This window comes from Pseudofrankia saprophytica, assembly GCF_000235425.2.
Lineage (GTDB): Bacteria > Actinomycetota > Actinomycetes > Frankiales > Frankiaceae > Pseudofrankia > Pseudofrankia saprophytica.
Map to the genome: position 1 here is coordinate 3,856,867 of NZ_KI912266.1, position 57,671 is coordinate 3,914,537.

Genomic DNA, 57,671 nt, shown 5'->3' on the forward strand with positions numbered 1-57,671 from the left:
CGCGACTCGCGACCGCGCCCCCAGCTCCGGGGATGTGGCCGGCCCCCGTGGGGCCGCTCCCTGTGGCGCCCGCCCCTGTGGGGCCCGTCCCCGCATGGGCGACTTCCGTGCCGGCGGCATTCCCCTCGCAGCCAGCCGTGCCGGCCCCGCCGGGACCGTATTCGCCACCGGCACCCGCCCTCGCGCCGTCCCGGCCCGAGGCTTCGCCGGTCCTCACGGTTCCACCGGTGCTGACGGCTTCGCCGGTTCCGGCAGCTCCGCCGGTTCCGGCAGCTCCGACAACTCCGTCGGTTCCCGCGGCTCCGCCGGTTCCCGCGATGCCGGCGGCGACGCCGGATCCTACCCAGCACCTGCCGCCGGCCGGCCCCGCGACGGCCTGGCCAGGGGGAGCGCCGAGGGTGGCCGGCCCGGCCGGCGCGGCGGACCTCGCCGAACCCGACGGGACGCTGGACGCCGCTGATCCGGCCGCGGCCGCCGCGTCGTCCGCGTCCGCGTCGGCGTCGTCGGCGTCCGCGGCGACATCGACGAGGGAGGCCTCGAGATGACGACCTCGTCCGTGGGTCCGGTACCGCTGACCGTCGTCCTCCCGTCTGGCGCCCAGCTCGACGTGGCGCTGGCGGCGAAGCCGTCGACCACCATCGCGACGGTCGCCGCCGGGCTCGCCCGGGACCTGGCCGACGACCTCGACGCGGCGCCGTCGCCTGCCTCCGACCTCTTCCTCGACGGCGCGCGGCTCGACCCGCTGGCGACCCTGCGCGAGTCGGGGCTGGCCGGCGGCGCCCGGCTCGGCGTCGGCGGCCCGGCCAGTCCGGTCGGGCCGGAGCCACCCTGGCGGGACACCGCGGCGTCGGCGGTGGACGGCGAGCAACTCATGACCCGCGACCCGCACTGGTACGAGGTGCACGCGGTGGGCGGCCCGCACGCCGGGCAGGTCTGGGCCGTCGGGCCAGGCGCGCACGGCATCGGTTCGGCGGCCGGCTGCCCGATCCGGCTCGACGGGCTGCCCGAGCGGGGCCCGGTGCTGCACGTCGGCCACACCGGCGACACCTGGGTCAGCTGGCCGGCACCCGACAGTTCACCAGCCCTGGCCCGTACGCCCACCGCGGTCTCGCCCTCGGCCGCCGAGTCCCGCCAGCACGCCGCGCGGCTCGCCCGGCCGTTCGCCGCACCGGTCCGCCGTACCGACGAGCACCAGCTGGCGACGAACGTCAACCACCACGGCGACCCTCGCCGCAAGCCCGGCCGCCCGGCCGGCCGCGCCGCGTCGACGGCCGCGCCCGGCGACACCACATTCGCCTCGAACGACCTGACGCCGAACGACCTGACCTTCAACGGGAACGTCTCGGGTGCCGGGACCGCCGACCGAGCGGTCGCGGGCCGTCCGGCTGCCTCGCGGCCGTGGCCGGTCGACGTCGACTTGGCCGTGGGGGACACCCTGCTGCGGCTGGTCGACCCGTTCGAGCCGGATGCCGCCGTGACCCCGTCGGTGGACGTCGTGGGACGTGACTTCAACCGGCCGCCGCGGATCGTGCCGCCGTTGCTCTACTCGCGGCAGCGCTACCCGTCGCCGCCGTCCACCCCGACCCGCCGCCCGATCCCGTTGGTGATGATGCTGTCGCCGCTGGTGATGGGCGTGGCATTCGTCTGGCTCTTCGGGTCGACGTACTTCCTGATCATCATGGCGATGGCGCCCCTCATGGGCGTGGCGAACTGGTACACCGACCGGCGCGGCGGGCGCCGCCAGTTCCGCCTCGCGGCCGCCCGCTACCGCGCCCGCCGGGCCGAGGTCGACCGCGAGCTCGCCGAGGCCGTCACCGCGGAGCGCCACGCCAGGAGCCTGGCCGCGCCGGACCCGGCGACCGCGTGGCTGATGGCGACCGGGCCGGGCGGACGGCTCTGGGAACGCCGCCGCGCCGACCCGGACCACCTGGTCCTGCGGGTCGGCACCGCCGATCAGCCGTCGCTGATCGAGGTGGAGGACCCGGCGGTCGACGGCTACTCCCGCGAGGTGCGCTGGACCGTCCCCGACGTCCCGGTCCTGGTCGACGTCGCCGGCCGGGGGGTCATCGGCGTGGCCGGCCCCGCCGAGACGGTGGCTGGGCTGGCCCGCTGGCTGGTCGCGCAGGCCTGCGTCCTGCACAGCCCCCGGGACCTGCGTGTGGAGATCCTCGCCGACGTGCTGGGGGAGGCCCGCTGGGACTGGGTGCGCTGGCTGCCGCACGCCCGGCCGAACCCGGCCGACGGCCCGGCGCCCGGCGCGCCGTACGCGTTCGTCGGCACCGACCCGGAGACCGTCGCGCACCGTGTCTCCGAGCTGGTGGCACTGGTCAAGGCGCGGACGAAGGCTCGCGGGTCGACGATGGGCCAGGTGCTGTTCCGGGAGCCGGACGTGGTCGTCGTCCTCGACGGCGCCCGGCGGCTGCGCGACGTGCCCGGCGTCGTGCAGGTGCTCAAGGAGGGCCCGGCGGTCCGGGTGTTCGCGCTGTGCCTGGACGCGGACGAGCGGCTGCTGCCGGAGGAATGCGCCGCGGTCGTGCGGGTCGACGGCGACGGGCTGACGGTCCGCCAGTCGGACGCCCCGGAGCTTCGCGGGGTGCGCCAGGACCTGGTCACACCGGACTGGTGCGACCAGGTGAGCCGGGCGATGTGCCCGCTGCGCGACGTCACCCCGGACGACTCCGGCGGGCTGCCTGGCGAGGTCCGGCTACTGGACCTGCTCGGCCTCGCGGACGTGGCGCCGGACGGGATGGCCAGCCGGATCGCCGACGCCTGGCGGGGCCGCCCGGCGACGACCGCGTTCCCGCTGGGAGCCGGGTTCGACGGGCCGTTCGTGCTCGACCTCGTCCGCGACGGCCCGCACGCCCTGGTCGCCGGGACCACCGGCGCCGGCAAGTCAGAGCTGCTGCAGACTCTCGTCGCGTCGCTCGCGGCCCGCAACCACCCGGACGAGCTGGGCTTCGTCCTGATCGACTACAAGGGCGGCAGCGCGTTCCACGGCTGCGTCCGGCTGCCACACACCCTCGGGATGGTCACCGACCTGGACGCGGCGCTCGCCGCCCGCGCGCTGGAGTCGCTCGCCGCGGAGCTGCGCCGCCGCGAGGAGGTCCTCGCCGCGGCGACCGCGAAGGACCTGGCGCACTACCGGGCGCTGCGGGCCAAGGACCCGACGCTGCCGCCGCTCGGCCGGCTCGTCATCGTCATCGACGAGTTCGCGACGCTGGTCGGCGAGGTACGGGAGTTCGTGCCCGGCCTGGTCAGCCTCGCCCAGCGCGGCCGGTCGCTCGGCGTCCACCTGGTGCTGGCCACCCAGCGCCCCGGCGGCGCCGTCACCGCCGACATCCGGGCCAACACCAATCTGCGGATCGCGCTGCGCGTCACCGACACCCACGAGAGCTCGGACGTCATCGACACCGTGGATGCCGCCTTCGTGCCCGCCGCGACGCCCGGACGGGCGCTCGTCCGGCTGGCGGCCCGGTCGTCCGTGCCGTTCCAGACGGCCTACGCGGGTGGCCGCTACGAGCCCCCGCCGCCGCCCGTCGGCACCGACGCCGAGGGCCTGGGCGGCGCGGGTGACACGGGTGGAGTCGTGGGCCCGCGTAGCGCGGCAGACGCGGGTGACGCGCCTTCCGTCCGGCCGGTCGCGGCGGTGCCGCTGCGGTGGACGAGCCTGGGCCGGCCGCTCCCGTTCACCGGCGAGGAACCGGCCGCCGCGGGGGCGACCGAGGCCGTCGCCACCGACCTGGACGTTCTCGTCGACGCGGTCCGCGCGGCGGCGCTGCTCGACGGCGCCGACCCGGGTGGCGCCGGCCGGCCGAGCCCGTGGCTGCCCCCGCTCGGCACCCGGCTGCTCGTCGACGACCTGGTCGCACGGCTGCGCGACCTCGGCTACCGGGCGCCGGACCGCGCGACGACGGCGCGCACCGGCGCGCTGCCCGCCGTCCCCTACGCGCTCGCGGACCTGCCAGCGCTGCAGCGGCAGGTGCCGGTGCTGTGCGACCTCGCGGCGAGCGGGCATCTCGGCGTCATCGGCACGCCCCGGTCGGGCCGCTCCCAGGTGCTGCGCACGCTCGCCGGCGCGCTCGCCGGAGCGATCTCCAGCGCGGACGTCCACTTCTATGGCATCGACGCCGGGGGAGGGGCGCTGGCGGTGCTGGCCGAGCTGCCGCACACCGGTGCCGTCGTGCCCGCGGGCGACCTCGAACGGCTCGCCCGGCTCCTCGAACGCCTGGCCGCCGAGGTGTCGCGGCGCCAGGCGCTGCTGGGCCGGCACTCCTGCGCCGGGCTTGCCGAGCTGCGCGGGGTCCTGCCCGTGCCCGAGCGGCCCGCGCATCTGATCCTGTTCATCGACGGCTGGGACTCGCTGGCCGCGACGCTCGGTGAGCACGACGGCGGCCGGCTCCACGAGCTGCTGCTGGCGCTGCTGCGGGAGGGCGCCGGCGTCGGCGTCCACCTCGTCATGACCTCCGAGCGCGCGCTGCTCACCGGCCGGGCGGCGACGCTCGTCGACAGCAAGCTGGTGCTGCGGATGACGGAGCGGTCCGACTACATGACGATCCACGTCCAGCCCGCCCGGGTGCCGGCGGTCGTCCCACCGGGTCGTGGCTGGCGCGCCGAGGACCAGGCGGAGGTCCAGGTGGCGCTGCTGGCCCTCGACGCGAGCGGGCAGGCACAGGCCGAGGCGCTGCGCCAGATCGGGGCCTCGGCCCGCGCGGCCGAGACCGGCGCGGCCGGGGCGGGCGGGGGCGGCGCGGTCGCGGCTGGCGGGGACAATGCTGGCGGCGGCCCGGCCGGCCGGGCGCCGTTCCCGGTCGCGGCGCTGCCCGAGTCGGTGACGTTCGCCGACGCCTACGCGCAGGTCGCCGAGGCCGACCGTCGCCCGCTGCGCGCGCTGCTCGGCCTCGGCGGTGACGACGCCGCGCCGCTGGTCGTCGACCTCGCCGGGCGGGCGCACACCTTCCTGGTCGCCGGGCCGCCCGGCGCGGGGCGCAGCACGGCGCTGGCGACGCTGGCCGTGTCACTGCTGGCCGGCGGCACCGCGCTGGCGGTGGTGACGCCGCGCGAGTCGCCGCTGCGCCGGCTCGCGGCGCATGCCGACGTCCGGCTGCTCACCGGGCCGGTCTTCAGCGGTGACGACCTCACCGCGGCGCTCGCGGAGCTGGGGGCGGCGGCGGCCGACGGGACCGGGAACGGGGCCGGGAAGGGGCGGCCCGTCGCCGTGCTCGTGGACGACGTCGACCTGCTCGGCTACAACAACCCGCTGGAGCCGCCGCTGCGCGCCGTCGTCGCGACCGGCCGTGACCGCGGCGTCGGGCTGGCCTTCGCCGGCAGCGGCGAGACGCTCGGCCAGGCGCTCGGCGGCTGGCTGGCCGAGGCGAAGCGCTCCCGTCAGGGTGTGCTGCTCTCGCCGCAGAGCTCCGTCGACGGCGACCTGATCGGCACCCGGATCCCGCAGAGCCTGCTGCGCACCGGTATCCGCCCCGGTCGCGGCCACGTCGTCGACGCGATGGGCGTGCTGCGCACCATCACGATCCCGCACACCGTCCTGCGCTGACCGCCGAGCTGGTTGATCAGTGGCGCGAGTTCGCCCGCAGCCTCAGCGGTGGCGGCCCAGCTGGCAAGGAGGTACTGCTGTTACCTGGAATACCAGGCAGTCCTCTGGCGCGGCGGCGGACGCCAGAGTCGGTTACGCCATCGGGACGTTTGCCGCGGCGCCGCCCGGCGACGACGGCCGAAAGGACCTGACCATGAAGCACGCCAAGCTAGGTGATCTTGACGTCTCGCGGATCGGCCTGGGCGCGATGGGCATGTCCACCGCCTACGGCGGGGCCGACCGCGACGATGACGAGTCGATCCGGACCATTCACCGGGCGCTGGACCTCGGCGTCACCTTCCTCGACACGGCCGAGGTCTACGGGCCGTACACCAACGAGGAACTGGTGGGCCGGGCGCTCAAGGGCCGGCGGGACACCGTGGTGCTCGCGACGAAGTTCGGGATGATCTCGCACACCGGCCGCGACGGGCTCGACAGCAGCCCGGCGAGCGTCCGGTCCGCCGTCGAGGGGTCACTGCGCAGGCTGGGCACGAACCACATCGACCTCTACTACCAGCACCGGGTCGACCCGGAAACGCCGATCGAGGACACCGTCGGCGCCCTGGCCGAACTGGTCGCCGAGGGGAAGATCCGCCACATCGGGCTGTCCGAGGCCGGAGTGACCACGATCCGCCGGGCCCACGCCGTCCACCCGGTCTCCGCCCTGCAGTCGGAATACTCCCTGTGGACCCGCGACCCGGAGCCGGCGGTGCTGCCACTGCTGCGCGAGCTGCGCATCGGCTTCGTGCCGTACTCGCCGCTGGGCCGTGGCTTTCTCACCGGCCAGATCCGCTCCGCCAGCGAGCTGGACACCGGTGACTTCCGCCGGAGCAATCCCCGCTTCTCCGCCGAGAACTTCGACCGCAACCTGCGCAGCGCCGACGAGGTCGCCGCCGTCGCCGCCGAGGTGGGCGCCACTCCCGCGCAGGTGGCGTTGGCCTGGCTGCTCGCCAAGGGCGACGACATCGCCCCGATCCCCGGCACCAAGCGCGTCGCCCGCGTGGAGGAGAACGCCGCCGCCGACCAGGTCGCCCTGACCCCCGAGCAGCTCGACCGGCTCGACCGCGTCACCCCCGCGGCCGGCGACCACCACAACGAGGAGCAGCTGCGGATGATCGAACGCTGACGACGCGGAGATGCGGCGGTGCGGCCGGAACGCACGCGCCCCGGACGGCCCCGCGGGCACAGGCCGCGCGGTCCCGGTCGAGGGCGATCGGCTGTCACGAACCCGGCGCATCCCCAGGTCAGCTGGGGCATTCCAGGTTGAACTCGGCCATGACGGCGGCGGGGACGCCGTCGCCGCAGCCGACCTCGGCGGAGCCGAGGCTGACGACCTTCCAGGTGCCGCCGGTCTGGTGCAGCACCGCCCGGGCGCCGCCGGCGGTGGGTGAGGAGGTGGCGGCGAAGGCCCAGGTGGAATCGATCGAGGAGATCGTGATCTTTTCGACGGACGCGTCCGGGGCGATGTCTGGATCACGCTTCACGGCGTCAGCGATCGCGGCGATCGGCGACGGGGATGCCGTGCCATCGGGTGCCGAGGATGCGGCGACGACGGGCGTAGCAGGTGCCGTGACGACCGGCGTAGGTGATGTCGTGGCGGCGGGCGTCGAGGATGCGGCAACGTCGACGCCACCTGACGCGGGCGCGGCCTCCTGCTGCTGGTCGCCCTGGCACCCGCCCAGGATCATGGTCAGGCCGGCCACCGCCGCGACCACCACCACGGTCCTCGTCGCAGCGATGATGCGCGTACGTACCACGTCAAACCCCCGGATTAGTGCGGTTGGCGGAGGCTAGCACCGAGGTCCTGCCATGCCGGCGCGAGTCGGGCGTCGGTTACACGGCCGGTATCCCCGGTGACGGAGCCACCTCCGCCACCGGCCAGTTCCACCGTCCGTCGTCAGCCGACTGGCAGCGGGAAGGGCACCGGCACGAGGAAGGTGAGCGGCTGTGACGGGCGGGTGCCTGGCGTCGCCGGGCCGGCGGCGAACGCGGTCGCCGTGGCGGGGCCGGCGGTCGGCCGCCCGCCGCCCTTCGCCGCCGTCCCGACCGCCGTCGCGCTGTTGGTGACCGAGCCGCGCGCGACGTCCGCGGGGGAGGCGGTGTAGGTCGCGGTGCAGGTCATCGACTCGCCGGTGCGCAGCCGGGTGGATGGGCAGGCGACGGGGGAGAGCCCGGGCAGGGTGTCGGTCACCGTCACGTCATTCAGCACCACGTTGCCGGAGTTCTCGACGATGTAGGTGAAGCGCAGCGTTGTGCCGGCGGAGTAGTGGGCCGGGGCGACGGACGTCGTGAGACCGAGCCATGGCCGCGGGGTGCGGATCGTCCGGCTTGCCGGGTTCGACGTGACCGCGGGTCCGGTCGGCGGGGTGGCTGTCGCCGTGGCGGTGTCCGTCACCTCGCCGGCGGCGACGTCCGCGGCGGTCGTCGTGTAGCGGGCGAAACAGAACGTGGCGGCGCCGGGCGCGATCGTCGTTTCCTGGCAGCCCAGTGGTGAGAGCCCTGGGTGCGGGTCGTGCACGGTGACACCGGTCAGCGGCGCGTTGCCGGTGTTGGCGACCCGGTAGATGTAGCTGACCAGCTGGCCCGCCTCGCTGAACGTGTAGTCGAAGGAGCTCTTGAACAGCGCGACCGCGGGGGCGGCGAGGGCCGGGATGGTCACGGATGACCGCGACGAGGTCACGGCGGGCCCGGTCGGCGGGACGGCGCTCGCGATCGCCGCGTTGGTCACCCCGCCTCGCGTCACGTCTGCCTCAGTCGTGGTGTACACCGCCAGGCAGTTGGTCGTCTGACCGGCGGCGAGGGTCTCCTCCAGGCAGAGATTGGTGGTGATGCGGGGTAGCGAGTTGTGCACGGTGAGCCTGGTCAGGGTCTGGCCGCCCGTGTTGGTGATCGTGTAGTAGAACGGCAGCTCGATCCCGGCGGAGGCGAAGGACACCGCGAGTGGGCTCATCGCCATCGAGAGGGCGGGTGCCGGCGCGGTGGGGGCGGCCACGGCGCCCGGTGCCCCGATGCCCGCGGCGCCGGCGCAGGCCACCGTGGCAAGCAGGCCGGTGGCCCATCTCCGCACCGCGCGCCACGGGTGGCGGCCAGGACCCGGCCGATGAGCGGAAGGCGACGTCGCGTGGCCGACGGGACCGGGTGGGACCTGTCTCGACATCGCGGTGCGCTCCCTCGCGTGTGTCGGCGGCGCCCGGACCGGGCCTGGGGCCACCGTCGCGACCCGCCGTGACGGCCCCGGCCGGCCCCCCACGGTGCCGGGCTGTGGCCGTCGTCCCTGGCAGACCAAAAGGAGCCACGGGAATAGTCACACAGAGTGACCGACGTGCGAGGTCACGCCGCTCCGCGTGTCACTGACGGCCAAGCCCCTGGCGCACTCGACGTCACGGACGCCGATGACCTTGAGGAATCCGTACGCCAGCTGACGGTGCGTTCAGGCCCGGTGCGCCGGCGCGGGCAGCAGCTCCGTCAGCAGATCGCGCAGGATCTGGAGGCCGTCCTCACTGAGCACCGACTCGGGGTGGAACTGCAGGCCGGCGAAGGTCCGTCCACGCAGCGCGTGCACCTCACCGCCGCCGCCCTCGTGACCGTCCCGGGCGAGCCGGACCACGCCGTGCGGCGTGGCGATCTCGTCGGCGTCGGACAGGGCGGTGAACGTCGAGTAGAAGCCGACCCGGCGTGTCTGGCCGAACAGGTCGATCTCTCGGGCCAGCCCCTGGTACGGCGCGTCGCGCCGGTGCAGGCGCAGCCCGAGCAGCCCGGCCAGGAGCTGGTGCCCGAGGCAGACGGCGAGCATCGGCCGTCGCTGGTCCAGCAGGTCGGCGATGATCCGACGCATGGCCGCCATCTTCGGGTGGTGCCGCAGGGTCGGGTCGCCCGGTCCCGGGCCGGGCACGACCAGGTCGAAGCCGGCGGCGTCGCCGGCCTGGTGCCACGGCAGCACCGTGACCGTGAGGCCGAGGGCGCGCAGCTGGTGGGCGAGCATCCCGGTGAAGGTGTCCTCGCCGTCGACGACGAGCGCCGACCGCCCGGCCAGCGCGGGCACCGTGGTCGTCCCCGGCGACCGTTCCTCCAGCCAGAAGCGGGCCAGGTGGGTGTTGCGCGCGGCGAGCGCGGCCGCGACCCGCGGGTCGGTCGCCGCCGGGGCGTGGGCGTCGTCGGCGCCGCCGGTGCGCGGCGTGCCCGTGGACGGCCGCGGCCGCGGCCGTGGCCCCCTGCTCCGGAACCGGCCGTAGTCCCAGCGCTGTGAGTACCCCGGCCGCCTTGGTGTGCGTCTCGGCCACCTCGCCGGCGGCGGTGGAGTGGCGCACCAGGGTGGCCCCGACCGGGACGCGCAGCTCGCCGGCGGGGGAGATCTCGGCCGCGCGGATCAGGATCGGCGCGTCGAGCGTCTGCCGCCCGGCCTCGTCGTGGCCGAGCAGGGCGAGCACGCCGGCGTAGTAGCGCCGGGGGCGCCCCTCGTGCCGGGCGATGACCCGGAACGCGTTCTCCAGCGGGCTGCCGGTGACGGTCGGGGCGAACATCGTCTCGCGCAGCACCGCGCGGACGTCGAGGCGGGTGCGGCCGGCCAACAGGTACTCGGTGTGGGTGAGGTGCGACATCTCCTTCAGGTAGGGCCCGATGACCTGGCCGCCGTGCTCCGCGACCCGGGCCATCATCTTCAGCTCCTCGTCGAGCACCATGTACAGCTCGTCGATCTCCTTGGGGTCGGCGAGGAAACGCAGCAGCGCCGCACGGTCCGCGTCGGAGCCCGCGCCGGAGTGCGGCCGCCGGTGGGTTCCGCTGATCGGGTTCATCATCACCAGCCCGTCGTCGACGCTGACGTGACGTTCCGGGGTGGCGCCGACCAGGATCCGCGTTCCGGTGTGGACCAGGAACGTCCAGTACGCGCCGCGTTCGCCGGTGAGCAGCCGGCGCAGCGCGGCGAGCCCGGCCGCCAGCGGCGATCCGACGACGGACGCGGTGTAGGTGCGGTGGATGACGAAGTTCGCGCCCTCGCCGCGGCCGATCTCGTCGCGCAGCACGGTGCCGACCGTCTCGGCGTACTCGTCGTCGCTGACGTCGAAGCGCCCGCCGGTGGCGGTGACGGCCTCGTCGGGCAGGGCGGCCAGCGCGGCGGGCAGCGGCACCCGCTCGTACCCGGTGACCTGGAGGCACTCCAGCGGTGCCGCGTCGTCGAGGCAGGCGAAGCCGCGCTCGATGATCTGCCGGTATGGCACGACGGCGAGCGTGCAGGGCCCGGCCGACCCTGCCGGCCCGGCCGGCAGCGGGATGTCGGCCAGCCGGCCGACGGCGTCGGTCTCGCCGCGCAGCACCTCGAGGTGGTCGGTGCCCTCCCGGCGCAGCAGTGCGAACGGGCCCGGGTCGCCTCCCGCGGCGACGGCGGTGAGCAGGTGCTGGAGCAGGTCCATGGTCGTTCCTCACGGGGCAGGGCTGCCGCGTCCGGCGGCACCGCGCCCGAGAGGGATCGATGGCGGCCGCCGGAGTGGGCGGCCGCGGATGGGGTTACGCGCGGGAGAGGTGGGCCGCCACTGTGGCGGGCCACCAGGAACTCATTCGCGCGATCACGTGCCAGACCCTACCCGCTCGCAGCGCCCGCGCAGGCCCTGGGCCTCGGTGTCGACGTAGCGGCGGACGAGCCGGGCCATGAACAGGCCGACGATCGGCGCCAGCGGCCCGGACTGCCGCAGGCTCAGGGTCACGGTCACGCCGTCGCCCGCCGCTGCCGGCGCGATGCGGTGCTCCGCGAGGGTGGTCATCCCGGTGGCCTTGGAGATCCAGGAGAAGCCCTGTCCGGGCTTCAGGTCGTTCACGGTCCAGGTGGCCACCGGCAGCCTGGGCTGCTGGATCCGGACGACGCTGCCCTCGCGCAGCTCGCCGTCGTCGGTGCGCGCGTTGGTCACGGTCGGGGTCCAGTCGGGCCAGCGCTCCACGTCCCGCATCACCGTCCACACCTCGTCGGCCGTGGCGTCGATGGTCACCGAAGTCTCGTAGTACATGGCATGCCTCCCAGGAACGGTCCGAGCGAGTCGACGCGGCGAGCGTCGCCGCGTTCCGTACCAGTTGGTACATGTACCATTTGGTACGTGAGCTCGCAACGTCGGCCGGCGGACAGCCCGAGAAGCGGACCGGAAATGGGAGGCGGTGCTCGGGAGGCCCTGCTGCGCGACACGATCGCGTACCTGGCCGAGCACGGGATAGGCGACGTGAGCTTGCGCCAGCTGGCGGCCGCCCTCGGCACCAGCCACCGGATGATCATTTATCACTTCGGCTCACGGGACGGCCTGCTGGTCGAGGTCGTGCGCGCGATGGAGGAACAGCAGCGGGCCGCGCTCGCCGAGCTGCGCCGCGAACCGGTCACCTCCGCCGCCGAACTGGGGCGGCTGATGTGGCAACGCCTGAGCGCCCCGGCGCTGGCGCCGTTCGAGCGGCTCTTCTTCGAGATCTACGGCCAGGCGCTACAGGGTCGCCCCTATGCCCGGCCGCTGCTGGACGGGGTCGTCGAGGACTGGCTCGGGCCACTCGCGGAGATCCTGGAGCAGGACGGCATGACGCCGCAGGCCGCGCGAGCGCAGGCCCGGCTCGGCCTGGCCACCACCCGTGGGCTCCTGCTGGACCTGCTGGCCACGGGCGACCTCGAAGGCGTCAGCCAGGCGATGGAACGGAGCCTCGCGGCGTTCGAGCGGGAACGCGGGTAGTGCGGGTTGTGCGGGTGGAAGCCGGCGGTGACGCCGGCCCACCCGACCGGGACGTCCGAGGGCGGGAGCGGCTCAGCCGTCCGCGGCGCCCGGGGTGGCGATGCTCTGGTCCATCTGCTGGAAGTTCTGTGCGATCGTCTGGAAGGTCGTGGCGAACTGGCCGATGCTGGCGATGACCTGCGTCAGCGACGTGTTGAAGCTCTCGTAGTTGGCGTTCAGCACCGGGCTGGACAGTGCCATCCACAGCCCGCCCTCGGGGGTGAGCAGGGAGGCGACCTGCCGCTGCAGCGCGCCCAGCTGGACCTGGATGTCGCCACCCTGGTTCTGCAGCTGGTTCGCGACCCCGTTCACCTGCGCATAGTCGATCTTGACGTCCGCCATGGTCCGGTCTCCTCGCTGTCCGCTGTCCGCTGTCCGCTGTCCGCTGTCCGGTCGGTCGTCGGCTACTTGGCGCCGGACAGCTGGGCGTCCATCGCCTGCAGCTGTGTGACGATGCCGTTGAACTGCGCCGCGAAGCTGTTGATGCTCGTCACCGCGTTCGTCGCGGAGGTGTTGAACGTCTGGTAGTTCTGCGCGAGTATCGGGCTCGACCTCTGCATCCACAGGCCGCCGTCGCTGGTCAACAGGGCGTTCACCGCGCCCTGCAGGGCGACGAGCTGCGGCACGATGTTCTCGACGGCGCCGTTGAGGCTGCCCGCCACCAGCTGAGCGGCTTCGTAGTTGACACTGATGTCGGCCACAGGGCCTCCTTCGAGGTTTCGACGCGCGGAATGGTTCGGGGAATGCGAGCGGGCTACGGCCCGGTCCACTGCAGGTTCGGGTCACCGTCCGCCGGGACGTCCGGGCTGTCCACATGCGCCGTCGTCGTCCAGGCGTTCGTGTTCGGGTCACCGGTGTAGATGTCCTTGCTGCCGTCCGGGTTGGTGACCGTCTTCGTGTAGCCGCCGAACTCGTTGCCGCCGATGACGGTGCTGGTCACGGCGCCGTCCGGGTTGACGTCGCGCTGGCTGTACGAGCCGTCGACGCTGGGCATGACTGTCGACGTCGACGTCTTGCCGTCCGTGACGCTGGTGACCGTGTAGGAGCCGTCCGCGTTGTTCTGCTTGTGCAGCGTCATGGTCTCGCCGCCGGCGTAGGTGACCGTGGCGCTGTACTCGGGGGGCGCCTTGCCGTCGCCGTAGTCATAGGTGACCGTCTTGGTGTAGCTCTGGCCGTCGGAGGTGGTGACGGTCGTCGTCTGCGTCAGGACCCGGCCATGGTCGTCGTAGGTCACCTGGGTGCCCGGCGCGGGCGTTCCCGACGGATTGTCGCCCGGCTTCGGCGGCGGCGGCTGGTCGGCAGGCCAGGTCCCGTCGGCCTTGCGCTTCAGGTAGTCGTCGTAGGCCGCCTTCTGCGACTGCCAGTCGCCGCCGGCCATCTGCGCCAGGGTGTCCAGCCCGCTCGACTTCAGGTCCGCGTCGACGTTGAAGTACGCGTCGGCGATGCCGCCGAACAGGTTGGACAGCTGGTCCAGCGCGTCGAGCGCGTCACTGAACGGCCCCTGCGTGGCCCGGTAGAAGGCGACGAGGGCGCCGTACAGGGACGAGTTGCCGACGTGCCCGGTGCTCACCGGGCCGGCCTCGCTCGCGACCGTCATGCCGCCCGACATGTTCAGGTCGGCCTCGACGTTGGTGCGCAGCGTCTTCATGTTGCCGGCGAGCCGGTGCAGCAACGAGTAGTCGATGACGAGGTCGGGCGCGCCCCCGCCCCCGCCGCCGTCCGCCGCGTTGCTCACGGCGCACCGCCCGTCAGCGCGGCCCGCGGCCGGCGCCACGGCCGGTCGGGGGCTGGCACATCCCGCAGCCGCATCTGGCCGTCCCTCCTCACACAGTGCCTGGCCCGCGCTGGTTGCCGTTCGGTACAACGCGGGCGATAGCGCCGAGGTTCATCAAAATTCCATGAACCTCGGCAGAACAGGCCATGTTGGCCGTCAAGTGTGGAGGTCCACGGGGAGGAAGTGGCGTCGCGAACCGGAGCCCACCCGAGCACCAGGGCGGGACCTGGCTGCTCTGGTCGCGAGCAGCCTCGGTCCGATGTGGTGGGGAGGCGCGGGTGGGTGGTCGGCCGGTTGACTGGTCGCGGCTCCACCTGGAGGGGGATCCGACGCCGGGTGATCCGGATGCGCTGGTGGGTGTCGCGGATTTCATGTGGAAGATGCGTCGGCAGGCGACCACCGTCCATGAGCAGTTGACGGGCGTCGTCGCCAGCACTGGCGACGGGGTGTTCGTCGGTAAGACGGCGGACTATCTGCGGGACACGGTGAACGGTGCGATTCGTAACTTCATCGCGGGTGTTCACAGTGCGTTTGACCAGGCGGAGCCGGCTGTTCGTGGCTATATAAGGGCGATGCGTGACGCGCAGGGCCGTGCGGATGCGGCGCATGCCCAGGCGGAGGGGCTCGCGCCGGATGATCCGGCCCTGGCGGGGTTGCAGACGGACGCGATCAACGCGCAGGCGGATCTGGGTAGGGCCGCGTCGGCGGCGGCGCAGACGATCCGGACCGCGGCGAGGGCGATCGTGTCGCCGAAGACGGGCTGCGAGCAGTTCTGGGACGCGTTCAACGAGGTCGCGATCGTGGTCACGTTGGTCGCGATCGTCGTCGGCGGCCCGCTCGGCCTGCTCGCGTTCGCGCTCAACGCGGTGCTCGCCGTCAAGGCCGTCGTCGACTACGCCACCGGCAAGACGGATGGTTGGGGATTGCTGTTCGGCCTGTTGATGGCGGTGGCACCGACGACGAGGCCGCTGATGGCGCTGAAGACGTGGAAGGCGCTGGGTGCGGGGGCGCTGGACCTGTTGAAGGGTGCGGGCAAGGTAGCCATCACTGCCTGGGACTTCTCCCGCGTGATGACGCTGTCCCTCGTGATGGGCAGGACATGGGACGTCGTCGCCGTACTCGGCAAGGCGGCCGACGCCTCCCGGGTGCTCGCGCTGCGCGGCTTCGTCACCCTCGTCCAGTTGCCGAAGGCGCTGATGGGACTGCGTCCGTTCGAGCGGCTGGCGGGCCTGCACCCGTGGCAGAGCCTGAAGTCGGGTTTCGCCAACCAGTTCCTCCAGGGAAAATGGTTGCGGATCTTCACGCCGCTGGAGGCCGACGAGATCGGTGTCTATGGCCTGCGGGGCGCGTTCAAGCTGTCGGTTCTGGGCCGCGGACTGCGCATACCGGAGTATTTGAACCCGGCCCACTACGTCGCCGACGGCATCGCGGGTGGGGCCCACGCCCTCGGCGGCCTCGGCGGCCACCCGCCGTCCGGCGTCTACTCGCCGTCCACTGGCCCGTTGCCGTTCGGTGGGCACCCGCTCTTCGGCGGGCATGGTCCGGTCGGCCTGTCGGGAGCCGGCGGGATGGATCATGCGCGGTTCGCGCCTGGCAGCCACGCGTTCGGTTCCACCAGCCCGTTTGGTTCCGCCGGCCTGTTCGGCTCCACGAGCCCGCTTGGCTCCGCCGGCCTGTTCGGCGGGCCCGGCCACACGCTCGGCTTCGAGCCGGGCCTGTCGGGGCTGCTCGAACCCGCCGGCGCGTCCGCCGGCTTCTCGACCAGCGCGTCCGGACTCCTCGTGCCGCACGTCGGCGCGGCGGGTGGGTTCATGGGCCTGGTGGATCACACCGGGGTCCCGATGCTCGCCGGTGCCGGCGGGTTCGCCGCGGCTGGAGCGCTGCCTGCCCACGCGGGCGCGCTGTCGGCGTTCGCGCCGGCGCACATGGCCCGGGCGACCGGGATGGTCGACCTGCTCGGGTCCACCCGGATGGCGGGGCACCTGGGCGAGAGCCTGGCGGGTTTCCGGCCGGTCGAGCAGCGGGCCATCCTGACGGGCGACGCACCCGTCACCGTGACCCGCGGCGGGGGTGACCGCATCGCGTTCACCTTCACCGACGCCGAACCGGCGACCGCCGGGGCGCACATCGCCGACGCGCACACCGTCGGCGCCGACCCACGGCTGTCGGCATCTGGCTCGACCCCTCACGCCGAGCAGCCCCTTCGGTCGTCCCCGGTCGACGCGGTCGACACGGCGGCGTCCCGGCCAGCGGCCGCTACCGGCACGGGCCCGCGAGGTTCCGCGGTGAGCCGGGAGATCACCATGGACGGCGCCGAGGTGCGGATCGGCCCGGCCAGCGCCCGCGATGTCCACGGCCTGCCCGGCGCGGAAGGCAGGGCTGTCCCCGCTGGCAGGCTGGACAGGGCTCATGGCGATCCAGCCGCGGCCCGGACGGCGTCCGCCCAGGCACCGGGTACGCCACAGGCCGGGCGTGAGCTCGCCGGGCGTGGGCTGGCCGAGCCGGCGGCACACGCGCCGGGTGGCTCGCTCGACGAGGCCGGGTCGGCCGGCGCGTCGCACCGGGTGGACTCGGCCAGCGCTGGTCAAGGCGAGGCCGGTCTCGACGCCGCCGTGCGCCGCCCGGAGACCGCCGGCGTCGCCGCCCGGCCCCGCGGCGCCGAGACGGGCGCCGCGTCGGGCGCGGGTGCGTCCGACCCCGCCCGCGTCCCCGTCCGCCCCGAGTTCCGGGCGCCGGAGGCCGCCGCGGCGCACCAGCGGGCCGCCGCGCAGGTCACCCAGGCACACACCGCCTTCGACACGGCGCTGGTCACCGGTGCGCACGACCCGGACGCGCTCCTCGACGCGCTGGTCGGCAGGCGCGCGGCCGAGGCGCACCTGGCCCAGGCCGAGTCCGACCTGGCGGCGCTCGGCCATGGCGCCGGCACGGGTACGGGCACGGGCGACGACGTGGCGCGCTCCCTTACAACCGGTGACCCGTCGCCGGCCCATGCGGCCGTGCACGCCGACCCGCCGCCGGCCCGAGCCGCCGCGCACTCCGGGGATGACGGCGCCGGTCTACGGCAGCAGCCGCTGCAACAGCAGCAGGCGGCCGTTGACGGGGCACCGCCGCCCGGCGGCGGCGAGTCGATCCCGCGCGGCCACGCCGACCTAGGCCTGCCGCCGGATGACTTCGCCATCGTGCGCGACCACGACGGGTACCGCGTCACCGACATCTCCGGCGGCCCGCACGACGGCGACTACCGGGTACACGGCCCGGACGGCGGCCTCGCCCGTGAACGGGTGAGCTGGCTCGACCGCCGGGGCAGGCCCGACGGCACCTGGTTCGACATCGACCACCAGGCCGGGCGCTGGACCCGCCTCGACGCGCACGGCGACCAGCTCGCCGGCGAGGGCGGCCGGGCGGCGTACGGCTCCCAGGGCTTCGTGGACCGCGGCCGCCAGGGCGAGCTCATCCTGCGAGGCGACGGGGACGCCGACCGGACGGTCTTCTACGTCCGCGCCTCGCTTCCCGACCGCTGGGAGGGGGAGGTGGCGCACAGCCGCTGGCTGGAGCTGTTCGGCGAGCGCGGAGGCCGTCTCGGCGACGTCAGCGGGCGGCAGCACTGGCTCGAGTGGGAACGAGCGGGGGACCTGCAGCGCATCGCTCCCGAGCGGCTCCCGGGCGCCGAGCGGCGGCTCGACGAGCTGCTGCGCACCGGCGATTTGCAACAGATCCGCGAGTCGATGCGCCCCGAGGATCTCGTGCGCCCCGGCGGGTTGGCGCGCCCCGGCGAGCTGTACTACGGCGAGCTGGGCGGCCGCCTGGTCGACCGCGGCATGCGCGTGGACGGCAACATCGACGGCATGTGGTCGGACGTCGACGGCCTCGGCCGGAAGGTCCGCACCTACGCGGAGACGCACGACGGCGGCATCGTCCGCGCGGACAGCGGCCTGCGCGACCACTGGTACACGCACAGGCACTGGTTCTGGACCCGCTACCAGGACGGCATCGAGGTCATGGACGGGCGGCGCTACTGGAGCCGCGGCGGCTGGGCCGACCGGCACGCCGACTCGGAGGCCTTCGCCCAGCGGTACTTCGGCTGGGCGAACCGGCCCAGGAACGCGTTCCACTATCTCGAGCGCGACCTGACCATCGACCATTCGGTCTACAGCCTGGCCCGCGACCACCGCGTCGGCGACGCCTACACCCAGTACTCGGCGCGGGGCTCGATGACCGAGCGCCTCGAGCACGTGGCCGGGGGCAACGAGCTGGAGATCCGGCACGCCGCCGACTGGCGTCCGCCCAGCCGCCACGGGACGACTCCGGAGCAGCTGGAGAGGCAGGCAGGGCGGTTCGTCGCCCGGGCCACCGGCGGGATCCGGCACGAGGCGGTGGACTTCCCGAGCGCGGCCTGGCTGCGCGGTGACGGCCGACTCCAGGTGTTCCGCTGGACGGAGCGACCCGCCGGCGGCGAGCCCCTCGCCAGCGGCGCCCGGGTCGTCGGGCCCGACGGGTCGTTCTCCGACTTCGCCGGTGGTCATCTCGTGCGCGGAACCTTCCGGCTGGACGACGGCCACGTCCTGGAGGTAGGCCGCGAAGTCGACGGCCGGTGGGCGTCGGTCCTCGACGGCCGGCCCGGCGACGGGGGACGCGCCCCGCTGCGCTGGCGTGAGCTCGACGGCCCGACGGAGGTGGCGACGGGCGAGCGGCACTTCGCCGCCGACGGCCGCCACTGGGTCGACACGGCGACCGAGCCCGGGCCCGGCGGCGGCGAACGCACGGTGGTCGTCCGCCACACCGCGAACGACAACGGCGACGTCGTCACCTATGCCCCCGGGGACCGGCCCCGGTATGAGCCGCCCGCCACCGGGACCCACCACACCGGGCCGCACCCCCAGGACGCCCACGCGGTCTCCGTCACCCGTGACCCGATGGGCCGGGTCGTCGCCCGCACCGACCACTGGGCGGTGGACGACGGGCTGTCGATGGTCAGGGGCCACGGCGAGCCTCGCGGGGGCGACTGGGTGTGGGAGGCCGACGGCGCGACCGGTCCGCGGGTCAGCGGACGCGGCGAGCGGTGGACGGGCAGCTGGGACGAGTCCTACCGCGACTACGTCGCCGGCGCCGACGGCGAGCTCCACCTGGTCCGCGACCTGCGCTCACTCGAGAACGGGTCCACGCTGCGGGCCTACCGCGACGCGGAGGGCACCTGGCGCTCCGGGCGGTTCGGCGCCGACGGAGTCGCGGAGCCCGGAGAGCTGGCCACCCGCCAGTGGAAGCGGCCCGGTGACGGCCATGCGCCCGGCGACCACTGGGCGCCGGACGCGCCGCCGGGCCGGGCGGCGGCCGACTGGCGCGACGTCGCGGCGACCGAGGACGGTCTGGTGGTCGTCCGCGAGTCCACCGACGGCCGGATCCTGGAGTACAGCTGGCTCGAGCGGGAGAAACTCGACGACCTGCTCGACCCAGGGGCCGAGCGTGTCGTGGAGCGCGGCCTGCCTCGGCCGGTGGACGCGCCGCCCGGGTGGGGCGAGTGGCGCGAGCACGACCTGGGCACGGTGCTGCGCGAGCGGCGGGAGACCGAGCCCGGGATCTTCCGGGAGACGGAGCACGGGCACGGCCAGTGGCGGGAGACCGACCCCGACGGGAGGCTGTTGCGCTACCGGTCGATGAGCGGGCGGATCTGGGACCGTGACCCGTTTGGGCGGTCGCGGATCGTCGGCCGCGAGCCCGGCCCGTCCGGCCCGTCCGGCCCGTCTGGCCCGTCTGGCCCCTCCGGGCCGTCCGGGCCGTCCGGCGGGTTCCCGGGCCGAGGCCCGTCCCCGCGGGGCATGAGCCGCGGCCAGCTGCTCGCGACGGACGGGCTCATAGGTGACTTCGTCCCAGCCTCGACGCGCGTCGAGCGGATGCAGGCGGCCCGTGACTGGGCACACGAGTTCTTCCCGCGCCTGGAGGCGCTGGGCGGCGACGCCGGCGCGGTGCAGCTCGACGCCCTTTTCGATCTGCGCGACGGCCTGTTCGACCTGCGCGACGCGCTGCTGCGCCGGCGTGCGGCGGCGCTGGGCCAGCCGCGGGCCCCGCACCTCGACCCGGCCGCGCGCCCCGAACCCCTCCGCCACCTCGCGCCGGAGCCCGCGACCCATGGCTCGGTGCCGGGGGAGGCGCATGGCCCCGCGCCGGCCGGCGGGCACGGTTCGGTGTCGGTACAGGAGCACAGCCGGCCCTCGCCCAGGGGTCATGGCTCGACGTCCACCCATGCTTCGGCGTCGGGCACGGGGCACCCGCCGATCTCGACGCCGGCGCACCCCTCGGCGCCAGGCGGGGCGCACGGCTCGGCGTCAGGCGGGGCGCACGGCTCGGGGGTGGCCGGCGCCGGCCAGGCACCCCGTGGCCCTCAGCGCGAGTTCGGCGACGGGCACATCCGTGAGCACCCGGACCCGGGCGGCGGCGCGCCGACGCCCCGTTACCACGACGGCAACGGCCGGCCGATCGGCGGCGTCGACGTCACGCGGGCCGGTGACCGGTACCGCGTGATCGACACGACCGACGGCCCTCACCGCGGCGACGTCCGGGTCTACGACCGTGGCGGCAAGCCGCTGTCCGAGCGGGTGAGCTGGCTCGACCGCCGCGGCCGCCCGGACGGCACCCGGTTCGAGATCGACCACGCCGCCGGGACCTGGCGTCGGGTCGACCGGCACGGCGTTCAACTGTCCGGGCCGAGCGGCAAGGTCGCCTACGGCGCGCAGGGTGTGATCGCGCGCGGCCGGGCCGGGGAGCTCGTCCTCGCCGGAGCGGATGGGACGACGTTCTACATCCGTGCGACGCTGCCCGCCGAGGGGCGGCTCGGTGACCGGTACCTCGAGCTGTTCGCCGAACGCGGCGGCCACGTCGGCGACGTGGCCGGACGGCTGCACTGGCTTCAGTGGGACCGGCTCGGTGACGGCCTGCTCGGCGACCTGGCCGGCCGGGGCCTGCGCCGGTTCGACGAGATCGACGGCATGTGGTGGGACCTCGGCGCGTTCGGCCGCAAAGAGCGCGAATACCTGCACATGTCCGACGGCGGCATCGTGCGCGCCGACCGGCACCCTGACGGGGGCTGGCGCTGGCGCCGCTACGACAGCACCGGCAACGAGGTGCTCGCGGGACGGCGGGTCCGGCACTGGCACGGGCGACTGGGCGACTGGGTCGACTACACGGACGGGACCGACCAGGTCGCGCAGCGGTACCGCTACTTCATGCACCGGACCCGCGACGCCTTCCACTACGTCGAGCATCACCTGGACGACTCCGGCCAGCTGCGCGACACGTTCACCCAGTTCTCCCCGCAGAGCAAGGAGACCGCCTCCCTCGAACGGCTGGCGGGCGGCAACGGCCTTCATCTCACCCGCTTCACCGAGCAGCGCCCGCCGCACCAGCTGTGGAAGACGCCGGAGAGCCTCGGCGGGCCGGGCGGCAGGACCGTCTCGCGGCTCGCCCGGTTCGGCCACTACGGCACGGTCGACTTCCCGAACACCGGCTTCCTGCGTGGGGACAGCCGTTTCCAGGTGTATCGCTGGACGGAGCGGCTGCCGGACGGCGAACACCTCGTCGTCGACGAGCGCGCCGCCACCGGCGTGCGCACCGTCCGGCCGGACGGGTCGTTCTCGGACTACACCGTCGACGGCTACCTGGTCCGCGGCACCCTCAAGCTGGACAACGGCCACACGGTGGAGATCGGCCGCCGTGCCGACGGCACCTGGGAGTCCGTCTCCGGCGGCGTCCCCGGCGAGGGCGGCCGCACGCTGAGCTGGCGCCAGCTCGACGGGAAGCGGAACGTCGTGGCGACCGGCGAGCGGCACTTCGCCGAGAAGGGCCATCACTGGGTCGACACGATGACCGAGCGCGCCCCGGGCGGCGACCGCACGGTCGTCGTCCGCCACACCGTTGCCGACAACGGTGACGTCGTCACCTACGCCCCCGGCGGCCGGCCCGTCCACGATCCGTCGCGTCTCGTGGACGGGCGGCCCCTCCCGCGCGACCCCGACGCGGTCTCGGTCACCCACGACACGATGGGCCAGGTCGTGGCCCGGTCCGACGCCTGGCCGAGCGGCGGCGGCCAGGCCGTCGTCGCCGGGCACGGCGACCCGCGCAAGGCCGACTGGGCCTGGGAGCACGCCGACGGGACGGCGGGGCTACGGGTGAGTGGCCGGGCCGAGCGCTGGACCGGCGCGTGGGACGACTCCTACCGCGACTTCGTCCGTGGTACCGACGGCGAGCTTCACCTGGTGCGCGACCTGCGCTCGCTCGAGGCGGGCACGACGCTGCGGGCGCAGCGCGACGCCGCCGGCGGCTGGCACTCGGCGCGCTACGACGCCGACGGGGTCGAGGACGTCACCTCCGTCGGCACCCGTGAGTTCCGCGCGCGGGGCGCCTCCTCGGACCCGTCCGGCCGCTGGGTCACCGAGGCGCCGGCGGGCCGCGCCGCGGCGGACTGGCGCGACGTCGACGCGAACGGCCACGTGCTGCGGGAGTCGGCCGGGGGCCGCGTCCGCGAGTACCGCACGCCCCGACCGCCCGACCTGCCGTCCGGCTGGGGCCAGTGGCGCGAGTTCGACCTCGGCGGGGTGTTCCGCCAGCGGCTCGAGGTCGCGAACCGGCCGGGGATCTTCCGGGAGACCGAGAACTTCCACCAGCAGTGGCGGGAGACCGACGTCGACGGGAAGCTGCTGCGTCACCGCACGCTGAGCGGGCGGATCTACGAGCGTGACGCCCTCGGCCGGCGCACGATCACCGGCGGCGAGCGGACGGAGATCGTCGGCCGCGAGATCGACTTCCGCGGCGCGACCAACGAGTTCCGCGGCGTAAACCGCTACCTGCGGGAGGCCAACCGCCGCCAGTTCCTCGCGACGGACGGGCTCGCCGGCGAGTTCATCTCGGTCCCGCGGCGGGTCTGGACGAAGCTGTCGCTCGACTGGGCGCAGGAGTTCACCATCGACCTCGCGGCCCGCACCCTCTCCCAGGAGATCTACTTCCAGGCCACCGAGCACCGGAACCTGACCATGGAGGAGTTCCTGCGCGGCGGCGTGCTGGGCGCGTTCATCAACAGCGTGCTCAAGGGCGGGGTGTCAGCGCTGCACGAGCCCGGCCCGCTCAAGGGATACCGCGATGGCCTCGCCAACGTCGACGGCGGCAAGCACTACACCCGCAACCCGTACAACCAGGACAAGAACTGGTCGAACGAGTGGGCGGGCAACGAGAACCCGCCACGCTGGCGCACCATCACCTACGACTACACGACGTCCACACTGCTCGCGAGCCCGGCCATCTCGTTCCTGGCCAACACCGGCGTCGCGTTGGTGACGTCGGACGGCGACTTCGGTCAGTCCCTGCGGGAGGGCGGGGCCTACGCCCTGAGCTCGCTCGCGGTCGGCGGCTCGATCGGCTTCGTGCGGACCGGCACCCACGCGTACTTCTCCGGCCGGTTCTTCCACCGCGGTGGCCTGGCCGACATCGGCTTCATCTGGGGGGAGCGCACCGTCGAGCGCCTCGCCGGCCGGTACCTCTACGACCAGTACTTCGCCCCACCCGCCCCGCCCGCCCCGCCCGCGCCGACCCCGACCCCGACCCCGACGTCGAGCCCAGCCGCGACGCCCACGGTGAGCCCAGCCCCGCCGTCGTCCTCGACGCCCTTGCCGACCCCCACGTCCAGCGCCACCCCTGGGTTCGGCGCCTCCTCGACAGCACCGTCCTCGCCCGGCGCGACCCCGACGTCGAGCCCCACGTCGGCGCCCCCCGGCCGGCCGCGGCCGGTGATCCGGCCCATCGTGGCCGACTCCGGGGACGGGGACCCGCACGTGGAGGCCGCGCTCGCACTACTGGGATGACCAGGGCGGTACGCACCCTGCTCGCCTGAGCGCCGGTCTGCTCTGGCACGGCCGGGATGTGGCGTCGGCCCGCGCGTCCTGTCACTCGTCCGACGCGCTCACGTCACCAAAGTGAAACCCGGGCACCAAGGTGAACCCAAGCTGGCCGGCGAATGAACCTTGGTCTGCTTCGCCACGTTGACCCCAGCGGAACGTCCGGCGACCTCGCGATGAACGCGAGTGGACCGGGCGGCGGTGCGGTGGGGAGGCGTGGGTGGGTGGTCGGCCGACCAACTGGTCGCGGCTCCACTTGGAGGGGGATCCGACGCCGGGTGATCCGGATGCGCTGGTGGGTGTCGCGGATTTCATGGGGAAGATGCGTTGGCAGGCGTCGAGGGTTCATGACGAGTTGACCGGGGTGGTCCGCAGTACCGGCGACGGGGCGTTCGTCGGCAAGACCGCGGACTATCTGCGGGACACGGTGAACGGCGCGATCCGCAATTTTATTGCTGGTGTTCACAGTGCGTTCGACCAGGCAGAGCCGGCTGTTCGCGGCTATATCCGGGCGATGCGTGACGCGCAGGGCCGTGCGGATGCGGCGCATGCGCAGGCGGAGGGGCTGGCGCCGGATGATCCGGCGCTGGCGGGGTTGCGTACGGACGCCATCAACGCGCAGGCGGATCTGGGTAAGGCCGCGTCCGTGGCGACGAGCGCGATCCGCGAGGCGGCGAGGGCGATTGTTTCGCCGAAGACGGGGTGTCAGCAGTTCTGGGACGCGTTCAACGAGGTCGCGATCGTGATCACGTTGGTCGCGCTCGTCGTCGGCGGCCCGCTTGGGTTGTTGGCCTTCGCGCTGAACGTGGTGCTCGCGGCGAAGGCGGTCGTCGACTACGCCAACGGTGACACGAATGGCTGGGGGTTGTTGTTCGGCCTGTTGATGGCGGTGGCGCCGACGACGAAGCCGTTGATGGCGCTGAAGACCTGGAAGGCCCTCGGTTCGGGGGCGCTGGACCTGCTGAAGGGCGCGGGGAAGGTCGCGATCAGTGCGTGGGACTTCTCCCGGGCGCTGACGCTGCCGTTCCTGGTCGCCAAGTCGTACGACGTCGTCGCGATCCTCGGGAAGGCCGCCGACGCCGCCCGCGTGCTCGCCCTGCGCGGCTTCGTCACCCTCGTCGAGCTGCCGAAGACGCTCGGAGCGCTGCACCCCTGGCAGGCGCTGACCGCGCTGCACCCCTGGCAGGGCCTGAAGGCCGGCGCCGCCAGACAGCTCGCCCAGCTCAAGGCGCTGCACCCCTGGCAGAGCACGAAAGCCGGCTTCGCCAACCAGTTCCACGACCTGAAGTGGCTACGGATCTTCACACCCCTCGAAGCCAACGAGATCGGGGCTCTCGGGGTCTGGGGCGCTCACGACCTCGCCATCCTGGGCCGCGGCTTCCAGATCCCGAAGTACCTGGGCCTGGCCGACTATCTCCCCGGCGCCGCCGCGGCCGCCACCCACACCGGCGCGCACCTCGGCGACGCGCTGCTCGGCATCCACTCCCCGGCCGGCCCGTACCCGGGCGCGGGGATGGAGCACGCGCTTTCGGCGGCCGGCGGGCACGCGACGGGATCCGGGCTCGGATTCGGATCTGGCCACAACCCGCTCCTCGGCTCGGGCGCGGCGACGCTGCTCGAACCGGCCGGAGCGTCCGCATCGCTCGCCACGGGTGCGTCCGGTCTGATCCTCCCGCACGGCGCCGCGGCCGCGGCGGGCCAGCTCGCGAGCCCGATGAGCCATGCCGGCGCGCGGGCGTTCGCCGACACCGGCGCGCTCGCGGCCACGGCGCACCTGGCACCCACGCACGCGGTGGACCTGCTCGGGCAGGCGCACGCCGCGAGGCGCCTCGGGGAGGCGCTCGCGGATTTCAGACCGGTGGAGCACAAGCTCATCACCAACGCGGAACACGTCACCGCCCTGCGCACCGGCGGCGACACCTTCGCGATCGACTTCTCCCGCGTCGAGACCGCCGCGCCCGTCACCCGGGCCACCGGCGCCGACACGGCCGTGTCGGCGCCCGGCGCGCGGGCAGCGCTCGATGCACCCCGCACGGCCCCGCTCGACGCGGCGCCCAGACTGCCGGCCGAGGCTCGCCCCGGCTCGTCAGCGCCGGCCGCCGCGACGGGCCGGGACCTGGTGTTCGACGGCGCGGAGGTACGGATCGGCTCCGGCGCCACCCACGATCTGGGGGGCCTGCCCGACGACGCCAGCCGAACGGCCACCACGCCAGATCGAGCTCGTGAGGTTCTCGGCGCGGGCAACGAGACGCCGGCCGGAGCGCGGGGCACGCCGTCGCCGGCCGACGGGGCGCTCGCCGAGCCGGCTCCGCACACGCCGGACACCTCCGAACTGCTCGCCGAGACGGGGCCGGCCGGCACCCGGCACCTGGTTGACTCCGCCAGCGCCGGCCACGGTGGGGCCGGTCTGGACGAGGCCGCGCGCCGCCCGGAGTCCGCCGGCGTCGCCGCCCAGCGCCACGGCGCTCGGCCAGCCGCCACGGCGTCGACCGACGGCGTCGGCGTACCGGTCCGGCCCGAGTTCCGGCCGCCGGCCGGGGCCGGCACGCCGGAGCGGTCGCTGGTGGGCGCGGGCACGTCGGCTTCCGACGGTCGGGCGGGTTGGCATCAGCAGCCGCATCAGCAGCACTGGGCGCGGGAGGACACGGGGGCCGGCGGGCGGGGTGAGCCGCTGGACGCGGCGACGGCTCACCAGCGCGCCACCGAGGAGGTGTCACAGGCGCACGCCGCCTTCGACTCCGCGTTGCTCGCCGGGGCGCACGACCCGGACGCGATGATCACGGCGCTGGTCGACCGGCACGCGGCCGAGGCACGCCTGGCTCACGCCCGAGCCGAGCTGACGACGCCGAGCCCCACCATGGGTGACGAAACGGCACGGGCCCTGACCACCGCGGACGGGCCGCCCGCGCGCGCCGCCGAGGACGCGCCGGCCGCGCGCACCGACCCGCCCCCGGGAACGACGCAGGGCCCGGCTGGGTCACCCGGCGGCGTCGAGCACACCGCCGTCACGCCACCACCGGCGGGCGAACGGCCCCAGGCGGGCTCGGGTGGCGGCGGAGAGAAGCCGCCCGGCCAGCCACCGCGTCCGGTGCCCTCCTCGGCGCCGGATCCCTTCGACGGTGTGCCCGGTGGTGGCGGTTCGGCCCAGCCACGCCGGCTGGCGGCATCAGTCGGCAGTGACCCGGCGTTCGACGTGTTCCTGCACGCCGATGGCACCGCCCGGGTCGCCGGCCACCCCCGCCCCTGGGCGGTCACGCACGACGCCGACGGATCGGTGACTCTCACCGTGGGCCGCAACCGGATGAAGCTCGACGCGGACGGCAGGATCCTGCACGCGAACCTGCGTCACACCCTCGAGAACGGGGACGCCCTCGGCCGCACCCGGATCAGGGCCGACGGGACGACCACCTGGTTCGAGGCGAACGGCAAGGCCGTCAGCAGCGATCTGCGCTTCACCCCCCACGGCGACGGCGGGTTCCACCTTCACCGGCCCGACGGCACGCATCTGTCCTTCGACGCCGGCGGGACGCTCACCGACGCCCGGATCACCCATGCCGCCGCGGACGGGACGCCGCTTGGGCATGTCGAGGTCGCGGCCGACGGTTCCGCGGTCTGGCACCACGCCGACGGCCAGGTCACCGGCGACCTGCGGCTCACCACCGGCCCGCGCGGTGGCTACCAGCTCGTCTCCGCCGACGGCAGCCACGCGCCGATCGCCCTGACCACCTTCAGCCACAGCCTGCCCGTCCCGCGCATGAGCCCGCAGGGGCACTGGACCAACGGCGCCTACACCGTCAGCCCGGCGAAGATGGCGCCGCACCTCGCCAACGCCCCGGGCCCGGAGCTCAAGAGCCTCTTCCTGCGCCACGTCGACGCCGAGAAGGTCACGCTCGACGCCGCGGCCTACGCGGACGCCGCAGGCCTGTGGGTCCGTAACAAGGCCCGGGTCCTCATCGAGGGCGGACCCGTTGGCGTCCGCGGCAACACCGGCGAGCTCACCCACTGGGTCCAGGTCACCCGTCACGGGCGGATGGTCCACGCCTGGCCCTCCAGGCCGCCGCGCGCGCTCGCGGCCTCGCCGGTGGCCTGGGGTGGCACGGAAGCGCGGTTCCTGGCGGATGGGCGTCACCTGACGGTCACCGCCACAGCCGACGGCAGGCTCGGGCGGATCATCGATCCGGGAGCCCGTGACGTCTATCGGGGTGCGTTCGAGGAGATCGAGGGCGATGGCGTCCGCGTCACGGCGCTGACCACGGACGATCTCGCCGCCGTGACCGGTTTCGAGGACGTCGTGCTGTTGGACGGGTCGGGCGCCCGCATCGCGGACTTCCGGGAGTTCGATGGCGCTGGCCGGCTCACCGGCAGCGGGAAGTTCCTCCAGGACCCTGGCCACCACCTCTACGCCCACCTCACCGTCGACCATGCCGCCGGCACGGCGACCCTCCGCCACGCGGACGGCACCCTCGAGGAGGGCCTGGCCCACACCGCCGCCGAACGCGGCGGCACGATCACCCGCGCGGACGGCACCGAATACCGGTACGCCGCGGACGGCACGGTGGCTCACCCGCCGCCCGCGTCCACCAGCCCCAGCCACCCCGCGCCGACCGGCCCCGGCCACCCCGCGTCCGCCAGTGCCAGCCATCCCGCACCGGCCAGTGCCAGTCACCCCGCGCCCACGAGCCCCAGCCACCCCACGACCGGGGCGCACCCCGCCGCCCCCGCGCAACCCCCGGGCGGTGGCGCTGGCTGGCACCATCAGCCCCAGCAGCAGCACCTGGCGTCCGCCGGCGGCACGCCGCATACCGGCCACGGGCCTGGCGGCGCCGGGGGCGGCGCCCACACCGCCCCGCCAGGCTGGCATGCCCAGGCCCAGCCGGGCGGCGGCCGAGAGCTCACCAACGGCGACATGAGGATCGTCCTGCGCGCCGACGGCCAGCCGGCGAGGCTGGACAACATCCGGCTGGGACCGGCCCACGGGCAGGACAACGGCCTGATGATCCGCGCGGCGCGCAACGCGACGACGGGTGACCTCGACGTCGAGGTGCTCGCGCGCCTGCGGGGCGGGACCGGGCCCGCGAGGTTCGTCCAGGTCCGCGGGGCCGAGGCGGCATGGGACGGCACCCACGTCCGGGTCACGACCACCGCGGGCCGCCACGGGGGCGACTTCCGGCTGTACGACCTGGACGGGACGCTGAGCCGCGAGCGCGTGTCGGCGTTCGCCCGCGGCGGTGACCGGTCCGGGGCGACGTTCGAGATCGACCACGCCGGGCGGACCTGGGAACGGCGCGAACCGATCCCGGGAGACGCCAGTGGCGCGACCCGGATACCCGACTACGGCGGCAGGGGCGAGGTCGTGACCGGCCGGGCCGGCGAGCTGCGGCTGGTCGACCCGCTGGCGCGGCACAGGACGGCCGTCTACGTCCGCGAGCGGCTCTCGAACGGCAACCTGCTGGAGGTCTTCGGCAGAGCCAGGGGCCGCCACCACTGGATCGAGTGGCGGGACTCCGGGCGGAGCCTCGACCACTTCGAGGCCAGGCGCGGCTACCGCACGTACGACGAGATCCCGGACGGCATGTGGTGGGACCATGAGGCGGGCCTGCTCGGGCCGACCGGGCCGCGGGTGCGCGAGTACCTGAACCTGCCCGACGGCGGCCTGGTGCGCGCCGAGCAGGAGGTGTCCGGCCGGTGGGGCTGGCACCGCTTCGGCACCGACCACAGCCTCGTGGCGGAAGGTGAGCGGGTCCGGTACGGCCGTGGCTGGGTGGACCGGGCTACGACGGGCGAGGTCGCGCAGCGGTACTACCCTGCCGTGTTCGGGAAAGGCCATTTCCCCTTCGTCGGCCTGCACCGCCCACGCGACGCGTTCGACTACCTGGTCCACGAGCTGGACACCGCCGGCCGGCCGACCGAACGCTTCGCGCAGTTCTCCCCGCAGAGCGAGCTGACCCGCGCCAGCGAGGCGATGAGCGGCGGCCACGCGCTGGACCTGCAGCGGTACGCCGAGTTGCGCCCGCCGCGACAGGTCTGGACGGCCAGGCAGGACCTTGGCGCGGTCGGCCCGTCGGGCGAACCTGGCTGGTGGCGGGTTCGTCGGGATATCGGCGACGTCGACTTCCCCAGGCCGAGCGACCTCCGGCTCCGCCGGGGCGCCCCCGGCGATCCAGCGCCCGGCTGGGACATCGGTGACAGCCGCTTCCGGGCGTTCCGCTGGATCGAGCGCGACGCCCAGGGCAACCAGGTCGCCAGCGGAGTGCGGACGGTGCGGGACCGGACGAACGGCACCTTCTCCGACTTCACCCACGACGGCCACTTCGCGCGCGGGACCTGGAGGCTGGAGAACGGCAACGTCCTGGAGATCGGCCGCGCAGACGCGGGGGTGGTCGGCCAGGCCGGTGGCACGCGCTGGATGGCGCACCCCGACCCCGGCGTCTACGCCGGCCCGCGCGACCTGCACTGGCAGGAGCTGGGCGGCACGGCGCCCGGCGACACGGTGGTGGCGGCTGGGGTGCGCCATTTCGCGAGCGACGGGCCGCACTGGGTCGACACCGTCACCGAGAACGGCGCGCAGGTCGTCGTCCGCCAGACCGCGGGCGACGCGGGCGACGTCGTCACCTACCTGCCCGGGCACCGGCCGGTGTACGACCGAGGACTCGCCGAGGGCGCGTCGCACACCGCGGTCAACCTCGACAGCCCAGGCACCGTCTCGGTCACCCGGGACACGAACGGCGAGCTGGTCGGCCGGACCGACGCATGGCGGGTCCAGGACGCCGGCGGCAACCCGATCACGGTGACGGTCACCGGCCACGGCCACCCGAGCCGGGGGCACTGGGCCTGGAAGATCGACCAGGACGGCATCCAGCTGAGGGTCCGGGCGGGCGGGCAGGATGTCACCGTCGACGCGAAGGACTTCGCCGGGACGCGGATCAGCGCGCGCAACAGGCGCCCGACCGGCCCCTTCAACCTGCGGTACGCCGACCATTTCGACGAGTCCTTCCGGGACTACCTCAAGGTGACCGTCAGGAACGGCGGCAAGGACGAGGACCTCTGGGTCCTTGTCAGGGACAGCCGGGCGCTCGACCAGGGCACGACCCTGCGAACCTTCCACGACGGCACCGGCTGGCGCTCCCAGGTCTTCGACGGCAACGGCGCCCCGGTGCGCGACACCGGGGCGACACGGCTGTGGCGGCACGGGACCGACGCCGGTGGGAAGCCCATCTGGGAGGCCGAGCCGGTCGCGGGGACGGGCCGAATCCCGGCGCGCGCCCCCGTCTGGCACGACCTGAGCGCCGACGGCCAGCGGGTGCTGCGCGAGTCGAACGCGGGCAGGGTCCTCGAGTACACACCGGCCGGTGGGCACCCGGCCGCGGGTGGGCCAGCTGGCCATCCAGCCTCCGCGAGCCATCCAGCCCCCGTGAGCCATCCAGCCCCCGCGGGCCAGTCAGCCTCGGCGGCCACGCCGCCCCCGGTGGGCCGGCCGGTCGGCCAGAAGACGGGCTTCGGCACCTGGCGGGAGTTCGACCAGGGCCAGGTCATCCGGTCGCGGGTCGAGCTCGAGCCCGGCCGCTTCCGCGAGACGGAGACCTTCCACGGGCAGTGGCGGGAGACCGACGCGCAGGGCGGGCTGCTGCGGATCCGTACGCTGTCCGGCCGGGTCTGGGAACGTGACCCGCTGGGGCGCATACGCATGGTCGCCACCCCGCACGGCCGCTGGGACCTGGCCGGCCGCGAGATGGACTACCGCGGCGCGCTCAACGAGATCCGTGGCTGGAACCGGGTCAACCGGTACCTCAACATGCGGCAGTACCGGGCCGGGGACGGGCTGGTCGGCGAGTTCATCCCGCGGAGCCTGCTGGTCGCGCGCCGGGCGCTCCTGGACTACACGCAGGACGTCCTCCTGGACTTCCCGGCCCGGTTCGCCAGCCAGCTGATATTCAACGGGATGAGCGGCGAGCACAAGGACGACCCGTTCAGCTGGAAGTGGGTCGAGAAGACCGTGCTGAACTCACTGGTCGGCGGGGCGTTCCGGACCGGCGTGACGACGCTGCACCAGGTCGGCGGCGTCGGCCGGTGGCGCCTGGGCTTCGGCAACGTCGACAACGGCTTCCCCTACAACCGGCACATCCCCAGGGACGACTGGGAGACGGAGTTCGCCGGCAACGAGTACGCGCCGCGGTGGCGCGGCCTCGCCTATGACACCGGCGCCTACGGGGCCGTCTTCAACCCGCTTCTCTCGGCGGCGAGCAGCTGGACGGTGGGGGCCGCGTTCGGCGACGAGTGGCAGTGGGCCAGCCCTTGGGAGAGCGCCGTCAGCACATTCAGCACTGGCCTGCCGATCGGCTTCCTGCGCAACCTGGGCCACGGCTACGCCTCGGGGCGGTTCTTCCACGTCGGCGGCCTGGCCGAGGTCGGCTGGATCGCCGGGGAGCGGGTCGCCGACCGCACGCTGAGCCTGTTCCTCAAGCGCTGGTTCCTGGAGGACTCGAGCGGCCAGCAGCCAACCCAGCAGCCTTCCTCTGTGCCGTCGCCTTCCCCGTCGGTGTCCCCGTCACAGTCCGTGCCGCCAACGCCTCCCGGAACCTCGTCGCCGACCAGCCCGCCCGCGCCGGCGCCGACCGGGACGCCATCCACGGCTCCACCTCCCGGGAACACACAGCCACCCCCGGCACCCGGACCCACCTCGATCCCACCGCATCCGGTGCCGACGTCGACCTCGGTCCCAGCTCCGACGCTGGTTCCGACCTCAACGCTGATCCCGACCCTGACTCCGACCACGACGCTCAGCCCGACCGCGACCGCGACCGCGGGCCCGACGCCGACGCCGACGCCGACGTCCACCCAGAGCCCGACGGCGGCCCCGACTCCCACCCCCACGGCCACGCCATCACCGACGGAGCCCCCGAGCCCGACTCCGACCGCGACACCGGCGCCGGTCCCGAGCGGCGCGTCGGCGCCCGACGAGGCGCGGCTGGCGTCCTGGACGGCCGCGCCCGACGCCGAGAATCCGTACCTGGAGGCCGCGCTGGCCCTTCTCGGGTGACTCGCGCGGTGGACGCCGAACCGCGGCGCGGCGCCCCCCGGCGCCTGCCCGCGCCTCGGGCCGCGCGGCCCGCGCGCGTTCGCGACGATCTCAGTCGATCATCTCGAAGGTCGGCGAGATCTCGAAACGGTTGAAAATCATCCAGGCGACCTCGATCTGTTTCCCGAGACAAGGTTCGTCGGCCGGGAACAGCAGTCTGACGTCGATATCGCCCTCTTCCGCGACCCGGGAGACGGCGATCTCCAGGGTAATGCGGCCGACGAGCGGATAGGTGAACCACTCTTCGTCATCCGGCCCGGCCTCCAGGCCGGTCTCGACGGCGCCCCAATCCAGCTCGCCGAACCGATAGCCGACTATTTCTGACAGCGCGACCAGGAACCCTTTCAGATTCGCCAGCCTCAGCCACCCGTCGAGCTGCTCCACCACGTCACCAACCCGTCATTCGCCAGCGCTTCTCACCCGCCAGGAGTCGCCGTCGCCCACTCAGACGAGGGTGCTCCGGCTGGGCGGCACGCCCGTTCGACCCGACTATACGGCCGGCGGTTTGGCACGCCGTGCGCCGCCGTGCGGATTGCCGCCGCCCCGGCCCGCGCTTCCCACGCGGCGGGGACCACAATGAGGTTCAGGCGGTTATGGCCCGGCGCACGGCGAAGGGCCTGAACTCGCGGTCGGGCACCAGGTAGGCGGCACGCGGACGACGCGACGGCCGTGGATACGCGGAAGGACAGCGGACCACAAGATGCGAAGGCCACGACAGCAGGCGGCGCCGGCGGCGAGCGTGGCGCCAACGTTCCAGGCGCCGGCCGCTGGTTGGCCGGCGCCAGCCCCGTTCGGCCCGCCGCCCGGGCCCGGGCCGGGGCCGGGGCCTGTACCGGGGCCACTGTCCGCCGCGCTCGCGGCGGCCGCGCCCGGCCAGACCGTGACGCTCCCGCCTGGCCGCTACGCCGAGAACCTCCTGATCGACGGGGATGTCACGCTCGCCGCGGCGGCCGGTGGCGGCACCGTGTGGCTCGTGGGTGGCGGCCCGCTCGTCCTGCGCGGCTCGGCGGTGCTGTCCGGTCTGGTCATCGTGGGCATCGATCCGTCACTTCCCGCGGTCGTCATCGATGCGGGGGCGCCGACCCTGCGAGGGTGCGAGATCGTCAACGGCCGGGTGGAGATCGTCGGCGACGCCTCGCCGACGCTGCGCGACTGCCGGATCAGCGGTGCTCAGCTCGCCGGCGTGCACGCCGCCGGCACGGGCGGGCCCACGTTGGAAGGCTGCGTCGTCACCGACGTGGACGGCACCGGTGTCGTCGCCAGCGCCGGCGCGGCCGTCACCCTGCGAGGCTGCCGGATCTCCCGGACCACCGGCTCCGGCCTGCGCGCCCGCGGGCAGGCCACCGCGAGCGCCGACGGCTGCGAGATCACCAGGACCGGCCGCAGCGGCGTGCTCGTCGAGGACACGGCGACGGTCCGGCTGCGCGACTGCTCCCTGCGGGGCGCCGGTACCGAAGGCGTTCGGGTCCTCGGTTCGTCGCCGGCGTCTCCCGGCGTCCCCGGCCTGGGCACGGCGGCGGGTGCGAGCGCCGCGGCCTCCGCCCCCGGCGCGAGCCCCTCGGCGGGCGGGAGCGGCTCAGGAAACGCCGACGGCCGAGGGGACGCGAACAGCCCGGGAGACGCGGACGGCACCGCCGCGCGGCCGGGGCCCGAGGTCCTCGCCGACGACTGCGAGCTGGAGGCCGCCGGCACGGACGGCCTGCTCGTCGAGGGCGCCGCGACGGTGACGCTGTCCGGCTGCCGGCTGCGTTCGCCCGCCCGCGCCGGCATCGTCGTGGCCGGGGCGTCCGCCGTGACGCTGACCGGCTGTGTGCTGGAGCGCGTCGGCACCTCCGCCCTGGTCGCCAGGGGATCGGCGGTCATCACGGTCGACGGCGGCCGGGTGTTCCTGCCGGCGGCCAACGGGGTGTTCGTCGCCGACGCGGGCCAGGCCACGCTGCGGGGTCTGGCCATCGAGGAGGCCGGCTACAGCGCGGTCCATGCGGCCGGCGCCGCGTCGGTCACCCTCGTCGACGCGCACCTGCGGACCACTCCCGAGCACGGGGTCCACGCGGTCGGCCAGGCCGCCGTTCACGTCGAGGGTGGCCGGGTCAGCGGCGCGGCCATGTCCGCGTTGCACGCCGAGCAGGACGCGACGCTGACCGCGCACGGCTGCGAGCTGGCCGGGAACGGCATCGGGATCAGCGCGAACGCGACGGCGCCCGCCACCGTGACCGGCTGTGTCGTCACCGACAGCACCGACGTGGGCGTCCGGGTCGGCTCGGGTGCGAAGGCGACGCTCACCGGCTGCCGGATCGAACGCACCGGCGCCGCCGGCGTCGTGGTCGCCGAGCGCGGCGAGGCCCGGATCGCCGACTGCCAGATCGCGGACGCGACCGGCTCCGGCCTGGTCGTCTGGCGCGCGGCCATCCCGACCGTCAGCGGCCTGCGGGTCGCGCGCGCCGGCAAGAACGGTGTCTTCGTAGGCGACGGCGCGGCCGGCGCGTTCGACGGCGGCGAGATCACCGCGGCCGAGTTCCCCGCGCTGCACGTCGGCGCCCGGGCCACCCCCCGGTTCACCGGCCTGCACGTCCACGACACGGACACGGACCTGAGCCTCGCCGACGGCGGCGAGCCGACGTTCGAGCACTGCACGGTCACCCGGGTGCGGACCGTCAACATTCCCACGTCCGGCCGCGACGGCACGGCCCAGGGGGCCGACGGGACGGAACCGACGACGGCCGCGGCAGGTGGCCAGGGCGGCGCCGGGACCGACGGCGAGGCGGACGGCCTGCCGGACGCGCCCCCGGCCGAGTCGCTCGACGACCTGCTGGCGGAGCTCGCCGGCCTGGTCGGCCTGGACCGGGTCAAGCGGGACGTCGGCGCGCAGGTGAAGCTCATGCAGACGGTGCGCCGCCGGCAGGAGGCCGGGCTCGCCGCCCCGCCGCTGTCCCGCAACCTGATCTTCGCGGGCAACCCGGGTACCGGCAAGACGACCGTCGCCCGCCTCTACGGCCGGCTGCTGACCGCGCTCGGGATGCTGGAGCGCGGTCACCTCGTCGAGGCGGACCGGTCGGCGATGGTCGGCGAGTACATCGGCCACACGGCGCCGAAGACGACGGCCGTCTTCCGCCGCGCCCTCGGCGGGGTGCTGTTCATCGACGAGGCGTACGCGCTGGTCCCGCCAGGGGTGGGCAACGACTTCGGCCAGGAGGCGGTCGCCACGCTGGTGAAGCTGATGGAGGACCACCGCGACCGGGTCGTCGTCATCGTCGCCGGCTATCCCGGCGAGATGTCCGGGTTCATCGACTCGAACCCGGGTCTCGCGTCCCGGTTCACCCGCACGATCACCTTCGACGACTACGCCGACGAGGAGCTGACCGACATCGTGACGGCGCAGTGCGCCCAGCACGAGTACGAGCTCACCGAGCCGGCGCGCGCGGCGCTCGTCGGGTACTTTGCCGGGGTCCCACGGGTCCGCGGCTTCGGCAACGGACGGCTCGCCAGGCAGGTGTTCCAGCGGATGACCGAGATCCAGGCCCAGCGGGTCGCGGACCTGGCGGACCCGAGCACCGAGGACCTGCTGCGGCTCGTCCCCGAGGACGTCCCCGGGGGCTGACGGGGCTCGCCCGGCGCCGCACCCGGGCCCTCGTCCCGCGGCCACCGGCGGGTAAACATCCGGCGGTAGACCTTCAAATCCGTCTCAAATCGGTCCATGCCCGTTGGCGTGACCATAGCCTGACCTGGCGTCAGCTCGGCGGAGCGCCATGTGTCCCGGCTGCTGCTGGGCGACTCGGGCCGGACCGAGGACATCGTCCCGGAGACGTTCCTGCGCGCCTGGCGGCACGCCGACCTGCTCACCGGCCTCGCCGACTCGAGGAGCTGGGCACGGGGCACCGACAGAAGGTCAGGGCACCAGCATGCGTACGAGGCTGCTCACGATCCTGCTCGCGTTCATGACGGCGACGCTCGCGGCGCTGGGCGTGCCGCTCGGGCGCAGCGTCGCGCAGAGCCAGCAGCAGCAGATGTTCGTCGACCGGCTCGCGGACACCTCGCGGTTCGCCGGTATCGCCGGTCAGGTGACCTCGGCTGACGGCGAGCTGGAGCTGCGGGAGGAGCTGGGCCGCTACGAGCAGCTGTACGGGATCTCCGCGGTGGTCGTCGACCTGAACGAGCACATCCGGGCCGCGTCGCGCCCGGGGGTCGACCCGCGCGCGGACGAGCTGCGCTCGGCGCTGCAGGGCGCGCTGGGGGGCCGCCAGTCCAGCGACCCCGGCCAGATCTGGCCCTGGCAGGGCCGCCCGCTGGTGGTGGCCGAACCGGTCGTCTCCGGCAAGGACGTCGTCGGTGCCGCGGTGACCATCTCGCCGACGGACCGGTTGTCCGATCGGATCCTGGGCCGGTGGCTGTGGCTGCTGGGCGCCGCCGTCGTCGTCACCTGCTTCTGGGTGATGGCGGCTGTGCGGCTGACGCGATGGGTGCTGCGCCCGGTGCACGACCTGGGCCTGGTCACTCACGAGATCGCGACGGGGCGGCTCTCGGCCCGGGTGCTGGGCAGTTTTGGCCCGCCGGAGCTGCGCCGGCTGACCCTGTCGTTCAACGAGATGGCCGGCCACGTGGAGGACGCCGTCGAGGCGCAGCGTGCCTTCGTCGCCGACGCCTCCCACCAGTTGCGCAACCCGCTGTCGGCGTTGCTGTTGCGGATCGAGAACCTGTCGATGGACCTGCCGGACCAGTGGCAGGAGGAGGTGGGGGAGACGCGCGTGGAGGCGCGCCGGCTGGTCAGGGTCCTGGACGAGATGCTCGCGCTGGCCAGGGCCGAGCACCACGTGCCGCGCCCGGAGAAGATCGACGTTCGTGCCGTCGTCGACGAGCGGGTCGCGGCGTGGCGGCCGATGGCCGACGCGCGCGGTGTCGGCGTCGACGTGACGGGGCTCGCCAGCGCGTCCGCGCTGGCGGACGCCGACACCCTCGGGGGCGCGCTGGACGCGGTGCTCGACAACGCGCTGAAGTTCTCCCCACTGGACTCGATCGTCACCGTCACCGTCAGCCTGGATCCGGACGGTTCCGGCGACGCCCCCGGCCCGGACGCGGCGCGGGACGACAGCGGCCGGGCCGCCCGCGACGCCCCCCGCCTTGTGGTCCGCGATGCCGCCCGCGCCGGGGGCCGCCGTGCGGACGAGCCGGCAGGCGGCGTGTTCATCCGGGTGAGCGACCAGGGGCCGGGGGTCACCGTCGACGAGCTGGCGAACATCGGGCGCCGTTTCTGGCGCAGCCGGCGCAACGTGAACATCGGCGGCTCCGGCCTCGGCCTTAGCATCGCCACCGCCCTGCTGACCGCCTCCGGCGGTGACATCCGCTACGCGCTGGGCGAGCCGGCCGGCCTGGTGGTGACACTGCGACTGCCTCCGGCCACCGCGCCCGCGGGCGCGGGGATCTAGAGCCCCGGTTGGCGGCCCGGAGCCCTGCCAGCCCGGCATCCCTGGCGTATCAGACCTTGGCCGCTCGGTAGTACTTCGCCGCCCCGTCGTGGAGCGGCACCGGCCCGGTCGCGACGGCGCTGCGGGGGTCCAGCGCGTACGCGACCGGCACCACCCGGGCGATCGTCTCCCGCGCGTTGAAGAGCACCCGGGTCACCTGGCGGACCAGCCCCGGGTCGGTGTCGGCGCTGGTCACGAGCAGGTCGGCCATCGCGACGGTGGGGGTCGCGCCGACGCCGGCGTAGGCGCCGTCGGGGATGACGCCGCGCCGGTACTCGGCACCCCACTTCGGGACCTCGTTGAGCGCGTCGACCAGCCCGTCGAGCTGGACGAACCGGACCGGGAACCGCCGCGCCAGGTCCGCGACCGTCACGGTGGGCAGCCCGCCCTGCCAGAAGAACGCGTCGATGGTGCCGTCCGCCAGCGCCTTCGCCGACTGGTCGACGCCGAGGTTGACCTGGGTCACGTCCTTCGCGTCGATCGCGGGGTCGACGGCGAGCAACCGGGTGGCGACCAGCTCGGTGCCCGAGTCGCGGGCGCCGGTGGAGACCCGCCGGCCGCGCAGATCGGCGAGGGTCCTGACCGGAGAGTCCCGTGGCACGACGAGGTGGATGTACTCGTCGTAGATCCGGGCGACGGCCCGGACGGGCAGTGCGGAGGCGAACGGGTCCTGCCCGCGCACCGCGGCCGTCGCCGCGTCCATCGTTGAGAAGCCGAAGGTGTTCGGGTCGGCCACGACCCGCCGCAGGTTGTCCACCGCGGCGCCGGTGACCATGGTCGTCGCCCGTACGCCCGGCAGCGAGCCGTTGATCGACGCGGAAAGTGCCGTGCCGTAGCGGTAGTAGATGCCGCCGGTGCCGCCGGTGAAGACCGTGACAGGACCCCGTCGATATGGCTGGCCGCCGCCGTCGAACCGAATCCAGGCGAGTAGCCCGGCCGTTACCAGAACAACGGCGGGAACGACGGCCAGCACGAGCAGACGACGCCACCTGGGCACGCCAGGCCGGCGTGACAAGGCCAGGGCGACTCGCATGCCTGATCCTCCCACACCGACGTCTGGACACGTCGGACGGCGCGGTTATCCGAAGGCATGGTCCGTGGGCGGGCCGATGGCCGGTCGGCAGGATTTCCTATCTGTGGGCGCCGATTCTCGGCAGAGCGATCGGGGGTTTAGCGCGCCGGGTTGCGAGGCTTAGAGGCTTAGCCGACGGCCTTTGCGCTCAGTCGGTATCCGATACCGCGGACGGTCTCGATGGCTCCGGGTACCCCGAGCTTCGCGCGCAGTGACGCTATATGCACCTCCAGGGTGTGGGAGGCCCCTTCTGGGCTGTACCCCCACACCTCGGCGACGATCTGCTCGCGCCGGAAAACCACGCCCGGCGCGCCCGCGAGCTGGGCCAGCAGGTTGAACTCCTTGCGGGTGAGGGTGGTCTCCCGCCCGGCGACGGTGACCTCCCGCGCCCGCAGGTCGATGGAGATCTTCCCGACGGACAGCACCTGGTCGCCGTCGGCGCCGAGAGCACCAGGCCGGTGCTGGCCAGGGCCGGCCAGCACCGGTGATGGTGGCGGCCAGGCACGCGTCCGGCCGGGGTCCGGCCCGCCGCGGGCCGGCTCGGCCGGAGAGCCGGTGGCTTCGTCGCCGTGCCGACGGGAACGTCGGGTCACAACATGAATGCGCGCGATGAGCTCGAGGACGTCGAAAGGCTTGACGATGTAGTCGTCGGCTCCGGTGTACAGGCCGCGCAGCCGGTCGGCCTGCTCCGCGCGGGCGGTCACCATGATGACCGGCACCGCGGATATCAAACGGATGCGAGTGCAGATGTCGAAGCCGTCCCGATCCGGAAGACCCAGGTCCAGCAGCACGAGATCCGGCCGGGTGCTGTTCAGCAGGTCCAGCGCGAGGGTGCCTGTTCGGGCGCGGACCACGTCGAACCCGTGCCGGCGGAGACTGCCGGCCAACGCACTGGCGACGCGATCGTCGTCCTCTACTACCAGCAACAGCATCGCTGCCTCCGCCAGTCGGCGCCACCTGAGCTTCCCCGTACCCGCGTCGCGCGATTCATGAGAATTCACCTGCTTGGCCAGAAGGTAGCACTAGGAGATAAAGACGAGGCCGGCGGCGACTCCCACGCGGCGTCGGGGTATTCCGCTGTTCCGCGCCAGCGGGTGTGGACGGCGGCGAGCCGGCCGCGAGGGTCCCGCCGTTCGTGTCTGGCCCGGTCGGGGCAGGGACCCGGGGGAGCGAGTTTCGTGCCTGGCTCAAGCCGCCGGCGTGCTGAGGTTTGCGCCGACGACCAGCGGGTTCAGCTCGATCGGCGTCTCAGCGGCCACCTGCGCCGCCGGTCGGCGTTGCCTGGCCTCGAGTCGTCGCGCCAGGTAGGACAGGCTGGCGTTGACCGCGATGTAGACGACGGCGACGACGACGTAGGCCTGCAGGGGGGACTGGGCGAACTGCCCGGTGATCTTTCCGCGGCTCAGCAGCTCCGGGTAGGGCAGGACGAAGCCGAGCGAGCTGTCCTTGAGCAGCACCACGAACTGGCTGACCAGGGACGGCACCATCCGCCGGACCGCCTGGGGGAGCAGGACGAGCCGCATCGTCTGCCAGAAGCCGAGGCCGAGCGCCGCCGCCGCCTCCCGTTGGCCGCTGTGCAGCGAGACGATGCCGGTCCGGAAGATCTCCGCGAAGACGGCGCTGTTGTACAGGGTCAGGCCCAGGACGAGGAACCAGAAGACCGGCAGGTCCACGCCCATCGTCGGCAGCCCGAGCCCGATGAAGTAGATCAGTAGCAGGACCGGGATCGCCAGCCAGAAGTGCGTGTACGTCGACGCGGCGGCCCGCAGCGGCATCGCCGGGGCCAGCCGGCAGATTGCCAGCAGGCAGCCGATCGTCAGCGCGAGCGCGCCCGCGACGGCGGCCACCTTCAGGGTGTTGAGCAGGCCGTACGCGAGGAATCGCAGGATGGCGGGGTCGGTGACGAAGGTCCAGCGGGCGCGGTCGAGCTGGTGGTGCCCGGCCAGCCGGACGAACGCGACGACGACCAGCAGGGCGACGAGCGCGGCGCCGACGACGGAGCCGACCGCGATCCACCTCCGTGCCCGCGGCCCCGGCTCGTCATACAGAACAGTGGCACTCACGGCGGCGTCCTTTCCCTGGATGGGCCGTGCTGAGGGATGCCTTCGCCGCGCGGGACGCGCGCCGTGACCACTCGTGCCGGGGTGGCCACCCGCTGGCGGCGGTCACCGGGCCACCGCCACGCGGCGTTCGACGAGGCGGGTGACCGCGCCGAGTGGCAAGGTCACGACCATGTAGGCGGCGGCGGCCGCGAGGTAGATCCAGATGGGATTGGGGTCGGAGGTGTTGAGCTGGCCGGCCCGGGCGGTGAGTTCCAGTACTCCGATCGGGGCGGCCAGTGAGGTGTTGCGGACCAGTGCGGACAGCAGCGCGCCCAGCGGTGGGATTACCGTGCGGAAAGCCTGCGGGAGGACGACGTACCGCAGCGTCTTGGTGAAGGTCATGCCGAGTGAGCGGGCTGCCTCGGCCTGGCCGATGGGCACCGCGCTGATGCCGGACCGGAGTGCCTCGGCGACGAAGGCGCCGGTGTACGCGCCCAGTACCAGGACGGCCGAGATGAACAGTGAGTAGCGGATGCCGGTCTTTGGTAGTCCGTAGACGAACAGGAGGATCAGGACGAGTGGGGGTGTGTTGCGGACCGTTTCGACGTAGGCCAGCCCGGCCGCCCGTAGGGGGGCGGCCGGGCAGACTCGCGCCGTCGCGACGACCACTCCGATGCCCAGCGCGAGCAGGAACGACAGCGCGGTGAGTTTGAGGGTGGTCCACAGCCCCGACCCGAACACGTCGAGGTTGTCGAGGACGACGTTCACGGTTGGCTCCGAACGAAGGCTGGTGGTGCGGCGGTCAGCGGGCCGGGCCTATGTGCTGTCAGGCGGTGTAGCGGTCGATGGTGGGCGTGGTGGGGACGGAGGTCGCGACCTTGCCGACGGTCGACTGGAAGGCCTTCGCCCAGTCACCGTTCTGGTAGGTCGCGGCGAGGGTGTCGTTGACGAAGGTGCGGAACGCGTCGTCGCCCTTTGTCAGCCCGATTCCGTACGGCTCCGTGGTGAACGTCTTGCCGACGAGCTTGAGGGTGTCCTTGTGTTGTGAGATCAGGCCGAGGAGGACGACGTTGTCGGTGGTGACCGCGTCGACCCGGCCGTCGGTGAGCTGCTCGGCGCAGGAGCTGTAGGTGTCGACGAGGACGACGTCGGCGGTGGGGGCCTTGGCTCGCAGGTTCTTCTCCGAGGTGGAGCCTTCGACGGTGCAGACCTTCTTGCCGTTCAGGTCGGTGACGCCCTTGATCGCGGTGTCGCTGGACTTGACCATGATGTCCTGGCCGGCGGTGTAGTAGGGGCCGGCGAAGTCGACGAGCTTCTTGCGCGCGTCGTTGATCGTGTAGGTGGCGATGACGACGTCGACCTTGCCCTGCTGGATGAACGGTTCGCGGTTCTTGGAGACGGTCTCCAGGAACTTCACCTTGTCCGGAGTACCGAAGATCCGGATTGACAGCAGCCGGGCGATCTCGGTGTCGAATCCCTCGATCTTGTCGTTCGTCGGGTTCTGCAGCCCGAACAGCGGCTGGTCGAACTTGGTGCCGACAATGATCTCTCCGCGCTTGCGGATCTCGTCCAGCGACGGGCTCGCCGGGAAGTCCGTGGCCTGGGTCAGCTTGTAACCGCTGGCCGGCGTGGCCCCGCCGGCGGGGGACGCTCCTGGACCGCTGCCGTCGTCATCGCCGCAGGCGGCGAGCGTCAGCGCCAGCGTGGCGGCGAGGCCGACCGCGATGGCGGACAGGCGCGCCGAGAGGCGGGATCGTCTGGACATGGTTTTCCCTTCCTGCTGTTTCCCCGCGCGGGATCGCGGCGGGTGCGGGAAACGTCGATGAGCCTTTCGGCTGGCCGTGGGACCGGTGGTACGCGCGCGGCGCCCCGAGGGAGACAGCGCGGGCGGTCAGCGGCTGAGAATCAGTGGCTGAGGACCTTGCCGAGGAAGTCGCGGGCGCGTTCGGATTTCGGGTTCGCGAAGAACTCGGCGGGCGGCGCGGTCTCGACGATTCGGCCGTCGTCCATGAAGACCACGCGGTTGGCGACGGTGCGGGCGAATCCCATCTCGTGAGTGACGACGACCATCGTCATTCCGGATGCGGCGAGTTCGCGCATCACGTCGAGCACTTCGTTGATCATTTCGGGGTCGAGGGCGGAGGTGGGCTCGTCGAAGAGCATGATCTTGGGTTCCATCGCCAGTGCCCTGGCGATCGCGGCCCGCTGCTGTTGACCGCCGCTCAGCTCGGCCGGTAGCTGGTCGGCCTTCTCCCCGATCCCCACCCGGTCGAGGAGCTCACGTGCGGTCGCCTCGGCCTGCTTGCGCGGAATTCCCCGCACCTTGACCGGTGCCAGGGTGACGTTGTCGAGCACGCTGCGATGGCTGAACAGGTTGAAGGACTGGAAGACCATGCCCACCTGCGCCCGCAGCCGGGCCAGCGCCCGACCCTCCACGGGCAGCGGGACCCCGTCGATGGTGACACTGCCGGAGCTGATCACTTCCAGCCGGTTGATGCAGCGGCACAGCGTCGACTTCCCGGCCCCAGACGGACCGATGATCACGACGACCTCGCCGCGGTCGACCGTCAGATCGATGTCGTGGAGAACCTGATGGGAGCCGAAGGACTTGCACACCTTGTCCAGCACGATCAGTGGATCGCCGGTCGAGGCGGGGAGATTGGGCCCCTGCGCTGCCGGGGTCATGGCTGTTTGGAGCTCCTTTCCGAACGACGGTGGAGGGCATACAAAAATAGAACTCCCCGACATGGCGCAGCCATGGTCGAGGTTTCTTGCCGGCTGGTTGACGAGCCCACTAACCGGAGGTTTCTCTTCGAGATCTTCAGGCTTTGCCAAACATAAATGACCCCCGCCGCCGAATACTGTCCGGTTGGCGACAGATCTCTTTTCTTTACTCCTCCTTTACTCCCTCTTTACTGCTCTTTACTTCTTCTTCACCCATCCAGGCGCCCGCGTCCTGGGCTGCCAATCACCCCGCCGCTGGGCGCTGTCCGGTTCGCGACAGGCTTTTGTCTCCTCGGCACGGACGCCGACCTGAAACCTCGTCGACGGTGGCCGGCCGACGACCGATGGCGGGGTGGACGGCGTGCCGGACGTGCCTGCGGTGGAGCCGTTCGACGGCCTGCCCGCGGAGCTCGCCCGCGGAGCTCGCCCGCCGCGGCGCGCCGCGGTACGGCGGGTCCTGCCCGCCGCACCGCCGGCAGGTAAACATTTGGTGGAAGACCTTCAAATCCCGCCCAAATCGGTCCACCTCCGCCGGAGTGACCGTAGCCTGACGTGGCGTCAGCTCGGCCACCGTTGACACCGGAAGCCAGGCGGAGGGACTGCCCATGACGAGCGCGGCCGTGCCCGCTCCAGAGCGGGCCGAGGCGGCCCGGCGGCGGCACTTCGGCGACCACCTGGTGCGTGACTGCGGCCCGGCACTGGAGCGCTACGTTTCCCGGCTGCTGCCGGGCGACCCGGGGCGCACCGAGGACATCGTCCAGGAGACGTTCCTGCGCGCCTGGCGGCACGCCGACCTGCTCACCGGCCTCACCGAGGAGGAGGACCTACGGCGCTGGCTGTTCCGGGTCGCCCACAACGTGGCCGTCGACTGGTTGCGCCGGCGCGCCGCCCGCCCGCTCGAGCTGGGCGGAGACCTGCCCGTCCTGCCCGACCCGGCCGGCCAGGACCAGCTGGAGGCGGTGCTGCTGCGCGGCGTCCTCGCCACCGCGTTCGAGGCTCTGTCCGGGCCGCACCGTGCCACCCTGGTGCATCTGTACTGGCTCGACCGTTCCCACGCCGAGGTGGCCGCCGAGCTCGGAATCCCGGCGGGAACCGTCAAGTCGCGTCATCACGTCGCCGTCCGCGAACTGCGGGCGGCCCTGACCGCCCACGGCGTCACCGACGCCCACCCTCGCGGTCATTCCTGATCGTCGCGGGTGTCCTCGCAGCTGTTGGCCGAGCCCAGTTCCGCGAGCACCGCCCGGATCGCCGGGCTGGCCTGAGCGCTGCGCCGCCACGCCGCGTGAATCTCGCGCTTCGGTCGTCGCCGCAGTGGTCGGGCGACGAGCCGATCGCCCAGGGGCGGGCGAGCGAGGCGAGGTATCAGGGCGACGACGTCGCTGGAGGCGATCAGCGACAGCTGGGAGGCGAAATCGTCGACCAGATGGCGCACGTCGGGTACCTCGGGCGCGTCCGCGAACAGCCGGCGGAACCACTGGTGGCACACCGTGCCCGGCGGGCTGGTCACCCACGCGAGGCCGGTGAGGTCGGCTCTGGTGAGCGGCGGGTCGAGGCGCACGAGCGGATGCGCCCGATTCACGACGACGTCGCCGACGTCCGTGCGCAGATGGCGCTGGGCCAGGCCCGATGGCAACGGGGCGCGCAGCCCGTCGGCGTCATGAACGAGGGCGAGGTCGGCCGTTCCGGCACCGACGCTGTGCAGGGCCTGGTCGGGATCCTGCTCGGTGATGTGCACGCGCAGGTCCGGGCAGCGCGTCGCCAGCCGCGGCACGGTGGGCGCGAGCAGCCCACGGATGGCCGTCGAGAAGGCGACCACGCGCAGGACGCCGCGCGGCGCGCCCGCCGAGACTGCCCGGGCCGTCTCGGCGCAGCGCTCCAGCGCCTGGAACACCTCAGGCGCCGAGTCGACGATGGCCTTCCCCGCCGGGGTGAGCACGACCCCGCGTCCCGCCGGCGCGAGGACGGGCACGCCGACCTCGCGCTCCAGCCTCTTGATCTGCTGCGACACCGCCGAGGCGGTGAATCCGAGCTCGTCGGCCGCCCGCGCCAGGGTGCCGAGCGCGGCCACCGACCGCAGCGCCCGCAGCGCCCCGACGTCAATCATGAAGCCAGGCTACGTAATACTGGCAAGAAAGCATCGCTGGACCACTTGCCTCGAGTCGAGGCACGGTCACCCCATGACCGACTCGCGGCACGCCGCCGGCCCGCTCTTCGGCGCCAACCTCGTCGCCATGGTGACCCCGATGCGGCCTGACGGCACGATCAGCGAGGCCGGGCTCGCCAACCTCGTCGACCACCTGCTGGCCACCGGGTGCGACGGCATCGTCGTCGGCGGGACTACCGGCGAGTCGCCGACTGTGACCGATCCCGAGGCAGCCCGGCTCGTTCGTGCCGTCGCGGCCCAGGCGAAGAACCAGGCCCGGGTGGTCGCCGGTGTCGGCACCTATGACACGGCCGCCAGCATTCGTCGGGCACGCGAAGCCGAGGCCGCCGGAGCGGATGCGTTGTTGGTCGTCTGCCCCTACTACTCCAGACCCACCCAGGCCGGGGTGGTCGCCCATTGCCTCGCGGTGGCCGACGCCACCGAGCTACCCGTGATGCTCTACGACGTCCCCGCACGCACGGGGGTCGCCATGGAGGCGTCCACGCTGATCGAACTCGCGAGCCATCCCCGGATCCGGGCGGTCAAGGACGCCAAGGGCGACCTGTTCGAGGCGATGTCCGTCATGGCCCGCGCGCCGCTGGCCTACTACTGCGGCATCGACGAGCTCAACCTGCCTTACCTGGCGTGCGGTGCCACCGGCCTGGTCAGCGTCGTGGGGAACGTCGCCGCCGACCGCAACGCCGAGCTCATCCGGACGGTCCACGCCGGCGACCTCGACGCGGCGAGGACGGTCCAGGGTTCACTGATCCCCCTGGTGGAAGCCGTCATGCGCACGTCCCAGGGGGCCATCATGGCCAAGGCCGCCCTGGCCGAGCTCGGGATCATCCCGCACCCGACGGTGCGCCTGCCGCTGCTCGAGCCGCCGCCGTCGGACCTTCAGCGGCTACGGAGTGCTCTGGCGACCGTCGCGGTCCCTGGCCAGGCCCTACCCTTGTGAGAATGCACGGGCGACCTGGCGTCGCTCGAGTTGGCACTGTGATCTTGAGTTGGCAGTGTGATCTCGAGTTGGCACTGTCATCGATGGTGGGGGAGGAGCGGACACTCTCCCCGCCACTATCAACGTATAGCGCACCTGGGGGCTTGCGGCAAGACCCAGGTGGTGCCGCAGAATCGCTGGCCGAGGCCAGGACCGGGCGACGTTCGCGCTGGCCGCCGGGCCCGGTCCGACATCAGTTAGCCGCTGCGAGGGGTATGTGTCGACTCAGGAATACGAAGAGGAACTCCGGTCCGAGCGGGACTACGTCGCCGGGCTGTACGCGCGGCTCGACGCCAAGCGCGCGCGGATGAAGGGCGAGTTCAAGGCGACGTTGCGCGGGACCGGTGGAACGCCGATGGAGCGTGACGTCGAGGTGCGCGCGCTGGCCAGGGAGGTGCGGCGGCTGGACGTGGCGGACAACGGGTTGTGCTTCGGCCGGCTGGACGCCCTTTCGGGCGAACATTCGTACATCGGCCGGATTGGCCTCTTCGACGAGGAGAACGAGTACGAGCCGGTGCTGCTCGACTGGCGGGCGCCGGCGTCGCGCGCGTTCTACATCGCCACGGCGGCGAGCCCGGAGAACATGCGCCGACGCCGGCAGTTCCACACCCGCGGGCGTCAGGTGGCCGACTTCACCGACGAGGTGCTCGGCCGTCCCAGCGGTGGCGAGCGCGGGGACGCGGCCCTGCTCGCGGCGGTCAACGCGCCGCGCGGTGACGGGATGCGCGACATCGTGGCGACGATCCAGGCCGAGCAGGACGAGATCATCCGGCTCGACAACGCGGGCGTGGTGGTGATCGAGGGTGGCCCGGGCACGGGGAAGACCGTGGTGGCGCTGCACCGCGTCGCGTACCTGCTCTACACCCAGCGGGAGCGGATGGAACGTCACGGCGTGCTCGTCGTCGGGCCGAACTCGGCGTTCCTGAACCACATCGGCCGGGTGCTGCCGTCGCTCGGCGAGTCCGCCGTGGTGTTCATGAGCACCGGCGACCTCGTGCCCGGCCTGCACGTCACCGCCGAGGACACTCCGCAGGTCGCGCGGCTGAAGGGATCCCGGAAGATCCTGGACGTGCTCGCCGCGGCGGTCGCCGATCGGCAGCGGCTGCCGGAGCAGCCGGTGGCGATCGAGCTGGCGGACGTCACGGTGCGGATCGACGCCGAGACCGCCCAGTGGGGGAGGGAGGAGGCGCGCGCGAGCGGGCTGCCGCACAACGAGGCCCGCGCGGTGTTCAGCGAGATCGTCACCTGGGTGCTCACCGAACGGGCGACAGCCCGGATCGGTCGGGGCTGGCTTACCCGGGAGGACCGCCCAGCGTGGGAGCGCGTGCGGGCGGACCTGCTCAAGGAGCTTACGGCCGACGACAGGTTCACCGCCGCGCTCGACGAGCTCTGGCCGATGCTGATGCCGAAAGAGCTGCTGGCATCGCTGTACACGTCCCCGCAGCGGCTGCGAGCGGCGGGCGCCGACGAGGCACTGCTGCGTGCCGACGGCGCCGCCTGGACGGTGTCGGACGTGCCGCTGCTCGACGAGCTGGTCGACCTGCTGGGCGGCGACGCGTCGGCCGAGCGGGTCGCCGCGCTGGCCGCCGAGCGGGAGCGCAAGGACGAGGCCGAGTACGCCGCCAGCGTGCTGGACATGATCAAGATCGACCGTGCTGACCTGATGGACGACGAGGACCATCTGCTCGCGCAGGACATGGTCTACGCCGAGGACCTGGCGGACCGCTTCGTGGAGCACGACACCCGTGAGCTCGCCGAGCGCGCCGCAGCCGACCGGGACTGGACCTACCGGCACGTCGTGGTCGACGAGGCCCAGGAGCTGTCCGAGATGGACTGGCGGGTGCTGATGCGCCGCTGCCCGAGCCGGTCCTTCACGGTGGTGGGCGATCTCGCCCAACGCCGCTCGGAGGCCGGAGCGATTTCGTGGGCCACGATGCTGGAGCCGTATGTGCCCGGCCGCTGGGTCTACCGGTCGCTGTCGGTGAACTACCGCACCCCGGCGGAGATCATGGACGTCGCCGCCGCGCTGCTCGCCGAGTTCGCGCCAGGAGTCCGGCCGCCGGAGTCGGTCCGCGCCTGCGGCGTGCTGCCCTGGTCCAGGTCGGTCACCGAGGACGAGCAGCACGGCGCGATCGAGGAGTTCCTGCGGGATGAGGCCGGCCGCGAGGGCACCAGCGTCGTGATCGGGCCGGCGGGGGTGCCGGGCGCGGTGACGGCGTCGCAGACGAAGGGCCTGGAGTTCGACGCCGTCCTGGTCGTGGAACCGGAACGGATCCTCGCCGACGGCCCACGCGGCGCGGCCGACCTCTACGTCGCCCTCACCCGTGCCACCCAACGCCTCGGCGTCCTGCACCAGGGCCCGTTGCCCCGCGCCCTGACCGGACTCGTCGAGACCGGGATAGCGGCCTGAGAAGCCGCGCGGTCCACGCCGGCCGATGAGCCGGCGCGGACCGCGCGGGGTGAAGGATCTACTCGGGCGCCGTCTGGCTAGTCGGGAACCTCGGACGGGCTGGCCGAACCGCGCGGCTCGGGCACCGCCACCGCGTCGCCGGTGCCGGCGGCAGCGCCAGCGACGGCCGGCTCGATCGGATGCGACGGAGGTACGCGAAGCACCCGGGCCGCCCAGTCGGGCAACCACCAGTTCCACTTGCCGAACAACGACACGAGCGCGGGCACCAGCACCGACCGGACGATGGTCGCGTCGAGCAGGATGCCGAAGCCGAGCGCCGTCGCGAACACCTTCAGGTCGGTGCCCGGACCGGTGGCGAGCGCGAGGAACGCCAGGAACAGGATCAGCGCGGCACTGGTCACCAGGCGGCCGGTGCGCCCGATGCCCTCGACGACGGCGCCGTTCGTGTCCCCCGTCCGGTCGTACTCCTCCCGGACGCGGGACAGGATGAACACCTCGTAGTCCATCGACAGCCCGAACAGGAACGCGAAGACCATCAGCGGGATCCAGAAGGTGACCGCTCCGGTCGCGTGTACCCCGAAGATCGCGTCGGACCCGTAGCCGTGCTGCCAGAACAGCACCATGAAGCCGAGGGTCGCGGCGAGCGTGATCAGGTTGAGGAGCACGGCCTTGATCGGCAGAATGATCGACCGGAACGCGCGGGCGAGGAGGATGAACGTCAGCACCGCGATGATCGTGATCATCAGCGGGAAGTTGCCGTAGACGGCCTTCAGGAAGTCGATCTGGTCCGCGCCGATCCCGGCGACGCCGACGACGCCGGGCAGGTCGTTCACCGCCGACTTGACGTCGCGCACCGGTCCGACGGACGACGAGTTGACGGTTTCCGACTTCGGGATCACCACCACGATGCTGTGCCCGCCGGCGGTCTGCCCGGGGCCGGTCGCCACCACGGCCCGGTCGACGCCGGGCACGTCCCGCGCCGCCGCGGCGACGGCCTGCGCCTGTGGCGTGTCGACGAGCACCTCCATCGGCGTCAGCACGCCGTTCTGCACGCCGCCGTCCCGCAGCGTCGCCAGCGCCGTGTACGCCGGGCCGTTCTTGGCCAGGGAGTCGGACGAGGCAAGGCCGATCTTGATGCCGAAGAAGGAGGCCACGAGCAGGCCGAGGGCGAGCAGGGCCACACCCGCCGCGACGAACCGGCGGCGCACCACGGCCTGGGCCCACCTGGTCCAGGCCTTGCCGGCTCGGTTCTCGTGCCGGATCTTGGGCCAGTCGACCTTGGGGCCGATCCCGCCGAGGATGGCCGGCGTCAGCGTCAGGGTGGTGAACACGCTGGCCAGCGGAATCAGCGCGCCGCCCAGGCCGATGCTGCGCATGAACGGCACGGGGAGCACCACGAGCGCCAGCAGGCCGATGGCCACCGTGATGCCGCTGAACATCACCGCGTGCCCGGCCGTCTGCATGGCGATGACCACCGCGTCGTGGTTCTCGCGTCCGCGGTCCCGCTCTTCCCGCCAGCGGGTGACCAGGATGAGCGAGTAGTCGATCGCGACACCGAGACCGATGAGAGCCACCAGGAACTCGACGATGAACGAGACGTCGGTGAGGTAGGTCAACGGCAGCAGCAAGACGAACGTGGTCAGGATCGAGGCCGCCGCGACGACCAGCGGCAGGAACGCCAGGAACGACGCGAAGACGAAGGCGAGCACCGCGAGCGCGCCGACGGCGCCGAGGAGCACCTCGGCGAACACGCCGACGCCACCGCCGTCCGAGTCGCCGACGGCGAGCGCGTCCTCGCCGGTGACGCCGATCGTCGCACCCGCGGGGGCCGTCTTCGTCAGCGTCTCCCTGATGGCGTTCGTCGGCAACTTCGCCGTCGGGTCGTGGGCGAACCGGTAGAAGACCAGGGCGTACGCCGTGTGGTCATCCTTGGTGCGGAACGCCTTGTCACCGGTGTTCGCCTCGTCGATCACCCGGGTTTGCGGCACCTGCTGCTGCACGGCGGCGAACGCCCGTCCGACGGCCTCCTCCTGGCCGGTGATGGCCTTACCCGCCGGCATTGTGACGGTGACCACATAGGGCGAGGTCTTGCCGCCCGATGTGAACTCGGTGTCAATCTGGTTTGCCGTCTCGGTGCCTGGTTGCCCCGGCAACGAAAAGTCGATAACCAGGCGGCTGTTGGTCCGTCCGGTAAGCGCGATGCCCGCGACCACGACTAGAAGCCAGCCGACCAATACAAGTCTGCGATGGTGAAGCACGAACTCTGCGATCCGACGCACGAAACTCCCCTGCCTTGAAAGATCACGTCAAACGGGTGAACCCTAGCAAGGAAGACCGACAACCCGGCTACGACTCATCGACTCAGGCGGGAACGATGTCCGCTGGCAGGTTCGTCATCGGTGACGACAAACCGGTGATGCGGGACGAACGGTGAGTGGGGCCGCGCGCCGCCGAAGCCGCGCCGCGACCGACCGATCTCGGCCGCGAAGCCCCGGTCGCCTACGGCGCCACGCTGGCGACCTGCCGGGCGGCGGCGAGGTCCGACTGATGTTCCACCGCCCAGTGAACTCACACCTCTACCTCGAAGACCGCCAGCCACCAGAAGGCGACGCCCACGGGCCGGCGACCGCTCGGCCCCGCACCTCCGCCAACCAGCCCAGACACCCGTACCCCACGGGCTTGATCACCAGTTCTGTATCCGGATCCGAACTGGCCGCTGCCCGGAGTTCGGATCCACGTACGTACCTGGTGATCTTCGAAGGCGAGTGGGGACGAGGGCGGGAAGCGGCGCCAGGTCGGCATGGGATCGGCGTCGCCAGCTACCACTGCCACCCTGACGCCCTCGCGGTCGCCAACTGGCCCGACACCGACGAGATCCACATCGCCGACTGGTCTGCGGTCCCAGCGGGCGCGCGTCGCCGCTCACGAGGTTTGGGCATCCCCGCGTCTGCCCTCCTGCTCGTCACTGTGAATGGTGACGGCCGCGACGTCGGGAAGTCGCCGGTCGGTGGCCGAGGTCGGCACCAGCCTCGTCACGGAATTCGGCATGGGCCCGACGGTGAAGACGTGCACCCGGGAACCGACGGTGACTGTCACGAAGGAAGCTTCGGGCGGAACGGCGTCGGGGATGGTGATGTCGTGGGATCCGGCGGCCAGGTCGCCATCGAACACCCGCATCGAGGTGCTGGTGGGCTCAGGTGGTGTGAACGACGTGGCCCACAGCGCCTCGACGGTCATATGCACGGCTTCGGAGAGCGAAACGCGGCAGGTTCGTTCTGCGACGTCGTATGTGATCTCGGCCACGCCCGAGGAGTCCTCATGGGTGACGACCTCGACCTGGGCGGCGATGACTCCGGCGATGCCGGCGAGTCCCTGGACGAAGGTGACCCCGGGATTGCGCCTGGAGATTTCGTCGCGGAGGTACTGCTTGGTGTCGGCGGGCACCATGCCGCCGAAGACGAGGACGTCGAGATCGCTGACGTCGTAGTGGTCGAGTACCTGGCCGAACTGGTTGGTCGCGTCCGCGAGATAGCCCTTGGCGCGCAGCATGTCGGCGGCAGCCATGAGGACGCCGGGACTGCGCCCGACGATGAGGACGCGAGCGGTTCCGTGGGTGGGCACAGCCTTCATCGTGGGATCTCCATGGTGGGTCGTGGACCAGACGCGAGCTGTGGCTGGTCGGCTTCCGCGGCCGAGCGCGCGGGGAGCGGGCGCGGTCGACCTGTGCCCTCCTATGTTGGCGTTACCAATGTTGGCTCATCCAACATACATAGTGTTGGCCTCGCCAACAACTGATAACCTGAGGCCATGCTCGCGCATCACGACGCGGCCGGTCGCGCGCCAGATCGGGTCGCGGGGCGCCCAACCTGGCTCATCAGTCGCGCCTTCTCGCGTTCCTCGGCACTGCTGGCGGCCGGCTTCGACGCCCATGGTGACGGGCTGCGCGGATATCACTACAGACTGCTTGCGGCACTTGAGCAATGGGGGCCTGCGAGCCAGGCCGATCTAGGCCGGGACACGGGCATCGACCGAAGCGATGTCACGGCCGCTCTCACCGAGCTCGAGTCACGGAATCTCGTCGAGAGGAGGTCTGACCCCGACCACAAGCGTCGAAAGATCGTCACGCTCACCCCTCAGGGTGCCGAAGCTCTCCTCCGGCTCGACGCGGTTCTTGACGGGATCCAGGAGGAGGTGCTCGCTCCCCTGACCGCGGCGCAGCAGCGCCAGTTCGTCGATCTCGTGTCACGGCTCGGGTAGCCACAAGGGACCGAAGCGCGGCGCCTTCCGCGCGACGACCGATACCAGATCCGAACTCCGAACTCCGACCAGTTCGGATCCCGGTACACATCTTTCATTTCGTTCAACTTACTTCCTGTAACAGTACCCCGACTTGGCTCATAGTTCAGCTCTTCGCAATGTGGATCGCCTGGGCATGCTCGGGTGCGGCTCACATGCACGGGGATGGAGGTAAGTGCCTTGCGCGCTGGTGGGATGGTGAGGACTGGAGCGCCATCACCTACGCAAGTGGTACGTGGTAGCAATGTCCGACAGGGGAGGTGCGACGCACGTTGTGGTTGTCGTTCCAACGGGAATGAGGTATCCGGCCCTGTCGCGCGTGGGGCGCCTTCGGCTGCGTTAGCAGGGTTTTTGATATGGGATGCCTGGGGCGTGGATATCCCACGTTGCGGGTGGGAGTGGGCCAGCGATCCGGCTCGACCAGCACCAGCGGCGCGAAACAGACCGACCCTGACGACCGGCGGCGGACAGTCGTGTCGCTGCCGTCGAACCCGAAGCTGGACGAGGTCCGCGCGCGTGTCTTCGGCCCGCTCGGCGTCGACATGGGGCGGTGACCACGACCTACTCGCAGGAGCAACTGCTCGCGATCGCCGACTCCTTCACCGCACCACGGACGTCCTGGTCGCCAGCGCCGCCCGTGTCGGCGCGATGTGACTCGCGCCCCTCAGCCCTGCCGCGATTTCCCACACGGCCGCCGTCGGTGCCGTGTACAGACGACCGACCCCGTTTCTTCCGGCTCGAGACGGAAATGCGCCCCCGCGTCGATCCTGATCGGTCCAAGGCGACGACACGCCGCATACCGCACCAGTCCGACCTCACCGCCAGGCTGGAGATCATCTAACTAATCTCCAAGGTCATCACGCCGCCGTGGTCACCTCTGGGAGGAACGGGTGCGACTTCGCAACACGCTTGTCTCACTGCTAGCCGGGGGGCTGCTTTTCGCCACGGCGGGTTCGGCGTCGGCCGCGGCCGACGGCGCGCCCCTGATCGATCCCTTCGAGCAGTGCTCGGCCGCCTCTTTCCAGAACGACCCACGCCTTGGCCCGGCGAAACTTCCGTTCTTCGGTGACGTCGGCGAGCAGGTCAGCGACTACGACAGGACCGGCAACGAGCCGAAACGGCAGTTCCTGGCCACCTGGTGGGACCCCTCGGCAAGCTTCTCCCCGTTCCCGGCCACCCCGGGGAACTGGATGTACCCACCGCAGAACGGCTACTACCTCAACACCGATGGCTCGCCGGTACGGGCCGCGATGTCCTTGGCCCCCGGCCAGCAGATCGACCGTTTCGGCCGGACCACCGGTAGCTTCCTGGCCCCCCGGGGGACGGACTACGAGGACCGGTCCCTTCCGCCCACCAACCTGAACGACCCCGCGAACCCGGGTGGGTGCAACTACCACGCCTACCAGGTGCTGCGCCCGATCACCGTCTACTCCGGAGCGATCCGCCCGTGGTTCGACCAGCCCGGTGACGGCGTGCAGTACCAGGTGGTCTGCGCCCTGGTCCCCGGGGCGACGGCCTCATCGCAGTGCGACCAGGCGAGCGGGAACCTGCAGACCCAGTACCTGCTCGACAACGGCTACCTCGCGGAGGTGCCGGTGGATGACGACCTGCTGTAGCAGGACAAGCCGAGCGGTCGTCCGGCGATGACGACGGCGTCGTGGCCCCGTCCGGACACCGGGCGGGCCACGACGCCGTTCTCAGGTGACTCGGGGGGCGCGGCGTCGGGCTGCGTCGGGCTACCCCTGCGCGGCCGCGGGCTGGCGCACGGCGGCGCAGATGCCGCCGTCGACCAGGATGTCGATGCCGGTGACGAATCGGGCCTGGTCGGACAGGAGGAAGGCCACGACGTCGGCCACGTCGTCCGCCTGCCCGATGCGGCCGAGCGGCGTCTGTTCCACCAGCGTCTGCATGATGGGCTGGGTCTCCGCCTCCTGCCGGCCCTGCGGCGTGTCGATGATGCCCGGCGACAGGGAGCAGACCCGGCCGCCGAGCGGCCCCACCCGCACCGCCTCCCGCTGGACGAAGCGCTGCACGCCGCGCTTGGCCCAGGAGTAGGCCAGCCCGGAGTCCTCGACCGCCGCCCCGAGGACCTCGTGCAGCCGGTCGAGGAAGTCCGCGGTGAGCGGGTCGTCGAGCACGGCGTCGGCGGCCGGGTGCGGCTCGCTGATCATCAGGTGCGGCGCCATGGACGCGAAGCACACCGTGGCAGTCCCGGCCGTCGTGAGCGGGCGCAGCGCGTCGGCGAGCATGGCCGTGCCCACGAGGTCCACCGTGAAGATGCGGCGCCAGTCGGCCATCGTCGGCGAGATGCCCGCGGCGTGGGCGACGGCCCGCAGCGTGCCGAGCTCGCCGGCCCGGGCGGCGAGCCGGGCCAGGCCGTCGCCGTCGGTGACGTCGAGGACGAACGGCTCCACGGCCGTGCCGCTGGCGGCCGCAAGTTTCTGGGCGACCTCCGTCACCGACTCGTCCAGGTCGACCAGCAGCAGGGTGTCGACCATGGTGGTGAGCCGCTCCGCGCAGGCGAGCCCCATGCCGCGCCCGGCGCCGGTCGCGATGCCGACGGTCGTCATCACGCCCCCAGCTCGATGGCGCGGATCGGCTCGCTGCCGTCCCAGTCGACCGCGGCCTGCCGGACGAGGGTCGCGATGCCCTCGGTCGCGGCCGTCGCCTCCATGATCTCGACGATCGTCGCCGGGCCGCTCGGCGGCTCGACGTAGGCGTAGCGAGCGGCGCCACCGCCGTCGCCGGACCAGACCACCGGCCAGCCGGCGGCCTCGACCGAGCGCATGGTGGCCGGGAAGTCGTCGGTCCACCAGGCGAGCTGGTGGAAGCCCTCCTGGCCGGCGTCGAGGAACTCCCGGTAGATGCTGGGGGTGTCATCCTCCGGGCAGATGAGTTCGACCTGGAGGTCGCCGCTGTTGCCGAAGGCGATCGACACGGTGACGGTGCAGGGCGCGCCGCGATAGGTCCCGCTCTCGGTCTGCCCCCGCAGGACGTACCAGGGCCCGACGCCCAGCTCGAGCCAGCTGGCCAGGGCCTTGTCGAGGTCGCGGACGATGTAGCCGATCTGGCGCACCGCTCCGGGAAGGATGGCCGGAGCGACGGTGGAGTCGGGTAATGCGCTCATGAGTGCCTCCGTTGCGGTCAGGAAACGCGGACGGGGAGCTTCTCCCAGCCGCGCACGGTCGAGGTGCGGGCCTGGACGGCGTTCGCCCAGTCGACCTCCCAGTCGGGGAACCGGTTGAGGACCTCGTCGAGGGCGATCCGGCCCTCGATGCGGACCAGCGCGGCGCCGAGGCAGTGGTGGATGCCGTAGCCGAAGGAGAGGTGGCGACCGACGTCGCGGTGGATGTCGAAGCGGTCGGGGTCCGGGAACCGGCGCTCGTCGCGGTTGGCGGAGCCGTTGAGGAGCAGCATCACGCTGCCCTCGGGCACGGTCTGGCCCCAGTGCTCGACGTCGTGGTCGACGTAGCGGG

Annotated in this window: 33 protein-coding genes and 1 pseudogene (1 of these 34 running past the window's edge); 13 read left to right on the forward strand and 21 right to left on the reverse strand. The window is 72.8% G+C overall.

The window, feature by feature from the left end; genetic code table 11:
• Window positions 1-541: 541 nt before the first annotated feature.
• Window positions 542-5,551 (forward strand): FtsK/SpoIIIE domain-containing protein, encoded by a 5,010-nt coding sequence (locus FRCN3DRAFT_RS0216125; protein WP_007515921.1) that lies wholly within the window; start codon window positions 542-544, stop codon window positions 5,549-5,551.
• 193 nt (window positions 5,552-5,744) lie between these two features.
• Window positions 5,745-6,716 carry an aldo/keto reductase gene (locus FRCN3DRAFT_RS0216130; RefSeq protein WP_007515922.1) on the forward strand — a complete coding sequence of 324 codons (972 nt, stop codon included), beginning with the start codon at window positions 5,745-5,747 and terminating at the stop codon, window positions 6,714-6,716.
• Between the two features lie 118 nt (window positions 6,717-6,834).
• On the opposite strand, the gene FRCN3DRAFT_RS0216135 is transcribed toward FRCN3DRAFT_RS0216130, so the two are convergent.
• The 5 genes and pseudogenes from FRCN3DRAFT_RS0216135 to FRCN3DRAFT_RS0216150 all read right to left on the reverse strand — a co-directional run bounded on the left by FRCN3DRAFT_RS0216135 (window position 6,835) and on the right by FRCN3DRAFT_RS0216150 (window position 11,586).
• Complete coding sequence (locus FRCN3DRAFT_RS0216135) at window positions 6,835-7,305, reverse strand: hypothetical protein (RefSeq protein ID WP_131803621.1); 471 nt, start codon at window positions 7,303-7,305, stop codon at window positions 6,835-6,837.
• Window positions 7,306-7,487: 182 nt separating this feature from the next.
• On the reverse strand, window positions 7,488-8,657 hold the full coding sequence (locus FRCN3DRAFT_RS0216140) for a DUF7507 domain-containing protein (RefSeq protein ID WP_232794057.1): 1,170 nt from the start codon (window positions 8,655-8,657) through the stop codon (window positions 7,488-7,490).
• A 363-nt stretch (window positions 8,658-9,020) separates the two neighbouring features.
• Window positions 9,021-9,572, reverse strand: a complete 552-nt coding sequence (locus tag FRCN3DRAFT_RS58160; RefSeq protein WP_232794058.1) for a glutamine amidotransferase-related protein — start codon at window positions 9,570-9,572, stop codon at window positions 9,021-9,023.
• A gap of 337 nt (window positions 9,573-9,909) precedes the next feature.
• Window positions 9,910-10,998: pseudogene (locus FRCN3DRAFT_RS58165) on the reverse strand (chorismate-binding protein); the annotation flags it as partial.
• Between the two features lie 153 nt (window positions 10,999-11,151).
• Window positions 11,152-11,586 (reverse strand): SRPBCC family protein, encoded by a 435-nt coding sequence (locus FRCN3DRAFT_RS0216150; RefSeq protein ID WP_007515927.1) that lies wholly within the window; start codon window positions 11,584-11,586, stop codon window positions 11,152-11,154.
• 87 nt (window positions 11,587-11,673) lie between these two features.
• Between FRCN3DRAFT_RS0216150 and FRCN3DRAFT_RS0216155 the strand changes: the two genes are divergently transcribed.
• The gene (locus tag FRCN3DRAFT_RS0216155; RefSeq protein ID WP_027140643.1) at window positions 11,674-12,285 is read left to right on the forward strand and encodes a TetR/AcrR family transcriptional regulator; all 612 of its coding nucleotides are present in this window, start codon (window positions 11,674-11,676) and stop codon (window positions 12,283-12,285) included.
• 72 nt (window positions 12,286-12,357) lie between these two features.
• Here FRCN3DRAFT_RS0216155 and FRCN3DRAFT_RS0216160 read toward each other — a convergent pair whose 3' ends face one another.
• The 3 genes from FRCN3DRAFT_RS0216160 to FRCN3DRAFT_RS0216170 form a co-directional block, all read right to left on the reverse strand.
• On the reverse strand, window positions 12,358-12,666 hold the full coding sequence (locus tag FRCN3DRAFT_RS0216160; RefSeq protein WP_007515929.1) for a WXG100 family type VII secretion target: 309 nt from the start codon (window positions 12,664-12,666) through the stop codon (window positions 12,358-12,360).
• Between the two features lie 62 nt (window positions 12,667-12,728).
• Window positions 12,729-13,025: a hypothetical protein gene (locus FRCN3DRAFT_RS0216165; protein WP_007515930.1), complete on the reverse strand. Its 297-nt coding sequence runs from the start codon at window positions 13,023-13,025 to the stop codon at window positions 12,729-12,731.
• Window positions 13,026-13,078: 53 nt separating this feature from the next.
• The gene (locus tag FRCN3DRAFT_RS0216170) at window positions 13,079-14,059 is read right to left on the reverse strand and encodes a hypothetical protein (protein WP_007515931.1); all 981 of its coding nucleotides are present in this window, start codon (window positions 14,057-14,059) and stop codon (window positions 13,079-13,081) included.
• Between the two features lie 392 nt (window positions 14,060-14,451).
• On the opposite strand from FRCN3DRAFT_RS0216170, the gene FRCN3DRAFT_RS0216175 reads away from it, so the two are divergent.
• Both FRCN3DRAFT_RS0216175 and FRCN3DRAFT_RS0216180 read left to right on the forward strand, forming a co-directional pair.
• Window positions 14,452-23,943, forward strand: a complete 9,492-nt coding sequence (locus FRCN3DRAFT_RS0216175) for a hypothetical protein (RefSeq protein ID WP_157845219.1) — start codon at window positions 14,452-14,454, stop codon at window positions 23,941-23,943.
• A 328-nt stretch (window positions 23,944-24,271) separates the two neighbouring features.
• On the forward strand, window positions 24,272-33,013 hold the full coding sequence (locus FRCN3DRAFT_RS0216180) for a hypothetical protein (RefSeq protein ID WP_157845220.1): 8,742 nt from the start codon (window positions 24,272-24,274) through the stop codon (window positions 33,011-33,013).
• A 90-nt stretch (window positions 33,014-33,103) separates the two neighbouring features.
• Here the strand turns inward: FRCN3DRAFT_RS0216180 and FRCN3DRAFT_RS49540 are convergent, their stop codons facing one another.
• Complete coding sequence (locus FRCN3DRAFT_RS49540) at window positions 33,104-33,436, reverse strand: hypothetical protein (RefSeq protein WP_051466274.1); 333 nt, start codon at window positions 33,434-33,436, stop codon at window positions 33,104-33,106.
• Between the two features lie 316 nt (window positions 33,437-33,752).
• Here FRCN3DRAFT_RS49540 and FRCN3DRAFT_RS0216190 point away from each other — a divergent pair, with 316 nt between their 5' ends.
• Both FRCN3DRAFT_RS0216190 and FRCN3DRAFT_RS0216195 read left to right on the forward strand, forming a co-directional pair.
• On the forward strand, window positions 33,753-36,650 hold the full coding sequence (locus tag FRCN3DRAFT_RS0216190; protein ID WP_007515935.1) for a right-handed parallel beta-helix repeat-containing protein: 2,898 nt from the start codon (window positions 33,753-33,755) through the stop codon (window positions 36,648-36,650).
• A 301-nt stretch (window positions 36,651-36,951) separates the two neighbouring features.
• Window positions 36,952-38,472 (forward strand): sensor histidine kinase, encoded by a 1,521-nt coding sequence (locus FRCN3DRAFT_RS0216195; protein ID WP_007515936.1) that lies wholly within the window; start codon window positions 36,952-36,954, stop codon window positions 38,470-38,472.
• A gap of 49 nt (window positions 38,473-38,521) precedes the next feature.
• On the opposite strand, the gene FRCN3DRAFT_RS0216200 is transcribed toward FRCN3DRAFT_RS0216195, so the two are convergent.
• The 6 genes from FRCN3DRAFT_RS0216200 to FRCN3DRAFT_RS0216225 form a co-directional block, all read right to left on the reverse strand.
• Window positions 38,522-39,544 (reverse strand): TAXI family TRAP transporter solute-binding subunit, encoded by a 1,023-nt coding sequence (locus FRCN3DRAFT_RS0216200; protein ID WP_007515937.1) that lies wholly within the window; start codon window positions 39,542-39,544, stop codon window positions 38,522-38,524.
• Window positions 39,545-39,711: 167 nt separating this feature from the next.
• A complete protein-coding gene (locus FRCN3DRAFT_RS0216205; protein WP_007515938.1) occupies window positions 39,712-40,515 on the reverse strand; it encodes a response regulator transcription factor in 804 nt (267 codons plus the stop codon).
• Window positions 40,516-40,770: 255 nt separating this feature from the next.
• A complete protein-coding gene (locus tag FRCN3DRAFT_RS0216210; protein ID WP_007515939.1) occupies window positions 40,771-41,646 on the reverse strand; it encodes an amino acid ABC transporter permease in 876 nt (291 codons plus the stop codon).
• A 102-nt stretch (window positions 41,647-41,748) separates the two neighbouring features.
• The gene (locus tag FRCN3DRAFT_RS0216215) at window positions 41,749-42,393 is read right to left on the reverse strand and encodes an amino acid ABC transporter permease (protein ID WP_007515940.1); all 645 of its coding nucleotides are present in this window, start codon (window positions 42,391-42,393) and stop codon (window positions 41,749-41,751) included.
• A 58-nt stretch (window positions 42,394-42,451) separates the two neighbouring features.
• On the reverse strand, window positions 42,452-43,390 hold the full coding sequence (locus FRCN3DRAFT_RS0216220; RefSeq protein WP_007515941.1) for a glutamate ABC transporter substrate-binding protein: 939 nt from the start codon (window positions 43,388-43,390) through the stop codon (window positions 42,452-42,454).
• 140 nt (window positions 43,391-43,530) lie between these two features.
• Window positions 43,531-44,310: an amino acid ABC transporter ATP-binding protein gene (locus tag FRCN3DRAFT_RS0216225; protein WP_007515942.1), complete on the reverse strand. Its 780-nt coding sequence runs from the start codon at window positions 44,308-44,310 to the stop codon at window positions 43,531-43,533.
• A gap of 644 nt (window positions 44,311-44,954) precedes the next feature.
• Between FRCN3DRAFT_RS0216225 and FRCN3DRAFT_RS0216230 the strand changes: the two genes are divergently transcribed.
• The gene (locus FRCN3DRAFT_RS0216230) at window positions 44,955-45,536 is read left to right on the forward strand and encodes a sigma-70 family RNA polymerase sigma factor (protein ID WP_007515943.1); all 582 of its coding nucleotides are present in this window, start codon (window positions 44,955-44,957) and stop codon (window positions 45,534-45,536) included.
• Here FRCN3DRAFT_RS0216230 and FRCN3DRAFT_RS0216235 read toward each other — a convergent pair.
• Window positions 45,527-46,453: a LysR family transcriptional regulator gene (locus tag FRCN3DRAFT_RS0216235; protein ID WP_007515944.1), complete on the reverse strand. Its 927-nt coding sequence runs from the start codon at window positions 46,451-46,453 to the stop codon at window positions 45,527-45,529. The two genes, FRCN3DRAFT_RS0216230 and FRCN3DRAFT_RS0216235, sit on opposite strands and share 10 nt — an antisense overlap.
• Before the next feature lie 73 nt (window positions 46,454-46,526).
• On the opposite strand from FRCN3DRAFT_RS0216235, the gene dapA reads away from it, so the two are divergent.
• Both dapA and helR read left to right on the forward strand, forming a co-directional pair.
• A complete protein-coding gene (dapA, locus tag FRCN3DRAFT_RS0216240; RefSeq protein ID WP_007515945.1) occupies window positions 46,527-47,450 on the forward strand; it encodes a 4-hydroxy-tetrahydrodipicolinate synthase in 924 nt (307 codons plus the stop codon).
• A 256-nt stretch (window positions 47,451-47,706) separates the two neighbouring features.
• Window positions 47,707-49,899 (forward strand): RNA polymerase recycling motor ATPase HelR, encoded by a 2,193-nt coding sequence (helR, locus tag FRCN3DRAFT_RS0216245; protein ID WP_007515946.1) that lies wholly within the window; start codon window positions 47,707-47,709, stop codon window positions 49,897-49,899.
• Between the two features lie 77 nt (window positions 49,900-49,976).
• Here helR and FRCN3DRAFT_RS0216250 read toward each other — a convergent pair whose 3' ends face one another.
• Both FRCN3DRAFT_RS0216250 and FRCN3DRAFT_RS0216260 read right to left on the reverse strand, forming a co-directional pair.
• Complete coding sequence (locus tag FRCN3DRAFT_RS0216250; RefSeq protein ID WP_232794059.1) at window positions 49,977-52,052, reverse strand: MMPL family transporter; 2,076 nt, start codon at window positions 52,050-52,052, stop codon at window positions 49,977-49,979.
• Window positions 52,053-52,821: 769 nt separating this feature from the next.
• On the reverse strand, window positions 52,822-53,529 hold the full coding sequence (locus FRCN3DRAFT_RS0216260; protein WP_007515948.1) for a hypothetical protein: 708 nt from the start codon (window positions 53,527-53,529) through the stop codon (window positions 52,822-52,824).
• Between the two features lie 177 nt (window positions 53,530-53,706).
• On the opposite strand from FRCN3DRAFT_RS0216260, the gene FRCN3DRAFT_RS0216265 reads away from it, so the two are divergent.
• The 3 genes from FRCN3DRAFT_RS0216265 (at window position 53,707) to FRCN3DRAFT_RS0216280 (ending at window position 55,811) form a co-directional block, all read left to right on the forward strand.
• On the forward strand, window positions 53,707-54,156 hold the full coding sequence (locus FRCN3DRAFT_RS0216265; RefSeq protein ID WP_007515949.1) for a MarR family winged helix-turn-helix transcriptional regulator: 450 nt from the start codon (window positions 53,707-53,709) through the stop codon (window positions 54,154-54,156).
• Between the two features lie 425 nt (window positions 54,157-54,581).
• Window positions 54,582-54,749: a hypothetical protein gene (locus tag FRCN3DRAFT_RS54090; RefSeq protein WP_232794060.1), complete on the forward strand. Its 168-nt coding sequence runs from the start codon at window positions 54,582-54,584 to the stop codon at window positions 54,747-54,749.
• A 336-nt stretch (window positions 54,750-55,085) separates the two neighbouring features.
• Window positions 55,086-55,811: a TNT domain-containing protein gene (locus FRCN3DRAFT_RS0216280; RefSeq protein WP_007515951.1), complete on the forward strand. Its 726-nt coding sequence runs from the start codon at window positions 55,086-55,088 to the stop codon at window positions 55,809-55,811.
• Window positions 55,812-55,931: 120 nt separating this feature from the next.
• Here FRCN3DRAFT_RS0216280 and FRCN3DRAFT_RS0216285 read toward each other — a convergent pair whose 3' ends face one another.
• The 3 genes in view from FRCN3DRAFT_RS0216285 to FRCN3DRAFT_RS0216295 are tightly spaced (at most 17 nt apart) and all read right to left on the reverse strand, a layout consistent with a single transcriptional unit that may run on beyond the window.
• Window positions 55,932-56,765: an SDR family oxidoreductase gene (locus FRCN3DRAFT_RS0216285; RefSeq protein WP_007515952.1), complete on the reverse strand. Its 834-nt coding sequence runs from the start codon at window positions 56,763-56,765 to the stop codon at window positions 55,932-55,934.
• A complete protein-coding gene (locus FRCN3DRAFT_RS0216290) occupies window positions 56,765-57,322 on the reverse strand; it encodes a VOC family protein (protein ID WP_007515953.1) in 558 nt (185 codons plus the stop codon). Before FRCN3DRAFT_RS0216290 ends, FRCN3DRAFT_RS0216285 begins: the two co-directional genes overlap by 1 nt.
• Window positions 57,323-57,339: 17 nt before the next feature.
• On the reverse strand, window positions 57,340-57,671 hold the end of the coding sequence (locus FRCN3DRAFT_RS0216295) for a cytochrome P450 (RefSeq protein WP_007515954.1). Its footprint extends 865 nt past the window's final position; only the last 332 of its 1,197 coding nucleotides appear in the window; its start codon lies off the right edge, out of view; its stop codon occupies window positions 57,340-57,342.

Coding starts and splice junctions, on each gene's coding strand:
- FRCN3DRAFT_RS0216125 (WP_007515921.1), top strand. CDS start 542: ATGACGACCTCGTCCGTGGGTCCGGTACCGCTGACCGTCGTCCTCCCG.
- FRCN3DRAFT_RS0216130 (WP_007515922.1), top strand. CDS start 5,745: ATGAAGCACGCCAAGCTAGGTGATCTTGACGTCTCGCGGATCGGCCTG.
- FRCN3DRAFT_RS58160 (WP_232794058.1), bottom strand. CDS start 9,572: ATGCTCGCCCACCAGCTGCGCGCCCTCGGCCTCACGGTCACGGTGCTG.
- FRCN3DRAFT_RS0216150 (WP_007515927.1), bottom strand. CDS start 11,586: ATGTACTACGAGACTTCGGTGACCATCGACGCCACGGCCGACGAGGTG.
- FRCN3DRAFT_RS0216160 (WP_007515929.1), bottom strand. CDS start 12,666: ATGGCGGACGTCAAGATCGACTATGCGCAGGTGAACGGGGTCGCGAAC.
- FRCN3DRAFT_RS0216190 (WP_007515935.1), top strand. CDS start 33,753: ATGCGAAGGCCACGACAGCAGGCGGCGCCGGCGGCGAGCGTGGCGCCA.
- FRCN3DRAFT_RS0216195 (WP_007515936.1), top strand. CDS start 36,952: ATGCGTACGAGGCTGCTCACGATCCTGCTCGCGTTCATGACGGCGACG.
- FRCN3DRAFT_RS0216200 (WP_007515937.1), bottom strand. CDS start 39,544: ATGCGAGTCGCCCTGGCCTTGTCACGCCGGCCTGGCGTGCCCAGGTGG.
- FRCN3DRAFT_RS0216205 (WP_007515938.1), bottom strand. CDS start 40,515: ATGCTGTTGCTGGTAGTAGAGGACGACGATCGCGTCGCCAGTGCGTTG.
- FRCN3DRAFT_RS0216220 (WP_007515941.1), bottom strand. CDS start 43,390: ATGTCCAGACGATCCCGCCTCTCGGCGCGCCTGTCCGCCATCGCGGTC.
- FRCN3DRAFT_RS0216225 (WP_007515942.1), bottom strand. CDS start 44,310: ATGACCCCGGCAGCGCAGGGGCCCAATCTCCCCGCCTCGACCGGCGAT.
- FRCN3DRAFT_RS0216230 (WP_007515943.1), top strand. CDS start 44,955: ATGACGAGCGCGGCCGTGCCCGCTCCAGAGCGGGCCGAGGCGGCCCGG.
- FRCN3DRAFT_RS0216235 (WP_007515944.1), bottom strand. CDS start 46,453: ATGATTGACGTCGGGGCGCTGCGGGCGCTGCGGTCGGTGGCCGCGCTC.
- dapA (WP_007515945.1), top strand. CDS start 46,527: ATGACCGACTCGCGGCACGCCGCCGGCCCGCTCTTCGGCGCCAACCTC.
- FRCN3DRAFT_RS0216260 (WP_007515948.1), bottom strand. CDS start 53,529: ATGAAGGCTGTGCCCACCCACGGAACCGCTCGCGTCCTCATCGTCGGG.
- FRCN3DRAFT_RS0216265 (WP_007515949.1), top strand. CDS start 53,707: ATGCTCGCGCATCACGACGCGGCCGGTCGCGCGCCAGATCGGGTCGCG.
- FRCN3DRAFT_RS0216285 (WP_007515952.1), bottom strand. CDS start 56,765: ATGACGACCGTCGGCATCGCGACCGGCGCCGGGCGCGGCATGGGGCTC.
- FRCN3DRAFT_RS0216290 (WP_007515953.1), bottom strand. CDS start 57,322: ATGAGCGCATTACCCGACTCCACCGTCGCTCCGGCCATCCTTCCCGGA.